The organism is Mycobacterium sp. AT1 (assembly GCF_002043095.1).
GTDB lineage: Bacteria > Actinomycetota > Actinomycetes > Mycobacteriales > Mycobacteriaceae > Mycobacterium.
The window spans coordinates 56,634-113,731 of sequence record NZ_MVOC01000022.1; the positions used below are offsets into that span (position 1 = coordinate 56,634).

At 66.8% G+C, this 57,098-nt stretch carries 52 protein-coding genes and 2 tRNA genes (2 of these 54 cut by a window edge); 27 read left to right on the forward strand and 27 right to left on the reverse strand.

All coding sequences use genetic code 11. The features are described 5' to 3' along the window. A protein-coding gene (locus tag B1790_RS11055) for a low temperature requirement protein A (protein ID WP_079923257.1) crosses the window boundary here: on the forward strand, positions 1-725 show its 3' portion. It extends 478 nt beyond the left edge of the window; the window shows 725 of its 1,203 coding nt (coding positions 479-1,203); its start codon lies beyond the left edge, outside the window; its stop codon occupies positions 723-725. An 8-nt stretch (positions 726-733) separates the two neighbouring features. On the opposite strand, the gene B1790_RS11060 is transcribed toward B1790_RS11055, so the two are convergent. Continuing rightward, complete coding sequence (locus tag B1790_RS11060; protein ID WP_079923258.1) at positions 734-2,005, reverse strand: nitrate/nitrite transporter; 1,272 nt, start codon at positions 2,003-2,005, stop codon at positions 734-736. Positions 2,006-2,170: 165 nt separating this feature from the next. Between B1790_RS11060 and B1790_RS11065 the strand changes: the two genes are divergently transcribed. Further along, the gene (locus B1790_RS11065) at positions 2,171-2,848 is read left to right on the forward strand and encodes a MerR family transcriptional regulator (RefSeq protein WP_079923324.1); all 678 of its coding nucleotides are present in this window, start codon (positions 2,171-2,173) and stop codon (positions 2,846-2,848) included. A gap of 6 nt (positions 2,849-2,854) precedes the next feature. Here B1790_RS11065 and B1790_RS11070 read toward each other — a convergent pair whose 3' ends face one another. From B1790_RS11070 to B1790_RS11085, 4 genes are all read right to left on the reverse strand, one after another. Next, positions 2,855-3,655 carry an ABC transporter permease gene (locus tag B1790_RS11070; protein WP_079923259.1) on the reverse strand — a complete coding sequence of 267 codons (801 nt, stop codon included), beginning with the start codon at positions 3,653-3,655 and terminating at the stop codon, positions 2,855-2,857. Further along, positions 3,655-4,434, reverse strand: coding sequence for an ABC transporter permease (locus tag B1790_RS11075; RefSeq protein WP_079923325.1), 780 nt, complete (start codon positions 4,432-4,434; stop codon positions 3,655-3,657). The genes B1790_RS11070 and B1790_RS11075 overlap by 1 nt, the downstream gene beginning before the upstream one ends. A gap of 83 nt (positions 4,435-4,517) precedes the next feature. Next, on the reverse strand, positions 4,518-5,711 hold the full coding sequence (locus B1790_RS11080; RefSeq protein ID WP_079923260.1) for an ABC transporter substrate-binding protein: 1,194 nt from the start codon (positions 5,709-5,711) through the stop codon (positions 4,518-4,520). Positions 5,712-5,741: 30 nt separating this feature from the next. After that, positions 5,742-6,794: an ABC transporter ATP-binding protein gene (locus B1790_RS11085; RefSeq protein ID WP_079923261.1), complete on the reverse strand. Its 1,053-nt coding sequence runs from the start codon at positions 6,792-6,794 to the stop codon at positions 5,742-5,744. A gap of 44 nt (positions 6,795-6,838) precedes the next feature. On the opposite strand from B1790_RS11085, the gene B1790_RS11090 reads away from it, so the two are divergent. From B1790_RS11090 to B1790_RS11105, 4 genes are all read left to right on the forward strand, one after another. Then, positions 6,839-7,423, forward strand: coding sequence for a glycoside hydrolase domain-containing protein (locus B1790_RS11090; RefSeq protein WP_255407267.1), 585 nt, complete (start codon positions 6,839-6,841; stop codon positions 7,421-7,423). 517 nt (positions 7,424-7,940) lie between these two features. After that, complete coding sequence (locus B1790_RS11095) at positions 7,941-17,180, forward strand: type I polyketide synthase (protein ID WP_079923262.1); 9,240 nt, start codon at positions 7,941-7,943, stop codon at positions 17,178-17,180. Positions 17,181-17,223: 43 nt separating this feature from the next. Next, positions 17,224-17,616 carry a holo-ACP synthase gene (locus B1790_RS11100; protein ID WP_079923263.1) on the forward strand — a complete coding sequence of 131 codons (393 nt, stop codon included), beginning with the start codon at positions 17,224-17,226 and terminating at the stop codon, positions 17,614-17,616. A gap of 98 nt (positions 17,617-17,714) precedes the next feature. After that, complete coding sequence (locus B1790_RS11105; RefSeq protein ID WP_079923264.1) at positions 17,715-19,052, forward strand: dipeptidase; 1,338 nt, start codon at positions 17,715-17,717, stop codon at positions 19,050-19,052. Here B1790_RS11105 and bcp read toward each other — a convergent pair. Continuing rightward, entirely contained in the window at positions 19,049-19,522 is a 474-nt protein-coding gene (gene bcp, locus B1790_RS11110) for a thioredoxin-dependent thiol peroxidase (protein WP_079923265.1), read from the reverse strand. The genes B1790_RS11105 and bcp overlap by 4 nt on opposite strands. Before the next feature lie 94 nt (positions 19,523-19,616). Here bcp and B1790_RS11115 point away from each other — a divergent pair, with 94 nt between their 5' ends. Next, the gene (locus tag B1790_RS11115; RefSeq protein WP_079923266.1) at positions 19,617-19,844 is read left to right on the forward strand and encodes a DUF3618 domain-containing protein; all 228 of its coding nucleotides are present in this window, start codon (positions 19,617-19,619) and stop codon (positions 19,842-19,844) included. A gap of 6 nt (positions 19,845-19,850) precedes the next feature. On the opposite strand, the gene B1790_RS34985 is transcribed toward B1790_RS11115, so the two are convergent. Both B1790_RS34985 and B1790_RS11120 read right to left on the reverse strand, forming a co-directional pair. After that, the gene (locus B1790_RS34985; protein ID WP_198951978.1) at positions 19,851-20,021 is read right to left on the reverse strand and encodes a hypothetical protein; all 171 of its coding nucleotides are present in this window, start codon (positions 20,019-20,021) and stop codon (positions 19,851-19,853) included. Positions 20,022-20,591: 570 nt separating this feature from the next. Beyond that, positions 20,592-20,667, reverse strand: a tRNA-Lys gene (locus B1790_RS11120). A gap of 158 nt (positions 20,668-20,825) precedes the next feature. On the opposite strand from B1790_RS11120, the gene B1790_RS11125 reads away from it, so the two are divergent. From B1790_RS11125 to B1790_RS11135, 3 genes are all read left to right on the forward strand, one after another. Then, complete coding sequence (locus tag B1790_RS11125) at positions 20,826-22,049, forward strand: Ig-like domain-containing protein (RefSeq protein ID WP_079923326.1); 1,224 nt, start codon at positions 20,826-20,828, stop codon at positions 22,047-22,049. Between the two features lie 306 nt (positions 22,050-22,355). After that, positions 22,356-23,156 carry a Fic family protein gene (locus B1790_RS11130; protein ID WP_233165057.1) on the forward strand — a complete coding sequence of 267 codons (801 nt, stop codon included), beginning with the start codon at positions 22,356-22,358 and terminating at the stop codon, positions 23,154-23,156. 17 nt (positions 23,157-23,173) lie between these two features. Then, the gene (locus B1790_RS11135; protein WP_079923267.1) at positions 23,174-23,539 is read left to right on the forward strand and encodes a hypothetical protein; all 366 of its coding nucleotides are present in this window, start codon (positions 23,174-23,176) and stop codon (positions 23,537-23,539) included. Here B1790_RS11135 and B1790_RS11140 read toward each other — a convergent pair whose 3' ends face one another. Both B1790_RS11140 and B1790_RS35845 read right to left on the reverse strand, forming a co-directional pair. Beyond that, the gene (locus B1790_RS11140) at positions 23,540-24,061 is read right to left on the reverse strand and encodes a class I SAM-dependent methyltransferase (protein WP_233165058.1); all 522 of its coding nucleotides are present in this window, start codon (positions 24,059-24,061) and stop codon (positions 23,540-23,542) included. Positions 24,062-24,117: 56 nt separating this feature from the next. Continuing rightward, positions 24,118-24,537, reverse strand: coding sequence for a DUF2510 domain-containing protein (locus B1790_RS35845; protein ID WP_369832333.1), 420 nt, complete (start codon positions 24,535-24,537; stop codon positions 24,118-24,120). 50 nt (positions 24,538-24,587) lie between these two features. On the opposite strand from B1790_RS35845, the gene B1790_RS11150 reads away from it, so the two are divergent. Continuing rightward, positions 24,588-25,046, forward strand: a complete 459-nt coding sequence (locus B1790_RS11150; protein WP_079923268.1) for a cupin domain-containing protein — start codon at positions 24,588-24,590, stop codon at positions 25,044-25,046. A gap of 61 nt (positions 25,047-25,107) precedes the next feature. Here B1790_RS11150 and B1790_RS11155 read toward each other — a convergent pair. Together B1790_RS11155 and orn are read right to left on the reverse strand one after the other, a co-directional pair. Continuing rightward, a tRNA-His gene (locus B1790_RS11155) sits at positions 25,108-25,180 on the reverse strand. Between the two features lie 40 nt (positions 25,181-25,220). Next, positions 25,221-25,868 (reverse strand): oligoribonuclease, encoded by a 648-nt coding sequence (gene orn, locus B1790_RS11160; RefSeq protein WP_079923269.1) that lies wholly within the window; start codon positions 25,866-25,868, stop codon positions 25,221-25,223. A 91-nt stretch (positions 25,869-25,959) separates the two neighbouring features. Between orn and B1790_RS11165 the strand changes: the two genes are divergently transcribed. Further along, complete coding sequence (locus tag B1790_RS11165; protein ID WP_079923270.1) at positions 25,960-27,552, forward strand: helicase HerA-like domain-containing protein; 1,593 nt, start codon at positions 25,960-25,962, stop codon at positions 27,550-27,552. Between the two features lie 5 nt (positions 27,553-27,557). Here the strand turns inward: B1790_RS11165 and cmrA are convergent, their stop codons facing one another. Next, positions 27,558-28,364 (reverse strand): mycolate reductase, encoded by an 807-nt coding sequence (gene cmrA / locus B1790_RS11170; protein ID WP_079923271.1) that lies wholly within the window; start codon positions 28,362-28,364, stop codon positions 27,558-27,560. Positions 28,365-28,397: 33 nt separating this feature from the next. On the opposite strand from cmrA, the gene B1790_RS11175 reads away from it, so the two are divergent. After that, positions 28,398-29,711: an MFS transporter gene (locus B1790_RS11175; protein WP_079923272.1), complete on the forward strand. Its 1,314-nt coding sequence runs from the start codon at positions 28,398-28,400 to the stop codon at positions 29,709-29,711. 10 nt (positions 29,712-29,721) lie between these two features. Here B1790_RS11175 and B1790_RS11180 read toward each other — a convergent pair whose 3' ends face one another. Beyond that, the gene (locus B1790_RS11180; protein WP_079923329.1) at positions 29,722-30,486 is read right to left on the reverse strand and encodes an MmpS family transport accessory protein; all 765 of its coding nucleotides are present in this window, start codon (positions 30,484-30,486) and stop codon (positions 29,722-29,724) included. A 121-nt stretch (positions 30,487-30,607) separates the two neighbouring features. On the opposite strand from B1790_RS11180, the gene B1790_RS11185 reads away from it, so the two are divergent. Next, positions 30,608-30,835, forward strand: a complete 228-nt coding sequence (locus B1790_RS11185) for a hypothetical protein (protein WP_198951979.1) — start codon at positions 30,608-30,610, stop codon at positions 30,833-30,835. A 23-nt stretch (positions 30,836-30,858) separates the two neighbouring features. After that, a complete protein-coding gene (locus tag B1790_RS34990) occupies positions 30,859-31,014 on the forward strand; it encodes a DUF6131 family protein (protein WP_185934602.1) in 156 nt (51 codons plus the stop codon). Here the strand turns inward: B1790_RS34990 and B1790_RS11190 are convergent. Continuing rightward, a complete protein-coding gene (locus B1790_RS11190) occupies positions 31,011-31,610 on the reverse strand; it encodes a TetR/AcrR family transcriptional regulator (protein ID WP_079923273.1) in 600 nt (199 codons plus the stop codon). The genes B1790_RS34990 and B1790_RS11190 overlap by 4 nt on opposite strands. Before the next feature lie 88 nt (positions 31,611-31,698). Here B1790_RS11190 and B1790_RS11195 point away from each other — a divergent pair, with 88 nt between their 5' ends. Genes B1790_RS11195 through B1790_RS11215 form a run of 5 tightly spaced genes read left to right on the forward strand, consistent with a single transcriptional unit; the run spans position 31,699 to position 37,711 of the window. Next, positions 31,699-33,249: a carboxyl transferase domain-containing protein gene (locus tag B1790_RS11195; protein ID WP_079923274.1), complete on the forward strand. Its 1,551-nt coding sequence runs from the start codon at positions 31,699-31,701 to the stop codon at positions 33,247-33,249. 4 nt (positions 33,250-33,253) lie between these two features. Next, complete coding sequence (locus tag B1790_RS11200) at positions 33,254-35,245, forward strand: biotin carboxylase N-terminal domain-containing protein (protein WP_079923275.1); 1,992 nt, start codon at positions 33,254-33,256, stop codon at positions 35,243-35,245. Continuing rightward, on the forward strand, positions 35,242-36,402 hold the full coding sequence (locus tag B1790_RS11205; protein ID WP_079923276.1) for an acyl-CoA dehydrogenase family protein: 1,161 nt from the start codon (positions 35,242-35,244) through the stop codon (positions 36,400-36,402). The genes B1790_RS11200 and B1790_RS11205 overlap by 4 nt, the downstream gene beginning before the upstream one ends. Beyond that, positions 36,399-36,899 carry a MaoC family dehydratase gene (locus B1790_RS11210; RefSeq protein ID WP_079923277.1) on the forward strand — a complete coding sequence of 167 codons (501 nt, stop codon included), beginning with the start codon at positions 36,399-36,401 and terminating at the stop codon, positions 36,897-36,899. The genes B1790_RS11205 and B1790_RS11210 overlap by 4 nt, the downstream gene beginning before the upstream one ends. Continuing rightward, a complete protein-coding gene (locus B1790_RS11215) occupies positions 36,899-37,711 on the forward strand; it encodes a CoA ester lyase (protein WP_079923278.1) in 813 nt (270 codons plus the stop codon). Before B1790_RS11210 ends, B1790_RS11215 begins: the two co-directional genes overlap by 1 nt. A 5-nt stretch (positions 37,712-37,716) precedes the next feature. Here B1790_RS11215 and B1790_RS11220 read toward each other — a convergent pair whose 3' ends face one another. Continuing rightward, positions 37,717-38,469: an enoyl-CoA hydratase gene (locus B1790_RS11220; protein ID WP_079923279.1), complete on the reverse strand. Its 753-nt coding sequence runs from the start codon at positions 38,467-38,469 to the stop codon at positions 37,717-37,719. Between the two features lie 96 nt (positions 38,470-38,565). On the opposite strand from B1790_RS11220, the gene B1790_RS11225 reads away from it, so the two are divergent. The 6 genes from B1790_RS11225 to B1790_RS11250 all read left to right on the forward strand — a co-directional run bounded on the left by B1790_RS11225 (position 38,566) and on the right by B1790_RS11250 (position 44,898). After that, a complete protein-coding gene (locus B1790_RS11225) occupies positions 38,566-39,087 on the forward strand; it encodes a DUF5994 family protein (RefSeq protein WP_198951981.1) in 522 nt (173 codons plus the stop codon). Between the two features lie 260 nt (positions 39,088-39,347). Then, entirely contained in the window at positions 39,348-40,670 is a 1,323-nt protein-coding gene (locus tag B1790_RS11230) for a cytochrome P450 (RefSeq protein ID WP_079923280.1), read from the forward strand. Next, a complete protein-coding gene (locus B1790_RS11235) occupies positions 40,667-41,890 on the forward strand; it encodes an NAD(P)/FAD-dependent oxidoreductase (RefSeq protein ID WP_142271247.1) in 1,224 nt (407 codons plus the stop codon). Before B1790_RS11230 ends, B1790_RS11235 begins: the two co-directional genes overlap by 4 nt. 18 nt (positions 41,891-41,908) lie before the next feature. After that, entirely contained in the window at positions 41,909-42,226 is a 318-nt protein-coding gene (locus B1790_RS11240; protein WP_079923281.1) for a 2Fe-2S iron-sulfur cluster-binding protein, read from the forward strand. A gap of 70 nt (positions 42,227-42,296) precedes the next feature. Continuing rightward, positions 42,297-43,400 (forward strand): NAD(P)-dependent alcohol dehydrogenase, encoded by a 1,104-nt coding sequence (locus B1790_RS11245; RefSeq protein ID WP_079923282.1) that lies wholly within the window; start codon positions 42,297-42,299, stop codon positions 43,398-43,400. Between the two features lie 52 nt (positions 43,401-43,452). Beyond that, complete coding sequence (locus B1790_RS11250; RefSeq protein WP_079923283.1) at positions 43,453-44,898, forward strand: aldehyde dehydrogenase; 1,446 nt, start codon at positions 43,453-43,455, stop codon at positions 44,896-44,898. Positions 44,899-44,914: 16 nt separating this feature from the next. On the opposite strand, the gene B1790_RS11255 is transcribed toward B1790_RS11250, so the two are convergent. The 11 genes from B1790_RS11255 to B1790_RS11300 all read right to left on the reverse strand — a co-directional run bounded on the left by B1790_RS11255 (position 44,915) and on the right by B1790_RS11300 (position 55,513). After that, positions 44,915-46,078: a LuxR C-terminal-related transcriptional regulator gene (locus B1790_RS11255; RefSeq protein WP_079923284.1), complete on the reverse strand. Its 1,164-nt coding sequence runs from the start codon at positions 46,076-46,078 to the stop codon at positions 44,915-44,917. 135 nt (positions 46,079-46,213) lie between these two features. Next, entirely contained in the window at positions 46,214-47,188 is a 975-nt protein-coding gene (dmpG, locus tag B1790_RS11260) for a 4-hydroxy-2-oxovalerate aldolase (RefSeq protein WP_079923330.1), read from the reverse strand. A gap of 38 nt (positions 47,189-47,226) precedes the next feature. Continuing rightward, positions 47,227-48,180, reverse strand: a complete 954-nt coding sequence (locus tag B1790_RS11265; protein ID WP_079923285.1) for an acetaldehyde dehydrogenase (acetylating) — start codon at positions 48,178-48,180, stop codon at positions 47,227-47,229. Next, entirely contained in the window at positions 48,177-49,010 is an 834-nt protein-coding gene (locus B1790_RS11270) for a 2-keto-4-pentenoate hydratase (protein WP_079923286.1), read from the reverse strand. The genes B1790_RS11265 and B1790_RS11270 overlap by 4 nt, the downstream gene beginning before the upstream one ends. A 44-nt stretch (positions 49,011-49,054) precedes the next feature. After that, positions 49,055-49,831 (reverse strand): SDR family NAD(P)-dependent oxidoreductase, encoded by a 777-nt coding sequence (locus B1790_RS11275; protein ID WP_079923287.1) that lies wholly within the window; start codon positions 49,829-49,831, stop codon positions 49,055-49,057. Next, positions 49,828-50,346 (reverse strand): aromatic-ring-hydroxylating dioxygenase subunit beta, encoded by a 519-nt coding sequence (locus B1790_RS11280; protein WP_233165059.1) that lies wholly within the window; start codon positions 50,344-50,346, stop codon positions 49,828-49,830. The genes B1790_RS11275 and B1790_RS11280 overlap by 4 nt, the downstream gene beginning before the upstream one ends. Continuing rightward, positions 50,343-51,632 carry an aromatic ring-hydroxylating dioxygenase subunit alpha gene (locus B1790_RS11285; protein ID WP_079923288.1) on the reverse strand — a complete coding sequence of 430 codons (1,290 nt, stop codon included), beginning with the start codon at positions 51,630-51,632 and terminating at the stop codon, positions 50,343-50,345. The genes B1790_RS11280 and B1790_RS11285 overlap by 4 nt, the downstream gene beginning before the upstream one ends. Next, the gene (locus B1790_RS11290) at positions 51,629-52,456 is read right to left on the reverse strand and encodes an alpha/beta fold hydrolase (RefSeq protein WP_233165060.1); all 828 of its coding nucleotides are present in this window, start codon (positions 52,454-52,456) and stop codon (positions 51,629-51,631) included. The genes B1790_RS11285 and B1790_RS11290 overlap by 4 nt, the downstream gene beginning before the upstream one ends. Then, entirely contained in the window at positions 52,453-53,529 is a 1,077-nt protein-coding gene (locus B1790_RS34265) for an extradiol ring-cleavage dioxygenase (RefSeq protein ID WP_142271250.1), read from the reverse strand. Before B1790_RS34265 ends, B1790_RS11290 begins: the two co-directional genes overlap by 4 nt. A gap of 21 nt (positions 53,530-53,550) precedes the next feature. Continuing rightward, positions 53,551-54,582: an amidohydrolase family protein gene (locus B1790_RS11295; RefSeq protein ID WP_233165061.1), complete on the reverse strand. Its 1,032-nt coding sequence runs from the start codon at positions 54,580-54,582 to the stop codon at positions 53,551-53,553. 199 nt (positions 54,583-54,781) lie between these two features. After that, positions 54,782-55,513 carry a FadR/GntR family transcriptional regulator gene (locus B1790_RS11300; RefSeq protein WP_079923333.1) on the reverse strand — a complete coding sequence of 244 codons (732 nt, stop codon included), beginning with the start codon at positions 55,511-55,513 and terminating at the stop codon, positions 54,782-54,784. A 189-nt stretch (positions 55,514-55,702) separates the two neighbouring features. Between B1790_RS11300 and B1790_RS11305 the strand changes: the two genes are divergently transcribed. After that, a protein-coding gene (locus B1790_RS11305; RefSeq protein WP_079923290.1) for an AMP-binding protein crosses the window boundary here: on the forward strand, positions 55,703-57,098 show its 5' portion. 275 nt of this gene lie beyond the right edge of the window; the window shows 1,396 of its 1,671 coding nt (coding positions 1-1,396); it begins with the start codon at positions 55,703-55,705; the stop codon falls past the right edge of the window.

Genomic DNA, 57,098 nt, shown 5'->3' on the forward strand with positions numbered 1-57,098 from the left:
CCTCGATCTTCCTGCCGCTGTCGGTGACGTTCGGGCTAGTCGTGTTCGCGCTCTTGGCATTTGCGGAGATGATCGGCCCGTGGCTTGCTGAGTCGCGCCGCGGCGGGACGCCGTGGCATGCCCACCACATCGCGGAACGGTACGGACTGCTGGCCATCATCGCCCTCGGTGAGGGCGTGGTCGGCACCGTCGCGTCGCTGACGGCGGTCGTCGGCGAACACGGGTGGACGCCGGACGCCGCCATCCTCGCCATCGCGGGCACCGGGCTGACGTTCGGGATGTGGTGGATCTACTTCTCGGTGCCCACCGCCGACCTGCTGCACCGTCACCGCGAACGGTCCTTCTGGTTCGGCTACCTCCACATCGCGGTGTTCGGGGCGATCGTGGCCACCGGCGCCGGCCTGCACACCGCCGCCTACTACGTGGAGGAGCAGTCCACCCTCGGGTCGACGGGCACGGTGCTGTCGGTCGCCGTTCCCGTCGGCGTCTACGTCGGGCTGGTCTACCTGCTCTACCTACGCATGGTCCGGACGTGGGACGTACTGCACGTCGTGCTGCTGGTGCTGACCATCGGCGCGCTCGTGGCCGCGGTGGTGGCGGCGTCGGCCGGCGTTCCGATGACGTCATGCCTCCTGATCGTCACGCTCGCACCGGTGGTCAGCGTCGTCGGGTTCGAAATCATCGGGCACCGGCACATGTCGGCTGCGCTGGACAGGGACGCGTAGGCAGGGCGCTACCGCTCGGTGGCGTCCACCTCGAACGACTCGAGCAGCGAGCGTTCCTGATCGGCCGCCAGCAGTCGTCGGGTCTTCCGCCTGGTGATCAGGATGCCGACCACGGCGAGCAGCCACACCGCGTACTGCACGGTCCACGCCTGGCGGAACGAGTCGAACGAGTAGCCGCCCGCCGCCCCGAGCAAAATTCCCATCGCCTGCATCACCAACAGGGAGGCGATGAAGCCGCCCATGTTCACCATGCCTTGCGCGGTGCCGAGGGTGGCACTGGGATTGAACGTTCTTGCGAAGTCGAACCCGACCATCGAGCCGGGGCCGCCCGCCGAGATCACGACGACGAGGACGACCAGCAGCCACAGGGGAGCTTGGCCGGGGAGCGCCAGGACGACCGTCCACACCAGTGCGTTGCTGCCGATGATCGCCAGCACGATCCACGACCGCCGGTGCGGATACCGGCCGGTGAGGATGCCGATGAGAATGCCGGCACAGATGGCGGCGAGGACGGAGATCGTCAACAGCGCCCCGGCCATGTGCGCGGACTGCCCCTGGGCGACCGTCAGGTACGGGACGCCCCACATCAGGCAGAACACCGTCACGGAGAACTGAGTGCCCATGTGCGTGAAGAACCCGAGCCGGGTGCCGGGGCGTAGCCAGACGGTCTTCACGCTCGACAGCACGGCGCCCACCGAGAGATTCTCGGCGGCCACGACGCGCCCGTGCGGCGTGTCCTTCACCAGGGCCAGCGCCAGCACCATTGCGAGCACTCCGAACGCCGCCACCGAGACATACGCGGTCGCCCACGTGGTCCCGGTGAGCAGGGCCAGGAAGGGCAGTGCCGAGAGCACCTGGCCCAACTGGCCGCAGATACCAGTGAGTTGGGTCAGCAACGGCACGCGTCGGGGCTCGAACCAGCGCGGCACCAGACGCAACACGGAAATGAAGGTCAAGGCGTCGCCGAGTCCGACGACGGCCCTGGCGCTGATGGCCAGTGGCAGTGACTCGGTGAGCGCCAGCAGCAGCTGGCCGCTTGCCATGAGCGCCGCCCCCGCAACGATCAGCGCCCGCGAGCCGTAGCGGTCGAGCAGGATCCCGGCAGGCACCTGGGCGCCGGCATAGACGACGACCTGGAGGACGACGAACGTCGAGAGGAGGCTGGGGCTGGCGTCGAACCGATCAGCCGCGGCCAGGCCGGAAACCCCTAGCGTCGTGCGGTCGAGTACGGCGACGACGTAGGCCAGCAGGCCGGTCGCCCACACCATCCATGCACGCACTCGGCCAATCGTTGCGCACTGACGCACCCGGTGGCCAATCGAAATCAAAATATGACATCGGCGTGCAATTCTCGCAAACTTCTGAGAGGGTCTACAGTAGTGCCATGTTCCGTCGTGTGCACGTGGTGATCATGGCTTTGACCGGCAGCTTGGGGGATGTTCCGCGTGGTTGAGTATCGGCTCGGCGAGCTGTCCGAACTCTCGGGAGTCAGCGTCCGCAACATTCGGGCCTATCGCGAGCGAGGTCTGCTCGACCCGCCTCGTCGGGAGGGCCGCTCGGCGTACTACGACGACCGTCATCTGACTCAGCTGGGGACCATCAACGAGCTGTTGCGCAAGGGGTACACCTCGGCGCACATCGCGGAGTTCCTCTCCAGCATGCGGCAGGGGCACGATCTGGCGGACATCCTCGGGTTGCAGCAGGCGGTCTTCGGTCCGTCCGGTCCGACGCCGACGGCCGCCGTCGACATCGACGTCGACGGGGACGAGGCGCAGCGGCTGGTGTACTACGGGCTGGCCGAGGTCGTGGACGGGCGGCTGACGTTGGTCGACCCGAGCATCGCCAAGGTCGTCGTGGGCGCCGAGGAGCAGCTGCGGTACGTGCAGGCCATTCTGCGGGTGGCCGACGGTGTCTCCGATCAGCTCGACCAGCTGGCGAAGTCGGTGGTGGAGTCGCTGGAACAGAGCCTGCTCGACGGCGACGCCGGCCGGGTGAGGCCGCGCGGCGGTGGCGACGAGCAGCGCCGCGTCGCCACCGACTACCAGACGTTGGGGCGACGGGTCGTCACCGACCGGCTCGAGAACGCCCTGCAGCGGTACCTGACGGGCGCCGAGACGAGCTGAACCCCGTCACACCCTGGTGGTGGCCGGGTCGCCGCCGAAACGCTGGGCCAGCCACACCGGGATGACGGCCAGCACGGTGAGGGCCGCCGCGACGACGTTGATCACCGGTGCCTGGTTGGGGCGGAACAGGTTCCCGAAGATCCAGATCGGAAGCGTCTGGACGGCGGGCCCTGCCGTGAAGGTGGTCACCACGATCTCGTCGAAACTGAGCGCGAAGGCCAGAATCGCGCCCGCGACGAGTGCCCCGCGCATCATCGGGAACGTCACGAAGCGGAACGTCTGCCACGACGACGCCCCGAGATCGGCCGAGGCGTCCTCGAGATCGGTTCCGAGCCGGCGCAATCGGGCCTGGGTGTTGTTGAACACGATGACGATGCAGAAGGTGGCGTGGCCGACGATGACCGTGGCCAGGCCCAGTGTCACCCCGAGCGCGGAGGTGAACGTGGCGTTGAGCGCAATGCCGGTGACGATGCCGGGCAACGTGATCGGAAGCACGACGAGGAAGCTGATCGTGTTGCGGCCGAAGAACTGATGCCGTTGAACGGCGAAGGCGATCATGGTGCCCAGCACCAGCGCGACCGCCGTGGCGCCGAGTCCGACGACGACGGAATTGGCCAGTGACGTCCACATGCCGTCGCTGTTCCAGGCGTCGGCCCACCAGCGCAGGGTGAAGCCGCTCGGCGGGAACGCGAAGGTGCGTGACGCGTTGAACGCGTTGACGACGACGAGAAGCAGTGGTGCGTAGAGGAATACCAACACCAGTACGGTCCACGTCCGGACCGCCGCGCGAGCCCCACCCGACAACATCAGACGTTCTCCAGGGCGCCGGTGCGTCGCATGGCGAGCAGATACAAAATCACCGCGGCGAGCGGGATGATCGACAGCGCCGCGGCCAACGGCTGGTTGTTGGCCGTGACGAGCTGCCCGTAGATGATGTTGCCGAGCATCTGCGTCTTTCCGCCGACGATGGTGACGGCGATGTAGTCGCCGAGGGACAGCGAGAACGTGAAGATCGATCCGGCGGCGATGCCGGGGAAGACCAACGGCGCGACGACCATTCGGAGGGTCGAGAGGTCCGAGGCGCCCAGATCCGAGCTCGCGTCGACGAGGTGGTTCGGGACGCGTTCGAACGCCGCGAACACCGGGATGATCATGTAGGGCAACCAGAGATAGGTCAGCGTGATGACGGTGGCGACGAGACCGTAACCGGGGGTGTAGCCGGTGGCCCATGACATCGGACCGTCGGGGGACAGCATCACGCGCCAGGCGTACGCCTTGACGAGGTAGCTGGCCCACAGCGGCGTCGTCACCGCCACCACCAACGCGAGTCTCGTTCGCGGCGAGGCGATCTTGGCCATGTACAGACCCAGTGGCACCGCGAGTACCGCGCAGAGCACGGTCACCAGCAGCGCCACCCCGACGGTGCGGACGGTCACGGTGCGGAAGACCTCGTCGGTCACCGCGCGGATGACGTTGTCACCCGTGACGGTGTGCACCACAGCGCCGGTGAACGAGTTGGTGGTCCAGAAGGCCGAAACCAGGAGCACCGCAAGCGAACCGAGGTACGCCACCACCAGCCACGCCATGGGCGGCACCAGCAGGAAGGCCAAACTCAACCTACTGTGCCGGAGCTGCCCCCGAGGTGCCGGGGTTTCGGTTGCCGCAGCCGTCACCCCTTGATCTGCTGCCACTTGCTGACCCACTCGTCGTAGGCCGTGCAGTTGTCGCCGCTACCGTCGACGCACTGCTTCTGCGGCGTCGTCCAGTAGTGCAGTTGGGACGCGTAGGCCTCGTCGGTGGCGTGGTAGATGTCGCAGAAGTCCTTCTCCGAGGTGAACTCGCACGCCTTGGTCTGCGCAGGCGCCTCACCGAAGTACTCGGCTACCTGGGCGTTCACCTTGGGTGAGGTGATCCAGTCCATCCACTTGTACATGCAGTTGGGGTGCGCGGCCTTCGAGGCGACCATCCAGGTGTCCGACCAGCCGGTGGCGCCCTCCTTGGGCAGCACGGTGTTCACCTGCACCTTGTTCTCGGCCCCGATGGTGTTGGCGATGACCTGCCACGTGGTGCCGATCACCGACGTGCCCGACTCGAAGGCCTGCACTTCCTTGGTGTAGTCCGACCAGTATTCGCTGACGTTCTCGCGCTGTTTGGTCAGCAGGTCGACCGCGGCGTCGAGCTGTTCGGTGGTCAGCGAGTAGGGATCCTTGATGCCGAGTTCCGGCTTGGTCTTCATCAGGTACAGCGCCGCGTCGGCGATGTAGATCGGCGAGTCGTAGGCGGTCACCTTGCCCTTGTACTTGTCCGAGTCGGTGAACACCGCCCCCCACGAGTCGGGGGCATCGGTGACGACACCGACGTTGTACATCAACAGGTTTGCGCCCCAGCCGTGCGGAATGCCGTACATCTGACCGTCGACCGAGTTCCACGGCTTGTCCTTGAGGAAGGCCGAGATGGTCGAGTAGTTCGGCACCAGCGCGGTGTTCACGGGTGCGACGTCACCGGCGTAGATCAGGCGCAGCGTGGCGTCACCCGAGGCGGACACGCCGTCGTACTGACCGGTCCGCATCAGCTGCACCATCTCGTCCGAGGTGTTGCCGACCTTGACGTTGACCTTGCAACCGGACTCCTGCTCGAACGGGGTCACCCAGTCGACCGTCTTGTCGTTGGAACCGTTCTCGGCGTAGCCGGCCCAGGCGATCAGGTTGAGCTGGCCCTCGCCGTTGCCAAGGGAGCCAGGTGCTTCCATCTTGGGCGGTGCGGTCCCGGCGTCTCCACCACCGGACGGCGAGCTCGAGCAGCCGGCGACGAGGGTGGCGCATGCGGCAAGGGTGAAGCCGATCCGCAACGCGGTGAGTTTCATGTGTCTCCTCGAGTTTTCCGTTGGTGTGCTTCAGGTGGAGAGATCGTGGACGGCGCCGTCGGCCCAGGCGAGGGTGATCTGGGTGCCGTGGCCGAGGTCCTCGGGCAGTGAGGCTGCGGCGTTGAGGACGGTCGCGGTGAGTGTGACGCCGGGCTGGCCGCCGACCTGGGCCACGGCCGCCACCCGGGTCGTTGGTCCGGCGTAGATGACCTCGGCGACGGTGGCGTCGACGGTGCGGCTGCCGGGCGTCGGAGGTGCTCCCGTCGGCAGGACCGCGATGCGCTCGGGTCGGACGGCGAACAGGCCGCGCCTGCCGACGAGCGCCTCCGCGGCGTCGCCGTCGAGCACGTTGGAGGTGCCCACGAAGTCGGCGACGAACCGGTTGACCGGGTTTTCGTAGACGTCGCGTGCCTTGCCGATCTGCTCGATGCGTCCGTCGTTGAACACCGCGAGTCGGTCGCACAGTGTCAGAGCCTCGTCTTGGTCGTGCGTCACGATGACGAAGGTGATGCCGACCTCGCGTTGAATTGCCTTGAGCTCCACCTGCATCTGCTCACGGAGCTTGAGGTCCAGGGCGCCGAGCGGCTCGTCGAGGAGCAGCACCTTCGGGCGCCCGACCAGCGCGCGGGCCAATGCGACGCGTTGGCGTTGGCCGCCGGAGAGCTGCGCGGGCTTGCGCGGTCCGTAGTCGGCGAGCCGCACCATCTCGAGCGCGTCGGCCGCCCTGGAGCGTCGCTCGCCCTTGGGCACGCCGCGGACCCGCATCCCGTACTCGACGTTCTGTGCCACGCTCATGTGGGGAAAGAGGGCGTACTCCTGGAAGACGGTGTTGACGTCGCGCCGCCGGGCGGGCAAGGCCGTCACGTCGACGCCGCCGAGCTTGATGGTGCCTGCCGTGGGCTGTTCGAAGCCGGCGATCATCCGGAGCACCGTGGTCTTGCCCGAGCCGGACGGGCCGAGGATGGCGAACAGTTCGCCGTCGTCGACGGTCAGGTCGGCGCCTGCGACGGCCACGATCGAGTCGCCGAACACCTTGCGAACGCCGGTGAGTTCGATCTGAGGTTCGCCGGGGCCAGATGGCATGGGCTGAATCGTATGGATTGGTCTCTTCGGCCGCAGCGCAACGTATGGACTTCGTGGAAGACGGCCGTCTGGCCGACGCATTTCGTCGCCACAGCCGATCGTTTCAGCGATGGCGTCGTCCCGGTGGGGCGTGGATGCTTGGCAAGCCCATCCAGCTACCCGAGGCCAGGGACTTATACCAGGGCGGCCTGAAAAGCCTCTCCTGCCATCGGTTCGACAAGGCGGACACCGCCGACTGGCTGGGCGGGCAGGCCTCGGGGGTCCAGCACGCCAAGCGGGGCTGGCAACTACAGGTCGCGGCGGGCGGGTTCCACGCGGCCCTGATCCATGCCTCGATCGACGACGACCCCACCCCTGAGCAGTACAAACAGCTGGTGGCCCCTATCTGCGCGGGTGGGAGGCGGTGCTGGGCCACCAACGCGTGGGGTCTACGCCAACTCCAAGACCGTCGACTGGGCCTTGCAGGACGGTCTGGGTGCCTACTTCTGGCAACACCACCGGGGTTCGCCGAAGGGTTCACCCACCCCGCAGCGCACTTGCATCGGGTGGAGATCGACGCGCGAAGCGTGGGTGGCGTCGGCGTGGATCTCAACCACGTGCTGAAGCCACGCTTCGGACAGTGGGACTAACGTTACCCATCGGTAAGTTTTTCCAGCTAACTCTTTCGGAGATCGATCGTTCGCCGGTGGACAACGAGGGTGTCGGTGTCGACTTTGCCGGCGATGTCGTCGGCAGCGCATGCGCGCCGAATTTCGACATAACGATTCGGTAACAATACTGCTTTGATCTGCACTGTTGTAGCTACTGGACCGTAACCACCTGCATGCAGGACGTTTGTCCCGTGAGCGGCTTGGGCGCGTGCAGCCCCGTGATATCCAACTCGTGGTTACCCGTGCGTAGAACTCGCCAGTAACCATTTAGGGGCCGAAAATGGGCCTAGCTCTTATGACACTCTTAGTACGGCTGGCCTGTGCGCCACGGCCGCCCAGAAGTGACTTGAGCCCGCCCGGATCGATCCCCGGGCACAGGACCGCGGAACCCGCCGGGCGCGGGGCCTCACCGCCGAGGACGCAGTAGACGCACACCGTAGACGTGCAGACGTAAAGAAGCGATACGCGCGAAAGCGCACCGAGGAGATGGCAAGACGTGACGATCAACGAACACGACAGGGTTACCACCGGACGCACGGGTGGTTCGGCCACGACGTCCTCCGGCGCGCACGCGCTCGTCGACCTCCTCAACGCGGGTGAACCGTACGCCGTCGCCTTCGGTGGACAGGGTGGCAACTGGCTCGAGAACCTCGAGGAACTGATCAGCTCCGCCGGCATCGAGTCCGAGCTGAGCGAGGTCATCGGAGAGGCCGCGCTGCTGCTGCAGCCCGTCGCCCGTGAACTCGTCGTCGTCCGTCCGATCGGCTTCGAGCCGATGCAGTGGGTACGCGCGTTGGCCGCCGACGAGCCGCTGCCGACGGCCAAGCAGCTGACCACCGCCGCGATCTCCGGTCCCGGCATCCTGCTGACCCAGCTGGCCGCCATCCGCGCCTCGATGCGCCAGGGCCTCGACCTGTACGGCACGCCGCCCGTGGCGACGGCCGGACACAGTCAGGGCATCGTCGCGTGCGAGGCGCTCAAGGCCAAGGGCACCCGCGACGCCGAACTGCTCGCCATGCTCCAGCTGATCGGTGCGGCCGGCTCCCTGGTCTCACGCCGGCGCGGCATGGTCGGCCGTGGCGACAAGTCGCCGATGGTGTCGGTCACCAACGTCGACCCCGCCCGCATCGCCGAGCTCCTCGAGGAGTTCTCCACCGACGTTCGCACCGTGCTGCCGCCCGTGCTGTCCATCCGCAACGGCAGGCGCTCGGTCGTCATCACCGGCACCCCCGAACAGCTGTCCCGCTTCGAGCTGTACTGCAGCAAGATCACCGAGAAGGAAGAGGCGGAGCGCAAGAACAAGCTCCGCGGCGGCGCGGTCTTCAGCCCCGTCTTCCACGGCATCCAGGTCGAGGTCGGCTTCCACACCCCGCGGCTGGCCGACGCAATCGACGTCGTCGACGGCTGGGGCGAGAAGCTCGCCATCGACTCCGAACTGCTGCACCACTTCGCCAAGGCGATCTTCACCGACCCGTTCGACTGGGTCGACGAGGTCGAGCGCCTGCACGACTCCGGCGCCCGCTGGATCGTCGACCTCGGTCCCAGCGACACCATCACCCGCGTCACCGCGCCGGTCATCCGCGGCCTCGGCGTCGGCATCGTGCCCGCGGCCACCAGGGCCGGCCAGCGCAACCTGTTCACCGTCGGGGCCGCCCCCGAAGTCGTCCCGGCGTGGTCGAGCTATGCGCCGTCGGTCATCTCGCTGCCGGACGGCTCGGTCAAGCTCTCCACCAAGTTCACCAGGCTCACGGGTCGCTCGCCGATGCTCCTTGCCGGCATGACACCGACCACGGTCGACGCCAAGATCGTCGCCGCGGCGGCCAACGCCGGTCACTGGGCGGAGCTGGCCGGTGGCGGCCAGGTCACCGAACCCATCTTCGACAGGCGGGTCGCCGAGCTCACCGAGCTCCTCGAGCCGGGTCGCGCCGTCCAGTTCAACACCTTGTTCCTCGACCCGTACCTGTGGAAGCTGCAGGTGGGCGGCAAGCGCCTGGTGCAGAAGGCCCGTCAGTCCGGCGCCCCCTTCGACGGCGTGGTCGTCAGTGCAGGCATCCCCGAACTCGACGAGGCCGTCGCCATCATCGAGGAGCTCAACGAGGTCGGCCTCGCCTACGTGTGCTTCAAGCCGGGCACCGTCGAGCAGATCAAGTCGGTCATCAAGATTGCCGCCGAGGTCCCCGACCGTGAGGTCATCGTCCACGTCGAGGGCGGCCGCGCGGGTGGTCACCACTCGTGGGAGGACCTCGACGACCTGCTGATCTCCACTTACGGAGACCTCCGCAAGCTGTCCAACATCACGCTGTGCGTCGGTGGCGGCATCGGCACGCCCGAGCGGGCCGCGCAGTACCTGTCCGGTGAGTGGTCGGCGGCCTACGGCTTCCCGATCATGCCGGTCGACGGCATCCTCGTCGGCACCGCCACGATGGCCACGCTGGAGGCCACCACCTCGCCTGCGGTCAAGCAGCTGCTGGTCGACACCACCGGAACCGAGCAGTGGGTCGGCGCCGGAAAGGCGCAGGGCGGCATGGCATCCGGGCGCAGCCAGCTCGGTGCCGACATCCACGAGATCGACAACGCGGCGTCGCGCTGCGGTCGTCTGCTCGACGACGTCGCCGGTGACGTAGACGCCGTCGACGAGCGCCGCGACGAGATCATCGCCGCGATGGCGCTGACCGCCAAGCCGTACTTCGGTGACGTGGCGGACATGACCTACCTGCAGTGGCTGCGACGTTACGTCGAGCTCGCCATCGGCGACGGTGACAGCACCGCGGACACCAAGCGCCCGGATTCGCCGTGGCTCGACGGCAGCTGGCGCGACCGGTTCGAAGAGATGCTCAAGCGCGCCGAGGCGCGACTGCACCCGCTGGACTCCGGTCCGATCGAGACCCTCTTCACTGCCGACGCGGAAGGTGAGGCGCTGCTTGAGGATCCGGAGCGCGCCCTGACCTCGCTGCTGGCGCGGTACCCCGACGCCGAAGACGTCAAGCTGCATCCCGCCGACGTGCCTTTCTTCATCACCCTCTGCAAGACGCTTGGCAAGCCCGTCAACTTCGTGCCGGTCATCGACAAGGACGTCCGGCGCTGGTGGCGCAGCGACTCGCTGTGGCAGGCGCACGACGCGCGGTACTCCGCCGACCAGGTGTGCGTCATCCCCGGCACCGAAGCCGTCTTGGGCATCACCCGCGTCGACGAGCCCGTCGGCGACTTGCTCGACCGGTTCGAGAAGGCCTCGGTCGACGAGGTGCTCGCCTCCGGTGCGGAGCCGACGTCCGTCGTGTCCCGCCGTCAGGCTCGCGCCGACGTGACCGGTCCGCTCGCCGTGGTCCTCGACTCGCCCGACGTCCTGTGGGCAGGTCGCGCCGCGATCAACCCGGTGCACCGCATCGGTGCGCCAAATGAGTGGCAGGTCAACGAGAATCGGGCCGCGACGCACGCGTCGACCGGCTCGCGCCTCGAGCTCAGCGGTGAGCACGTCGTGTTGAGCGTGCCGCTGTCCGACATCTGGATCACCATCCGCTTCACCCTGCCGACCACCACGGTCGACGGTGGCATGCCCGTCGTCACGACCGACGACGCCTCGGCCGCCATGCGCGCCGTGCTGGCGATCGCCGCCGGCGTCGACGGCGTCGACACCCTGCCGGTCGTCGTCGACGACAGCACCACGGTCACCGTCTCCTGGGATCCCGAGGAGGTCGCCGACCACACCGGTGTGACCGCCACGTTCGGCGCCCCGCTGGCGCCCGGCCTGACGTTGGTGCCCGACGCGCTCGTCGGCCGCTGCTGGCCTGCCGTGTTCTCCGTCATCGGCGCTGCGGTCACCGAGACCGGTTTCCCGGTCGTCGAGGGTCTGCTCAGCCTGGTGCACCTCGACCACGCGGCGCACCTGCTGGCGCCCATGCCGACGTCGAAGAGCGAATTGACCGTCACCGCAACGGCTTCCGCTGCGGTGGACACCGAGGTCGGTCGCGTCGTCCCGGTGTCGGTGACGATTCGCGACGCAGAGGGAACCGAACTCGCCACGCTCGAAGAGCGTTTCGCGATCCGCGGCCGCACCGGTGCCGTTGCGCTGACCGATCCGGCCCAGGCCGGTGGTGCCATCACCGACAACGCGACCGACACCCCGCGTCGCCGCCGTCGTGACGTGACCGTCACCGCGCCGACGGACATGAGTGCGTTCGCCGTGGTCTCCGGAGACCACAACCCGATTCACACCGACCGCGCCGCCGCGCTGCTCGCCGGGCTGAAATCACCCATCGTGCACGGAATGTGGCTCTCGGCCGCCGCGCAGCACGTCGTCACCGCCACCGACGGCCGGGCGACCCCGCCCGCCCGTCTGGTCGGCTGGACCTCGCGCTTCCTCGGCATGGTCATGCCCGGCGACGAGATCGACTTCCGGGTCGACCGGGTCGGCATCGACCGCGGCGCCGAGATCATCGAGGTCACCGCGAAGGTCGGCACCGACCTGGTGATGTCGGCGACGGCCCAGTTGGCCGCGCCGAAGACGGTCTACGCCTTCCCCGGCCAGGGCATCCAGTCCAAGGGCATGGGCATGGAGGTCAGGGCCCGGTCCAAGGCCGCCCGCAAGGTGTGGGACATCGCCGACAAGTTCACCCGCGAGACGCTGGGCTTCTCGGTGCTGCACGTGGTGCGGGACAACCCGACCAGCCTGATCGCCAGCGGTGTGCACTACCACCACCCCGAGGGCGTGCTCTACCTGACGCAGTTCACCCAGGTGGCCATGGCCACCGTCGCCGCGGCGCAGGTTGCGGAGATGCGTGAGCAGGGTGCGTTCGTCGAGGGTGCCATCGCGTGCGGTCACTCCGTCGGTGAGTACACCGCGCTGGCCTGCGTGTCCGGCGTGTACCCGCTCGAGGCGCTGCTCGAGGTGGTCTTCCACCGCGGCAGCAAGATGCACGACATCGTGCCGCGCGACGAGAACGGTCGGTCGAACTACCGGCTGGCCGCGATCCGCCCGAGCCAGATCGACCTCGACGACGACGACGTCACCGACTGGGTCGCCGAGATCGCCGAGCGCACAGGCGAATTCCTGCAGATCGTGAACTTCAACCTGCGCGGTTCGCAGTACGCGATCGCCGGCACCGTCCGTGGTCTCGAAGTCCTCGAGGAAGAGGTCGACAAGCGCCGCGAGATCTCCGGCGGCAAGCGCTCGTTCATCCTGGTACCCGGCATCGACGTGCCGTTCCACTCCGAGGTGTTGCGCGTCGGCGTCGCCGACTTCCGTCGCTCGCTGGAGCGGGTCATGCCGCGCGACGCGGACCCCGCGCTGCTCGTCGGCAAGTACATCCCGAACCTGGTGCCGCGACCCTTCACCATGGACCGCGACTTCATCCAGGAGATCCGCGACCTGGTGCCCGCCGAGCCGCTCGACGAGATCCTCGCCGACTACGACACCTGGGTCACCGAGCGGCCGCGCGAGCTGTGCCGCAAGGTCGTCATCGAGCTGCTCGCATGGCAATTCGCCAGCCCGGTGCGCTGGATCGAGACCCAGGACCTCCTGTTCATCGAGGAGGCCGCGGGCGGTCTCGGCATCGAGCGCTTCGTCGAGATCGGCGTGAAGTCGGCCCCGACGGTTGCCGGCCTGGCCACCAACACGCTGAAGCTGCCGGAGTACTCGCACAACACGACCGAGGTGCTCAACACCGAGCGCGACGCCGCGGTCCTGTTCGCGACCGACACCGACCCGGAGCCGGATCTGGAGGAGGACACCGCGCCTGCCGCTCCCGCCGCCGACTCGGCGCCTGCCGCAGCCGCTCCCGCCGCACCCGCGGCGGCGCCCTCGGCTCCGTCCGGTGGTCCGCGACCCGACGACATCGCGTTCGGTGCCGACGACGCGACCCTGTCGCTGATCGCGCTGTCGGCCAAGATGCACGTCGACCAGATCGAACCGCTCGACTCCATCGAGTCGATCACCGACGGTGCGTCCTCACGACGCAACCAGCTGCTCGTCGACCTCGGCTCCGAGCTCAACCTCGGCGCCATCGACGGGGCGGCCGAAGCCGACCTCGCCGGTCTCAAGGCTCAGGTCACCAAGCTGGCCCGTACCTACAAGCCCTTTGGCCCAGTGCTTTCCGATGCGGTCAACGATCAGCTGCGCACGGTGCTCGGGCCCTCGGGCAAGCGCCCCGCCGCGATCGCCGAACGCGTCAAGAAGGATTGGGAGCTCGGGGACGGCTGGGTCAAGCACGTCACCATGGAACTGGTCCTCGGCACCCGTGAGGGCACCAGCGTCCGCGGCGGCAACCTCGGCCACCTGCACGACGGCGCACTGCCCGACGCGGCCACCGTGGACCGGGTCGTCGACGCGGCCGTCGCGGCCGTCGCCGCGCGTCGCGGCATCGCGGTGTCACTGCCCTCGGCAGGAGGCGCCGGGGGAGGCGTCGTGGACTCCGCGGCTCTGACCGAGTTCGCCGAGAAGGTCACCGGCCGGGACGGCGTGCTCGCCTCGGCGGCCAGGCTGATCCTCGGTCAGCTGGGCGTCGACGCGCCGGTGAACGCCGACGAGACGGTCAGCGACGCAGAGCTCGTCGACCTGGTCACCGCCGAACTCGGTTCGGACTGGCCACGTTTGGTCGCACCGACGTTCGACGGCCGCAAGGCGGTGCTGTTCGACGATCGCTGGGCGAGTGCCCGCGAGGATCTGGCCCGACTCTGGCTCAAGGGCGAGGACGAGATCGACGCGGACTGGTCGCGGCTCTCCGAGCGCTTCGAGGCCGCTGGTCACGTCGTTGCCAGCCAGGCGAATTGGTGGCAGGGCAAGGCGCTGGCCGCGGGCCGCAACGTGCACGCGTCGCTCTACGGGCGCGCAGCCGCGGGTGCGGAAAACCCGGGAACCGGTCGCTACAGCGACGACATCGCCGTCGTCACCGGTGCCTCGAAGGGCTCCATCGCGGCGTCGATCGTGGCGCAGCTGCTCGACGGCGGCGCCTCGGTGATCGCGACCACCTCGAAGCTGGACGACGATCGGCTGTCCTTCTACAAGGAGCTCTACCGCGACAACGCCCGCTTCGGCGCGACGCTGTGGGTGATTCCGGCGAACATGGCCTCCTACACCGACATCGACGCGCTCGTCAGCTGGATTGGCAGCGAGCAGTCGGAGAACATGGGGCCGAAGTCGGTCCACCTCAAGGACGCCCTGACCCCGACGCTGCTGTTCCCGTTCGCGGCGCCACGGGTCGCCGGTGACCTCTCCGACGCGGGTTCGCGTTCGGAGATGGAGATGAAGGTTCTGCTGTGGGCCGTACAGCGGCTCATCGGTGGGCTCTCGCACATCGGGTCCGAGCGCGACATCGCGTCGCGGTTGCACGTGGTGCTGCCCGGTTCGCCGAACCGCGGCATGTTCGGTGGCGACGGTGCCTACGGCGAAGCCAAGTCCGCATTGGACGCACTGGTGACGCGCTGGAAGGCCGAGACCTCCTGGTCGCAGCGAGTGTCGTTGGCACACGCCCTGATTGGGTGGACCAAGGGCACCGGGCTGATGGGTCACAACGACGCCATCGTCGGCGCGGTCGAAGAGGCAGGCGTCACGACGTACACGACCGAGCAGATGGCCGCCATGCTGCTCGACCTGTGCGACGTCGAGTCGAAGGTGGCCGCGGCCCGCGAGCCGATCCTCAAGGATCTGACCGGTGGGCTCGGCGAAATCGACATCGACATGGGCGAACTGGCCGCCAAGGCCCGTGAGGACATGGCCGCCGAGAGCAGCGCGAGCCGCTCCGACGAGGACGACGAGTCGAGCACCATCAAGGCTCTTCCGTCGCCCCCGCGCGGTTACGCGTCAGCGCCGCCGCCGGAGTGGGCCGACCTCGACGTCGACCCCGCCGACATGGTCGTCATCGTGGGTGGCGCCGAACTCGGACCGTACGGTTCGTCGCGCACCCGCTTCGAGGCCGAGGTGTCCGGAGAGCTCTCCGCCGCAGGCGTTCTCGAGCTCGCCTGGACCACCGGTCTGGTCAAGTGGGAAGACGATCCGAAGCCGGGCTGGTACGACACGGCCTCGGGCGACCTGATCGACGAGGGCGAGTTGGTGGAGCGCTACCACGACGCCGTCATCGAGCGGGTGGGCATCCGCGAGTTCGTGCCGGACGGTGTCATCGACGCGGATCTGTCTGCGCCGCTGCTGGTTTCGGTCTTCCTCGACAAGGACTTCACCTTCGCGGTGTCGTCCGAGGCCGATGCCCGCGCGTTCGTCGGGTTCGACCCGGAGCACACCGTCATCTCACCGGTCCCCGGCAGCGGTGACTGGCAGGTGACCCGCAAGGCGGGCACCGAGATTCGGGTGCCCCGCAAGGTCAAGCTGTCGCGGACCGTTGGCGCTCAGATCCCGACCGGGTTCGATCCCACGGTCTACGGCGTCAGCCAGGACATGGTGAACTCGATCGACCGGCTGGCGCTGTGGAACCTCGTCACGACCGTCGACGCGTTCCTGTCGTCCGGCTTCACCCCGACCGAGTTGATGCGGTGGGTGCACCCGAGCCTGGTGGCCAGCACGCAGGGCACCGGCATGGGCGGCATGACGTCGATGCAGACGATGTACCACGGCAACTTGCTCGGCAAGAACAAGCCGAACGACATCCTGCAGGAGGTCCTGCCGAACGTCATGGCAGGCCACGTGGTGCAGTCCTACATCGGCAGCTACGGCGCGATGATCCACCCCGTCGGCGCGTGCGCCACCACGGCGGTCTCCGTCGAGGAGGGCGTGGACAAGATCCGGCTCGGCAAGGCGGAGTTCGTGGTCGCGGGTGGCTACGACGACCTGACGCTGGAGGCCATCATCGGCTTCGGCGACATGTCCGCGACCGCGGACACCGAGGCGATGCGTGCCAAGGGCATCAGCGACTCGAAGTTCTCGCGCGGCAACGACCGTCGTCGCCTCGGCTTCGTCGAGGGCCAGGGTGGCGGAACGATCCTGCTGGCCCGCGGCGATCTCGCCCTGGAGATGGGGCTGCCCGTGCTGTCGGTCGTCGGCTACGTGTCGTCGTTCGGCGACGGCGTCCACACGTCGATCCCGGCACCGGGACTTGGCGCTCTCGGCGCAGGCCGCGGCGGCAAGAAGTCGGAGCTGGTCAAGTCGCTGGCGAAGCTCGGGGTCAGTGCCGACGACGTCGCGGTGATCTCCAAGCACGACACGTCCACTCTGGCAAACGATCCCAACGAGACCGAGTTGCACGAACGGCTCGCAGGGGCGATGGGTCGCTCACCGGGCAACCCGCTGTTCATCGTCAGCCAGAAGAGCCTCACGGGTCACTCGAAGGGCGGCGCGGCGGCGTTCCAGATCATGGGCATGTGCCAGATGCTGCGCGACGGCGTCATCCCGCCGAACCGCAGCCTGGATTGCGTCGACGAGGAAATGGCGCACGCCTCGCACTTCGTGTGGGTGCGCGAAACCTTGGAGATGCGAGACGAATTCCCGATGAAGGCGGGTTTGATCACCAGCCTGGGCTTCGGTCACGTGTCGGGTCTGGTGGCACTGGTTCACCCGCAGGCCTTCCTGGCTGCGCTGAGCCCCGAGCAGCGTGAGGACTACAAGGCGCGCGCCAACAACCGGGTTCTCGAGGGTCAGCGGCGGCTGGCGTCGGCGATCGCCGGCGGACCGGCCATGTACGAGAAGCCGGCCGACCGCCGCTTCAACCACGACTCGCCGGAGAAGCGTCAGGAAGCGAACATGTTGCTCGATCCCGCGTCGCGTCTCGGCAAGGATGGTTGGTATGGCGAGTGAGGCCCTGCAAGAAGCTCCGGCGGGCTCAGCTAGCGTTCCTGGCATGAGCATCGTCGGGGTCGGCATCGACCTGGTCTCCATATCGGAATTCGCCGAGCAGGTCGACCAACCGGGCACCGTGTTCGCCGAGACGTTCACCCCCGGTGAGAGGCGAGACGCCGCCGACAAGAGTTCGTCGGCGGCGCGGCACCTGGCGGCCCGGTGGGCGGCCAAGGAGGCCGTGATCAAGGCGTGGTCGGGGTCGCGGTTCTCCAAGCGACCCGTGCTGCCCGAGGACATCCACCGCGACATCGAGGTGGTCACCGACATGTGGGGTCGGCCGAAGGTGCGGTTGTCCGGCGACATCGCCGAGCACCTGAAGGACATCACCATTCACGTGTCGCTGACCCACGACGGCGACACCGCCGCTGCGGTGGCCATCCTGGAGTCCGCTTAACCCTCTCCCGCGAGCAGACGCAAAAGGCCCTCATTCCCAGCGAATGAGGGCCATTTGCGTCTGCTCGCGGAGAGGGGCGGGGCACTACGCTCGACCTCATGAGCGATATCGTCTCCCGCGTCCAGTCGGTGCTGCCCTCGGTGCGCGCCGACCTCGAAGCCCTCGTCCGCATCGAGTCGGTCTGGGCCGACCACGGCCGGCGCGACGAGGTGCACCGCACGGCCGAGATGGTGTCGAAGTTGTTGTCGGAGGCCGGTTTCGACGACGTCCGCACCGTCAGCGAGGGCGGTGCTCCTGCGGTCATCGCGCGCCGGCCGGCACCCGAGGGAGCGCCGACGGTTCTGCTGTACGCCCACCACGACGTGCAACCCGAGGGCGACGTGTCCAAGTGGGCCTCGGCGCCGTTCGAACCCACCGAGCGCGACGGCCGGCTCTACGGTCGCGGCACCGCCGACGACAAGGCGGGCATCGCCACGCACCTCGCCGCGATCCGCGCCTTCGGCGGCGACCTGCCGGTGGGCGTCACGGTGTTCGTGGAGGGGGAGGAGGAGTCGGGATCGCCGTCCCTGGGTGCCTTGCTCGCCGCTCACCGCGATCTGCTGGCCGCCGACGTCATCGTCATTGCCGACTCGATGAACTGGACGACCGAGATCCCGTCGCTCACGGTGTCACTGCGCGGGCTTGCCGACTGCATCGTCGAGGTCGCCACGCTCGACCATGGTCTGCACTCGGGGATGTGGGGCGGCGTCGTCCCCGACGCGTTGAGCGTTCTGGTGCGCCTGCTGGCCAGCCTGCACGACGACGACGGCAACGTCGCGGTCGAGGGCTTGCACGCGGGTTCGGCCGCCGACGTGGAGTATTCGGACGAGCAGGTGCGCGAGGAGACCGGCATGCTCGACGGTGTCACCCAGATTGGGACGGGTTCGGTCGCCGACCGGTTGTGGGCCAAGCCGGCGATCACGGTCATCGGCCTCGACACGACGTCCATCGAGAAGTCGTCGAACACCTTGATCCCGAGCGCCCGCGCCAAGGTCAGCATGCGCGTCGCACCCGGCGGTGACGCCCGGCGCCATCTCGAGGCGCTGACCCGCCACCTCGAGCAGAAGGCGCCGTGGGGCGCCAAGGTCACCGTCACCCCTGGCGATCTGGGGCAGCCGTACGCCATCGACGCGGCGGGCCCGGTCTACGACGCGGCCCGCGCGGCGTTCCGGCAGGCCTGGGGCACCGATCCAGTCGACATGGGCGTCGGCGGGTCGATTCCCTTCATCGCCGAGTTCGCGGCCGCCTTCCCCGAGGCCAAGATCCTCGTCACCGGCGTCGAGGACCCGGCGACGCAGGCCCACAGCATCGACGAGAGCCTTGATCTCGGGGTGCTGGAGCGGGCGGCGACGTCGGAGGCGCTGCTGCTGGAGGCGCTCGGGTCGGCCGACCGCTAGACCGCTATGTCGCGGCGCAGCTTCGCGACGTGACCGGTGGCCTTCACGTTGTACTGGGCCACCTCGATCTTGCCCTTCTCGTCGACGACGAACGTCGACCGGATGACGCCCTGAACCGTCTTGCCGTACATGGACTTCTCGCCGAAGGCGCCCCACGCGGTGAGCACCGTGCGGTCGGGATCGGACAGCAGCGGGAACGTCAACCCCTCGGCGTCGCGGAACTTGGCGAGCTTTTCGGGCTTGTCGGGGGAGATGCCGACGACGTCGAGTCCTGCCTCGTTCAATTCGGCAAGGCTGTCGCGGAAGTCGCAGGCCTGCTTTGTGCAGCCGGGCGTGGACGCGGCGGGGTAGAAGTACACGACGAGCTTGCGTCCGGCGAAGTCACCGAGCGAGACGGTGTTGCCGTCGGCGTCGGGCAGGCTGAAGGCGGGGGCCTCGTCGCCCACCGCGAGGCGTGGGGTGGGTGGCATGTGTCATGTCCCTTCGGTCGGCCGGTGCACGATGTGGTCGCGTGGCTGCTCTAGGGTAATTCCCCAAGACCGCAACGCGATTGAAGGGGCTGACGTGGCCGACCGGGATCCCGACAAGATCAAGCAGGACATCGACGTGGCACGCGAACAACTCGCCCACACCGTGGATGCCCTTGCCGAGCGGGCGAACCCGGCTCGGATCGCCGACGACGTCAAGACGGGTGTGGTGCAGTTCGCGAAGAAGCCCGCGGTCGCGATGACGCTGGCGGCATTGGGCACCATCTTCGTGGTGCTGACGATCCGGCGGATCACCAACCGCTGAGGGGCGTCAGCGACGGCGGAAGCGGCCGATCCGGAAGAGGTCAAGGAACGAAAATCCTGGCGGATTGGCGGTAAGACCCAGTCGGCTGCAGGTGTAGACCGCGACGACCCGCTCGTCGCCGTCGTCCACCTGGACGGTTGACGAGGCGATCGGTGGGGCCGCACCTGCGGTCGACATCAGCTAAGACCTCGTAACTTTCTCGGAAATCGGGGCGATCGCACGCCCATCCGGATGCAGCTAACAGGATCGTAGCAGGTCTGCCCAGCGAGGCACAGGTCGTATCCGATCTGTTTGTGCAGGTTGGGGCGGTCGGGGCGATGAGTTTCGATTCAATCGTGTCCCGAAATTTGATCATGACCGGTGAATTCAGCACACGTCAGATGCTTGTTCGAGGTAGCTCCTAGTTAATTCGATATGGCGTTCCTCGCTATCGGGGCTCGAGGAATGCGTGCAACCAACGATTCCCCTGCGCCCCGGCCCGTCCGCTGACCTGCTGTTCAGTGACGGCCGGCCACTCGCGTGACCGCATCCGCATTCCTCGAGTGGCGACGAAACTGCGTCACGGCCGACGCGGGCGCCATTTGTCCGGCGGTCGACGGTGAGTGCTGAAATTGCGTGCACGGGATTCCCATTGTTGGGAATTGTGATCGGCGGACGACGGCCGTGCGGGGCCCGTCGGCATGCAGGGCGGCACCGGCGACATGCCCTTAAAACCAAGGAATCGGGCCGTTGCCGACCCGATTCGTGTGGTGCGCCGTCAGGGTTTCGAACCCCGGACCCGCTGATTAAGAGTCAGCTGCTCTACCAACTGAGCTAACGGCGCGCGTGGAAGACGATAACAGTCCCGGGGCGCAGGATGAAATCGGAATGGCCGACGAGCGTCGACCCGTTGCGACGATCACCCCCGTGTCGCCCGCCTCCCCTAGACTGCTGGCAGATCGGTGGGAATACCTCGTGAATCGTGTTGGAAGGTGTATGAGCATGTCGCAGGCCAAATTGGCGACTCGCCCGCGTCGGATGAGCAGCTGGCTGGTGGCCATGGTGATGGTTCCCGCGGTCGTATTCGGCGTCAGCGCCTGCAACGGCACGCCCGCGCCACCTCCGCAGCCCCAGGCGATCGACGACAAGGGAACGCCGTTTGGTGATCTCCTGGTGCCCAAGCTCACCGCCTCGGTGAAGGACGGCGCGGTTGGTGTGACGGTCGACTCGCCCGTGACGGTCAGCGCGGAGGACGGTGTCCTCGGCTCGGTCACGATGACCAACGACGCCGGCGCCACCGTCTCGGGCCGACTGAGCCCAGACGGCCTGCGGTGGATCACCACCGAGCCGCTCGGCTACAACAAGAAGTACACGTTGAGCGCGCAGTCGCTGGGGCTCGGCGGTGTGACGAGCCGGTCGATGACGTTCCAGACGCACTCGCCCGAAAACCTGACGCGGCCATACTTGTTGCCCAATGACGGCGACGTCGTCGGCGTCGGTCAACCCATCGCCATCCGGTTCGACGAGAACGTGCCGAACCGTCTCGCCGCGGAGAAGGCCATCACGATCACGACCAATCCTCCGGTGGAGGGTGCGTTCTACTGGCTGAGCAACCGCGAGGTGCGGTGGCGTCCAGAGGCGTATTGGAAGCCGGGTACGGCAGTCGACGTTGCGGTGAACACCTACGGCGTGAATCTCGGTGACGGCCTGTTCGGTCAGGAGAACGTCGCGTCCCGTTTCACGATCGGCGACGAGGTGATCGCGACCGCGGACGACAACACCAAGACGCTGACGGTTCGCCGCAACGGCGAGGTCGTCAAGACCATGCCCATCTCGATGGGCAAGAGCAGCACCCCGACCGACAACGGGACGTACATCATCGGAGACCGGCTTTCGCACATGGTGATGGATTCCTCGACCTATGGCGTGCCGTCGAACTCCCCGAACGGCTACCGCACGGAGGTCGACTACGCCACGCAGATGTCCTACAGCGGGATCTACGTGCACGCCGCGCCGTGGTCGGTCGGCAGCCAGGGCTACAGCAACGTCAGCCACGGCTGTCTCAACGTCAGTACCAGCAACGCGAAGTGGTTCTACGAGAACACCAAGCGGGGTGATTTGGTCCTGGTCTCCAACACCGTCGGGAGCACGCTTCCTGGCACCGACGGCCTCGGCGACTGGAACGTGCCGTGGGAGCAGTGGAAGGCCGGCAACGCCAACGTTTAAGCCGGGGCTCGGGTGGTCGGTCGGCCGCTAAGTGAAGTCAGTCTGGAGCTGTGACTTCACTTGTCGCAGGCGAAGTGCTGCCCAGGTACGGCACCTGTCACCCGGCTGTGCCGGCAAGCATCGCCGACCTGGTACGGACTTGCCGTCGCCGGTGGCTGCACACGCCGAGTCCGCCAGTCGCGAGATTGCCCGATTCGACTCCGAACTGGGCGGTGAGATCGCTCCGTTCGGCGCCGTGCTGCTGCGGTCGGAGTCAGCCGCGAGCTCCCAAATCGAGAACCTGACCGCGTCGCCAACACCGCTGCGATGCAGGCTGCCCTTGCCCTGTCCGATCGCGTGGACGCCGACGCCATCTTGGCGATGCACCGTGCGTTGATGGTCAACGAGCCGCGGCACACACCGGGTGAGTTTCGCACCGAGCCGGTGTGGATCGGCGGTGGTTCCACTCCCATCGGTGCGACGTTCGTCGGCCCCCGCCACGACCTGATTCCCGGTGCGATCAGTGACCTCGTCGCTTTCTCGCAGCGCACCGACGTTCCCGCGCTGGCGCAGATCGCGGTGGGCCATGCGCAGTTCGAGACCATTCATCCGTTCACCGACGGGAACGGCCGCACGGGCCGTGCCTTGGTGCAAGCCCTACTTCGGAACAAGGGCTTGACGCGCCAGGTGACGGTGCCGGTCTCGGCGGGGCTGCTGGCCGACACCAGTGCCTACTTCGCCGCGTTGACCAGCTATCGCGACGGAGGCGCCGCTCCGATCGTGGAGAGCCTCACGCAGGCCACATTCGATGCCATCGCCAACGGGCGGCGGTTGATCGCCGACCTTCGAGAGATCCGCAACTCCTGGAACGGCGCGATCACGGCACGTTCGGATTCGGCGATGTGGAAGGTCGCCGACTTGTTGACCCGCCGTCCGGTCGTCAACGCGGCGCTGCTGGCTCGGGAGTTGGGCATCGAGTCCACCAACGCTCACCGCTACCTCAACCCGCTCACCGAGGCGGGAATCCTCGTCGCGAGCACCAGCGGGCCACGTAACCGGATGTGGCGGTCGCCCGAGGTGCTCGCCGCGCTCGACGCCTTTGCCGAACGCGCCGGGCGCAGGAGCTGATCACTAGAGTCGGTGCAATGGCGCAGCAGGGTAAACCAGGCTTCTCGGACAACGCGTTCGTCCGCACCGTCAACAAGGTGGCGGTGGCGACGATGAAGCTGCCCATCCTGGGCGGTCTGGTACGTCGCGGACTCGTCGAGATCCGCTACGTCGGGCGCAAGTCCGGCAAGACGTTCGAGATCCCGGTCAACTACCGCCGCTCCGGCGATTCGATCACCATCTGGGTCGGGATGCCCGACAAGAAGAGTTGGTGGCGCAACTTCCTCGGCGAGGGCGGCGCGGTTACCCTCGTCGGGCTCGACGGGCGCGATCGCACCGGCCACGCGGTGGCCACCCGAAGCGACCGCGGTGCGGTGTCGGTGCGGGTCCAGTTGGACGGGTGATCAGCGCGGCTTCACCCACCGCCACTGCCGGGTAGAGCACTCCTGGGCGTCGGGCAGCCGATCTCCTACCGCCGCAACCACTCCCGGCCACCATTGCTCGTCGTAGTCGTCCCCGGACAACCAGCCTCCCGGCGCCACCTTCGGCAGCCAACCGTCTATGTCGGCGAGCACGCTGTCGTATTCGTGGCGGGCGTCGAGGTGCACCCAGGCCAACGAGCCGTCGGCGAAGAGCGCGGCAGCCGCTGGCGACGGGCTGACCAAGAGGTGCACCCGGTCGGCGAAACCACACGCGATGACGTTGCGGTGCAACTGCCCGGCGAGGGTGCCGCCACCGTCGGCGACGGCGGCGGCATGGGAGTCCTTGTCCGCGGTGCCTTCACGCCCACTGCCTTGGCAATAGTCGACGCCGACCACGGTGAAGTCGCGTGTCGACTCACCGACCACCTCGGCGAGCGAACACAAGCTGCGGCCGAGGTAGGACCCCACCTCGACGAACGTGCTGCCGTCTGCGAAGGTCGCCACGGCCTCCTCCTGCAGGTCACGCCAGCCAAACCAGCCATGGATCTGCGACCAATGCATCACTGCACGTCCGCGCTGATCTGACCGCGGTCGCTGACCGCGTCGGTCCAGCGGATGCCGTCCCACCACCGCAGTTCGTGCCGCCCCGACGGGTCGGGATGCCAGGCTCCGGCGGGCGGTCGGGCGATGACGCCGAACAGCGTTTCGATGTTCTGGCGGTTCTTGCCCCAGTCGACGAGGCCGAACTTCAGGGCCGACGACAGGGTGACCTCCACTCCCGTGGGCAGGGGTCGCAGGTGCGCGGCGAGGTTTTCGCCCCACGTCGCCAAGCCCATGCTCGTGGACATCTGGATCACCCCGGCAGCGGGGTCGGCGAGTGTCACGGTCATTCCGCTGGACGTGGCGGCATGGCAGATGGCGTGGAACACGCCGTCGTAGGCGCCGGGAACGAGCCGGGTTTCGGAGGTGGAGGCGGGCACCGAAGCATTATCGCGTTGGCCGGCGTTCGACGAGGGCTACGGTCGAGTGCATGGCCGAGCCCGACGGTTTTCATCCCGACTTCCCGGACGACGCCGCGCAGCGCCCGCCGCGAAACCGGGTGCGCCACATCAAGTCAACCGAACTCGACGCGACCACGACACAGACAGACGGCATGCAGCGCTTCGCGGCGCTCAGCGCGTCCACCGTCGGCAGCGAGAAGCTGTGGATGGGGGAGACGCTGGCGATGCCGGGCACGGTCTCGGCCAACCACCATCACGGCGACTCCGAGACCATGATCTTCATCCGCAGCGGACATCCCGAATTCGTGTTTCTGGACGGGGAACGCGAGGTTCGGGTGCGCACCAATCCCGGCGACTACGTCTTCGTCCCGCCGCATCTGCCGCACCGCGAGGAGAATCCCGACCCGACCACGCCGGCGGAACTGGTGATTGCGCGTAGCAGCCAGGAGGCGATCGTCGTGAACCTGCCGGCGTTGTACGCGCTCTAAGTCGGACCACACACCCCGAAACCAAAGAGGTGGGAGGGCGTAAACGCCCTCCCACCTGCTGGGTGACTGACGGGACTCGAACCCGCGACAGCCAGGATCACAACCTGGTGCTCTACCAACTGAACTACAGCCACCATGTCCGCCTTGCCCGAAGGCTCCGCGGTGTTGTCGATCTTAGCCGGTCGGGGTGGCTGTGTCCGAATCGGTTGTCCGCGCGTCGTCGGTGGGGGGTCCGAGTTCGGCGGCAACGGCGGCAATGTCGCTGGTCGACGGCCCGGGGGCGGGGACGAAGGCGGTGCTGCGGTAGTACTTCAACTCGCGAATCGACTCGTGGATGTCGGCGAGCGCGCGGTGTGCGAGGCCCTTTTCCGGCTGTCCGAAGTAGATGCGCGGGTACCAGCGTCGGCACAGTTCCTTGATCGAGCTGACGTCGATCATGCGGTAGTGCAGGAAGTCGTCGAGTGCGGGCATGTCCCTGGCGATGAAGCCGCGGTCGGTCCCGATCGAATTACCCGCCAGCGGCGCGGTGTTGGGCTGCTTGACGTGCCCTCGGATGTAGTCCAAGACCATCTTCTCGGCTTCTGCCACGTCGATCGTGGACGCGCGCACCTCCTCGGTGAGGCCCGACTTGCGGTGCATCGTCGCGACCACCTCGACCATGCCGTCCAGCGCCTCGTCCTCGGCGTGGATGACCACGTCGAGGCCGTCGCCGAGGAGGTTGAGCTCGCCGTCTGTCACCAACACAGCGATTTCGATGAGACGGTCGGCCTTGAGGTCGAGCCCCGTCATCTCACAGTCAATCCACACCAGTTCGTCACGCACAGCGGTCAACAGTATTCGCACAGGCCGACGGCGGCTGCCCAGGCCCGTTTAGAGCCCTCCCGATCGCTCCGCGGCCAGTAGTGTCGCCGGCATGAGCGACGACGCGACCTCCACCCCCGCACAGCGCATCGCCGCTGGTTATGCCGTCGACGGGCCGGCTCTGGAGCTCGGCTCCGTGGTGGTCGACGGCGTCGCCGACCCGGCCGCGCGGGTGCGGATCCCGCTGTCGACCGTCAACCGGCACGGTCTGGTCGCGGGGGCGACGGGCACCGGCAAGACGAAGTCGCTGCAGCTCATGGCCGAACAGCTCTCGGCGGCCGGGGTGCCGGTGGTGATGGCCGACGTCAAGGGAGACCTCTCGGGGTTGTCCCGTCCCGGTACGCCGGGGGACAAGGTCACCCAGCGTGGTGCCGACACCGGCGACAGCTGGACGCCGACCGCGTTTCCTGTCGAGTTCCTGTCGTTGGGATCCTCGGGGGTCGGGGTTCCGGTGCGAGCCACCATCACCAGCTTCGGTCCGATTCTGCTGTCGAAGGTGTTGGGGCTCAACACAACTCAAGAGTCGACGCTCGGCCTGATCTTCCACTGGGCCGACCAGAAGGGCTTGTCGCTGCTCGACGTCAAGGACCTGCGTTCGGTGATCCAGTTCCTCACCAGCGACGAGGGCAAGCCCGAACTGAAGGCGCTCGGCGCGGTGTCGACGACCACCGCCGGGGTCATCCTGCGCGCCCTGGTCAACCTCGAGGCCGAGGGTGCCGACACCTTCTTCGGCGAGCCAGAACTGGAGCCCGACGACCTGATGCGCGTCGACGACCAAGGGCGCGGCGTCATCACCCTGCTCGAGCTGGGCGCGCAGGCGGCCAGGCCGGTGATGTTCTCCACGTTCCTGATGTGGGTGCTCGCCGATCTGTTCACCTCGTTGCCGGAGGTCGGTGACGTCGAGAAGCCGAAGCTGGTGTTCTTCTTCGACGAGGCGCACCTGTTGTTCGACGACGCGTCGAAGGCGTTCCTCGCCCAAGTCGAGCAGACCGTGAAGCTCATCCGTTCCAAGGGCGTCGGGGTGTTCTTCTGCACCCAGTTGCCGACCGACGTGCCCAACGACGTGTTGTCTCAGCTCGGCGCCCGCGTTCAGCACGCGCTGCGCGCGTTCACCCCCGACGATCAGAAGGCGCTGTCGAAGACGGTGCGCACCTACCCGAAGACGGACGTCTACGACCTCGAGGAGGCGTTGACGTCGCTGGGAACGGGGGAGGCGATCGTGACCGTGCTGTCCGAGAATGGTGCGCCGACCCCGGTGGCGTGGACCAGGATGCGGGCGCCGCGCTCGTTGATGGACACCATCGGTCCCGACGCCATCAGTGCCGCGGCCAAGGCGTCGCCGCTGCAGGTCGAATACGGGCAGACCGTCGACCGCGAGTCTGCCTACGAGCGGCTCAACAACAAGCTGGCCCCACCCGAAAAGCCTCAGCCGCTACCGCCACCGCTTCCACCGCCCCTCGACGGTGGACTGGGGTGGGACCCGGGCCCGGTCGGCTCACCCCCGCCGGAGGGCCCGAGCTTCGTCGACGAAGTGATCCACAGCTCCGCGTTCAAGAGCTTCATCCGGTCCGCGGCCACGGTCGCCGGGCGGGAGATCACCCGCAGCATGTTCGGTACCGGCACCCGCAGGCGCCGGCGACGCTGAGCGAGTTACTCGCCGCCGAGCTTCTTGTAGACCGCGCCGACGATCGGCGTGACGATGGATCGCGGGGCGTAGCCGCTGGCCACCGACATCGCCTTGGACGTCACCCCGGGGACGACGCGCATCTTGTTGTGTTCCAGCCCGTCGAGCGACAGCTTCGCGGTGTGCTCGGTGGAGATCCACAGGAAGTCGGGGATCAACTTCTCGACGAGGGACTGCTCGTCGGGATTCGGCAGTTCGGTGCGCACCGGTCCCGGTGCCAGCACGGTGACGTGAATGCCGAGGGACTTCACCTCGCCGCGCAGCGATTCGCTGAACGTGTTGACGAACGCCTTGGACGCTGCGTAGGTCGCGTTGTTCGGGATCGGTGAGTTGCCCGCCGCCGAACCGGAGATGAGGATGCCGCCTGCGCGGCGCTCGACCATGCCGGGCAGGACGGCGAGCACCAGATCGTGGACGCCGAGGACGTTGAGTTGGACCTGGGCCTGCTCGCCGTCGACGTCGAGCTTCGCGACGGGGCCGAAGGTCGCCGTGCCGGCGTTCGCGCACAGGATGGAGATGTTGCGCTGCGCGAGTTCGGCGCAGAATTCGGCCCGCGCCGCGGGGTCGACCAGGTCGACGGGCCGGACCTCGACGGTGACGCCGTAGCGCTCGGTCAAGGTGGTCGCGAGCGCGGTGAGCACGTCGCCGCGGCGGGCGGTGATGATCAGGTGGTGTCCTCGGGCGGCGAGCTCGGTGGCCAGAGCCTCACCGATGTTCTGCGAGGCGCCGGTGACGACGGCGCGCGCGTCGGGACTGGGAGCAGGTACGGACATGGGCCCAATCGTAGGTACCAATAGAGTGCGTTCATGACCAACCCCGCGGGTACTCGGACCGCGGGGCGGTTCCCCGTCGTCGCGTGGGCGTTGTGGGACTGCGGCGCAACCGGAGTCAACGCGATCGTCATCACGTTCGTCTTCTCGGTGTACCTGACCGGTGAGGTCGGAGCAGGCCTGCCGGGCAGCACGACGCCGACGGCGTGGCTCGGGTGGGCGTTGTTCGCCGCCGGGCTGGCGGTCGCCACGCTCGCCCCGGTCACGGGGATCTGGGTCGACGCCGCGCATCGCAGGCGGACCGTGCTGGCGGTTCTTACCGGCGTCGTCATCGTGCTGACGGCGTCGATGAGTCAGATTCGTCCCGACTACCACTACCTCTGGCTGGGCCTGGTGCTGCTGGCGCTGACGGCGGCGTGCAGTGATCTGGCGACGGTGCCCTACAACGCCATGCTGCGGGAGCTGTCGACGCCGGACACGTCGGGCCGGGTGTCCGGATTTGGCGCGGCGTCAGGGTATTTCGGGAGCGTCCTGCTGTTGCTGGTGGCGTACTTCGGTTTCATGGGCGGCGGTGACGGCGACACCCGCGGACTGTTCGGGGTGTCGACGCACGAGGGATGGCCTGCGCGGTTGGTGGTGCTGGTCGCGGCGGGCTGGTTCGCCCTGTTCGCGCTGCCGTTGTTGGTCGGCACCCGCACCAGGATGCCGGTGCTCGAAGCCCCGACCTCCTCGCCGGGGTTGCTCTGGGCCTACCGGAAGCTGTGGGCCGACCTAAGGGACCAGTGGGACAGGGACCGCAACGTCGTGTACTACCTCGCGGCGAGCGCGGTCTTCCGCGACGGTTTGACCGGCATCTTCACCTTTGGTGCAGTGCTGGGTGTCTCGGCGTACGGGGTCTCGGGCGCCGACGTGGTGCTCTTCGGCATGTGCGCGCTGGTCGTCGCGGCGACGGGAGCGGTGTTGGGCGGTCTGCTCGACGACCGCATCGGGTCCAAGCCGATCATCGTCGGGTCGCTCGTCGCGATGATCGTCGTCGCCCTGGTGATGATGACGCTGCACGGGCCTTCGGCGTTCTGGGTGTGCGGGCTGCTGCTGTGCCTCTTCATCGGGCCCGTCCAGTCGTCGGCGCGGACGACGATGCTGCGAATGTCGGTCGAGGGCAAGGAAGGTGCGGCGTTCGGGCTGTACACCACGACGGGGCGGGCGGCGACGTTCCTGGCCCCGATCCTCTTCACCACGTTCATCACGGTGTTCGGCACCGACCGCGCCGGGATGGGCGGGCTGGTCACCGTCTTGGCGATGGGGCTGGTGGCGATTCTCTTCGTCCGCGTGCCGCGGGTCTCCGCCTAACGAGAGCGGCCTAACGGGAGCCCAGCGCCGTACACAACGTCAGGCCGGTCCCGGTGTTCTGCTGGGTCTCGGTGCCGTCGATGGTGATGGAGCAGGTGAGTTTCCGGCCGACGTTGACGATGCTGACGCTGGCGGAACTGTTGGCCGCTCCGGCCAGCTGAACTTCCTTCTGCCACGGCAGCATGACGTTGAACTCGGTCTGCAGTACTCCGCCGCTGTCGAGGTACAGGATGCTGATGGCCCGGCCCTGGCCTGCGACCGAGTAGACGACGGTGTGGGTGTCGTTCGAGTTGTTCGGCGTGGTCGGCGGGACGACGCTTGGCGTCGTCGGCGTGGTGGTCGGGGTTTGGGTGGTGGCGGGCGTCGGCGTGGTCGTCGACGGTCTGGTCGCGGTCGGTTGGATGGGTGTCTGGGGCGGCGCGACGAGGGTGTCCTGGTGCGAGCTGTCGACGATGACGAGGCCGATCACCATTCCGAGTACGACGAACAGCACGATTCCCGCCAGGGCCCACAACCATCGCCGAGGGTTGGGTCCGTCCGGCTTGGGTGGCTCGGGTGGCACTCCGCCGGGGGGCCCGTATTGCCCGGTCGCGTAGGCGTCGTACCCGTACGGCGAGTACGCGGGCAGCTGCTCGGTGGGCCGGTGCTTGTCGTAAGCCGTCCCACCGGAAGTTTGGTACGGCTGCTGGCCGTACGTCGAGCCGGGAATGGCGGGGTAGTTGTAGGTGCCGGGATGTTCCTGGTCCCGCCCGTCGCGGCGCGATGGATCCGTCATCTCCACCTCATGTCTGCAGGGTACCTGCGCTGGCGGCGGGGCCTCGCTGGCCAAGGCGCGGGGTTTACCGCAATTGTCGGACGGGTAAACCGGTCGCGACGCCGCACGGGCGGTCAGCGACATGGAGGTTCACATGCGAGGCAGCGGAATCATCGGCACGATCCTTCTCGTGTGGCTGCTGATCGGCGTGTTCGCCGCCTATCAGCGCGACTACTTCAAGGCTTCTGAAACCAGTTGTGCCACAGCAGGAACGATTGCCTTGACGGTGGTCGCGGGGCCGCTGAACTACGCGGGCGCCAACCCGAAGGTGGCCGATTGCAACATCAACGTCCCGCAGCCCAGCCAGTAGGGCTCAGCCACCAAGGAGTAGCCATGATCGCTATTGGTGTCATTCTCGTGGTCCTCGGCCTGTTCTTCGGCATGCCGGTGTTGACCTATGTCGGCGTCGTCGCCCTGGTCATCGGCGCAGTGTTCTGGCTGCTCGGCGCGCTGGGCCATGCGGTCGGCGGCAGGCGCGTCTGGTACTAGCGACGACGGGTGAGCGCTGCCAGGGTCATGGCCCGCAGGATCGCCCGTGACGAGTCGCGGACCGTGCCCGGCCGGACGCTGTGTGGGGTCGAGTTGAGTAGCCCGAATGCGGCGTGCGCCATCAGCCGCGCGTCGTCTTCGTCCAGGTCGTCGTCGAGTGCGCGGAGAACGTCGACCCATATTTCGACGTACTGCCGCTGTGCGCGGCGCACCTGGCGCATGGCCGCGGCAGGAAGCTGCGCCAAGTCGCGATCCTGAATCCGGATCAGATCGGGCTCGGTGAACACGAAGTCGAGGTGGAAGTCGACCAATCCGTCGAGCGCGTCGGTGTGTTCGGCATCGGCCACGACCTCGGTGGCGCCGGCGAGCAGCCGGGTGCTGATGCCGACGAGGAGTTCGACGAGTAGCGCTTCCTTGTTGGGGAAGTGCCGGTAGATCGCGGGTCCCGACACTCCGGCCGCGGCGCCGATGTCCTCGAGGCGGACGCCGAGGAAGCCGTGCTCGGCGATGAGCCGCTCGGCGGCGGCGATCAGTTGAGATCGGCGGTCGGATTTCGCCTGACTGCGCTGCGTCGTCGACGTCTTCGCCGTAGCCACCGTTCCTCCCTTGCCGGTTGCACTTCTCAGTTAATGATCACTAACGTAGCATCAGTTAGTGACGGTTAACCAACGGACGGATCGGCCATTGCCCACGCAGACGACCCATCGTGACCAGCATCTGACGTTGGTGGCGGAACTGCGCGAGAAGCTCGCGACCGCCGCACTCGGCGGTTCGGAACGCTCCCGGGAACGCCACGTGAGCAGGGGCAAGCTGTTGCCGCGCGACCGGGTGTTCTCCTTGCTCGACCCCGGAAGCCCGTTCCTGGAGCTGGCGCCGCTGGCGGCCGACGGGATGTACGACGACGAATGTCCCGGGGCGGGGATGATCGCGGGTATCGGCCGAGTGTCGGGCCGGGAATGCATGATCGTAGCCAACGACGCGACGGTCAAGGGCGGCACCTACTACCCGATCACCGTCAAGAAACACCTTCGTGCACAAGAGATTGCGGCGCAGAACCGGTTGCCATGCCTCTATCTCGTCGACTCCGGTGGCGCCTTCCTTCCGCGCCAGGACGAGGTGTTCCCAGACCGCGAGCACTTCGGCCGAATCTTCTTCAACCAGGCCAATATGAGCGCCAAGGGCATCCCGCAGATCGCGGCGGTGCTCGGCTCGTGCACGGCGGGTGGCGCCTACGTCCCCGCCATGAGCGACGAGGCCGTCATCGTCCGCAACCAGGGCACGATCTTCCTCGGTGGTCCACCGTTGGTGAAGGCCGCCACCGGCGAGGTGGTCACCGCCGAGGAGCTCGGGGGAGGAGACCTTCACTCCAAGGTTTCCGGTGTGACCGACCATTTGGCGAACGACGATCGCGACGCGCTGCGGATCGTGCGCCGCATCGTGGACACGTTGGGTCCGCGCACGCCGACGCCGTGGGAGGTCACCCCGACCGTCGAAGCCGTCGCCGACCAGACCGAGCTGTACGACGTGGTGCCCACCGACCCCCGCACGCCCTACGACGTCCACGAGGTGGTCACCCGCCTCGTCGACGGTGGCGACTTCGCCGAGTTCAAGGCCGAATACGGCACGACGCTGGTCACCGGCTTCGCCCGCATCCACGGCCACCCCGTCGGCATCGTCGCCAACAACGGCGTGCTGTTCGGCGAATCCGCGGTCAAGGGAGCACATTTCATCGAGCTGTGCGACAAGCGGTCCGTACCGCTGCTGTTCCTGCAGAACATCGCCGGCTTCATGGTGGGCCGCGACTACGAGGCGGGCGGCATCGCCAAGCACGGCGCCAAGATGGTGACGGCCGTCGCCTGCGCGCGGGTGCCCAAGCTCACCGTCGTGATCGGCGGTTCCTACGGCGCAGGGAACTACTCGATGTGTGGGCGGGCGTATTCGCCGCGCTTCCTGTGGATGTGGCCGAACGCGCGGATCTCGGTGATGGGCGGTGAACAGGCCGCGTCGGTACTGGCGACCGTGCGTGGTGACATGACGCCCGACGAGGAGGAGGCCTTCAAGGCGCCGATCCGCGAGCAGTACGAGCATCAGGGCAACCCCTACTACTCCACCGCGCGGCTGTGGGACGACGGCGTGATTGATCCCGCGGACACCAGAACCGTTGTCGGGCTGGCGCTCTCGGTGGTCGCTCAGGCGCCGCTGGAACCGGTCTCCTACGGCGTATTCAGGATGTGACGGAATGACCCTCGAGAGTTTTACGACCGTCCTGGTCGCCAATCGCGGCGAGATCGCCGTGCGCGTCATTCGCACCCTGCGGGCCATGGGAATTCGCTCCGTGGCCGTCTACAGCGACGCCGACGCCGCGGCGCGCCACGTCGCCGAGGCCGACGTCGCGGTTCGGCTCGGCCCGGCACCCGCCCGGCAGAGCTATCTCGACATCGCGGCGGTGGTGCGGGCCGCTCAGCGCACCGGCGCCCAAGCCGTCCACCCCGGATACGGATTCCTCTCGGAGAACGCCGAATTCGCCGCCGCACTCGGGGCGGCGGGCATCGCGTTCATCGGGCCGCCGGTCGGCGCGATCCAGACCATGGGCGACAAGATCGCCGCCAAGGCTGCGGTCTCGAAGTTTGGCGTGCCCGTCGTCCCCGGCATCTCGCGACCCGGGCTGACCGACGAGGATCTGATCGCCGGTGCCGGTGACGTCGGATTCCCGGTCTTGGTCAAGCCGTCCGCGGGCGGTGGCGGCAAGGGCATGCGGGTGGTGCACGACGCGTCCGAATTGCCTGCCGCGCTGGTGTCCGCGCGGCGTGAGGCGGCGTCGGCGTTCGGTGACGACACCCTGTTCCTCGAGCGATTCGTGTTGAATCCCAGGCATATCGAGGTGCAGATAGTCGCCGACGGTGACGGCAACGTCGTCCACTTCGGGGAGCGCGAGTGCAGCCTGCAACGGCGCCACCAGAAGGTGATCGAGGAGGCGCCGTCACCGCTGTTGGACGCGGCGACCAGGGCGCGCATCGGTGCGGCGGCGTGCGACACCGCCCGTAGCGTCGACTATTCGGGTGCAGGCACCGTCGAGTTCATCGTCTCCGCCGACCGGCCCGACGAGTTCTTCTTCATGGAGATGAACACCCGGCTGCAGGTCGAGCACCCCGTCACCGAACTCGTCACGGGTGTCGACCTCGTCGAGCTGCAGGTGTGCATCGCCGCGGGCGGCACGCTGCCGCTCGGTCAGGACGACGTGGTCATGACGGGGCATGCCGTCGAGGCCCGCGTGTACGCCGAGGACCCAGCCCGCGACTTCCTGCCGACCGGGGGAACGGTGCTCGACGTTCTCGAATCATCCTCCGCGCGGATCGATTCGGGCATCCGGGCCGGCACTGTCGTCGGCAGCGACTACGACCCGATGCTCGCGAAGGTCATCACCTACGCCGAGGACCGTCCCGCCGCACTCGCCGCGTTGGACAAGGCGCTGGCCGAAACGGCGGTGCTCGGTGTGACCACGAACGTGGACTTCCTGCGCTTCCTGCTCGCGGATCCGGACGTGGCGGCCGGCCGGCTCGACACCGGTCTGCTCGACCGGCGGACACCCGACTACGTCGGCGTCGGGGCCACCGACGACGAGTTCGTCGCCGCCGCGGCGTACCGCTGGCTGTCCCGCTGGCCGGCCGCACCGGGCGACCTGTGGGCGGTCCCGTCGGGTTGGCGCACCGGTGTCCGTGCGCCGACGACGATCCGGCTGCGGGCGGGCGGGCGTACCGAGCACGTGCACGTTTGCGGCACTCTGCAGCGGGCGACGGCCCGGATCGAGGAGGGCGAAACCCGTTCGATGGCAGCAAGTCTCGACGGTCGCGTGCTCACCGTCACCCTGGACGGGTTGCGCTCGCAGTACGTGGTCGCGGCCTCGGACGGCGTGATCTGGCTGGCCGGCGGCGGGCGCACGGTTGCGGTCGAGGAGGTGCGCGAGGCGCCGGTGCGGGCCGACGCCGCACACGCGGGCGACGCCGAACTCGTCAGTCCCATGCCGGGATCGGTTGTCGCGGTGGGAGTCGAGGACGGGGCGGCGGTCGCCGCGGGCGACGTCGTCGTCACCGTCGAGGCCATGAAGATGGAACATGCGCTGTCGGCACCAGTCGACGGCGTGGTCGAACTACTCGTCGCCGTCGGCGACCAAGTCAAGGTGGGCCAACCGATGGCCCGAATCACCGCAACCGTCGAAAGGCCCCAGACATGAGCGAATTCTTGTCCACCGGAACACTTCCGGATCACTACGAGCAGCTGGCCAAGACGGTCCGCGACTTCGCGCGCACCGTCGTCGCCCCCGTGTCGGCAAAGCACGACAAGGAGCACTCGTTCCCCTACGAGGTCGTCGCGGGCATGGCCGACATGGGCCTGTTCGGGCTGCCGTTCCCCGAGGAATACGGCGGCATGGGCGGCGACTACTTCGCCCTGTGTCTGGCACTGGAGGAACTCGGAAAGGTCGACCAGAGCGTCGCGATCACGCTCGAGGCCGGGGTGTCGCTCGGCGCGATGCCGGTGTACCGCTTCGGAAACGACGCACAAAGGCAGGAATGGCTGCCGCTGTTGGCATCCGGCAAGGCGCTCGGCGCGTTCGGCCTGACTGAGGCGGGCGGTGGCACCGATGCGGGGGCCACCAAGACCACCGCGAAGCTGGACGACGGTCACTGGGTGATCAACGGCTCCAAGCAGTTCATCACCAATTCCGGAACCGACATCACCAAGCTGGTGACGGTCACCGCGGTCACCGGCGACGTCGACGGTCGCAAGCAGATCTCGTCGATCCTGGTACCGGTGCCCACCGAGGGTTTCACCGCCGAGCCCGCCTACGACAAGGTGGGCTGGAACGCCTCCGACACGCACCCGCTGAGCTTCGACGCCGTCCGCGTTCCGCAGGAGAACCTGCTGGGGGAGCAGGGCCGCGGGTACGCGAACTTCCTGCGCATCCTCGACGAGGGCCGCATCGCGATCGCCGCGCTGTCGGTGGGTGTCGCCCAAGGCTGCGTCGACGAATGCGTCAAGTACGCCAAGGAGCGGCAGGCGTTCGGCGCCGCGATCGGGACCTACCAGGCCATCGGGTTCAAGATCGCGCGCATGGAGGTGCGCGCCCACGTTGCCCGCACCGCCTACTACGACGCGGCCGCACTCATGTTGTCCGGCAAGCCCTTCAAGAAGGCCGCCGCGGTGGCCAAGCTCGTCGCCAGCGAGGCCGCGATGGACAACGCCCGCGACGCCACCCAGGTGTTCGGCGGCTACGGTTTCATGAACGAGTACCCCGTCGCGCGGCACTACCGGGACAGCAAGATCCTCGAGATCGGCGAGGGCACGACGGAGGTGCAGCTGATGCTGATCGCCCGCGAGGCGGGCCTGTGAGCGACAAGCGCGTCGTCGTCCAGCGCGGGCTGTGGTTCGAAGAGTTCGAGACCGGCGTGTTGTATCAGCACCGGCCCGGGCGCACCATCACCGAGGCGGACAACGTCCTCTTCACCACGCTGACCATGAACACCCAGGCGCTGCACCTCGACGCCGCGTTCGCCGACGCACAGCCGCCGTTCCACCAGCGGTTGGTCAACTCGATGTTCACGCTCTCCACCCTGGTGGGTCTGTCGGTCGCCCAGCTGACGCAGGGCACGATCGTCGGCAATCTCGGGTTCGGCGACGTGGCGTTCCCCAAGCCGCTGTTCCACGGCGACACCCTCTACGCGGAGAGCGAGGTCGTCGACAAGCGGGAGTCGAAGAGCCGCCCGGGGGAGGGCATCGTCACCTTCGCGCACACCGGACGCAACCAGCACGGTGACGTAGTCGCCACGGCGTCGCGAAAGACCATGGTGCGCAAGCGTCCTGCCGACGAGAACGTGGAGGAGTCCTGATGCGCCTCGGTGACAACGGGCCCGGGTGGCTGTTCTGCCCGGCCGATCGGCCAGAACGCTTCGCCAAGGCCGCCGCGGCCGCCGACGTCGTGATTCTCGATCTGGAGGACGGCGTCGCCGCACACGACCGTGAGGCTGCCCGGGCGGCGCTGCTGGCGACCCGCCTCGATCCCGCCCGCACCGTCGTGCGGGTCAACCCCGTCGGGACCCCCGACCACCAGCGCGACCTCGACGCGCTGCTGTCGACCGAGTACACCACGGTGATGCTCGCCAAGACCGAGACCGCCGATCAGGTGCGGTCGCTGGCGCCGCTGGACGTCGTCGTGCTCGTGGAGACTCCGCTGGGGGCGCTCGCGGTATCCGAGACGGCGCGGGTCGACAACACCGTCGCCGTGATGTGGGGCGCCGAGGACCTCTTCGCCGTACTTGGTGGCACGTCGAACCGCCACGCCGACGGGAGCTACCGCGACGTCGCCACCCACGTTCGCTCCCAATGCCTTCTGGCCGCCAAGGCGTACGGCAAGATGGCGCTGGATTCGGTCTACCTCGACATCGGTGACCTCGACGGGTTGCGTGCCGAGACCGAAGACGCCGTCGCCGTCGGGTTCGACGCAAAGGTGGCGATCCACCCGACGCAGGTCGCGGTGATCAGAGCCGGTTACACGCCGACCGACGACCAGGTGCGCTGGGCGCGAACAGTTTTGGACGTCTCCCGTTCGGAGCGCGGCGTCTTCCAGTTCGACGGTCAGATGGTGGACATGCCGGTGCTGCGGCGCGCACGGCGCATCGTGGCGCTCGCGCCGAGAGACTGAGCGCGCTACTTGCGCTTCGCGGCGGCCAATCTCGCTGCGAACTCCGGTGATTCGATCGACGTCGCCTGCGGACCGATCTCGACGTCGACCGCGACGCGGTGCTGCTCGGAGTCGAGGAACCCCGGGTTCGCCGTCGCGCGCATCGACGCCTTGGTGGCGATGACGACGTCGCGAGGGGCGGCCGCGGGCCCCGCCGCCAGTTCACGCGCCGCGGCGACTGGGTCGTCGGCGACCCGCAGGGCGAGCCCGTACTGCACCGACGCCTCCGCGTCGAACCGCATGCCGAACAGCAGGGACGCCCGCGCCACCTGCGGCCCGACGGCGCGTTGAAGCATCCACGTCGCGCCACCACCCGGATGGATGCCGAGTTTCTGGAAACGTGGGTCGTACATGGCGGCTGGGCCGGAAATCCGGACGTCGGCGGCCAGCGCCAAGTTCAGGCCGGCACCCACAGCGGCGCCGTTGACCGCGGCGATGGTCGGCAACGAGCAATTCGCCACGGCGAGGAAACCGTCGTAGATCACCCGAAGGCCGTCCTCGGCGGCGGCGCCCAGCGCCGTCAGGTTCGCTCCCGCGCAGAACGCCTTGCCGGCGCCAGTCACGATCACCGCGTGAACGCCAGGGTCGGCCTCGGCGGCGTCGACCGCCGCCCGCAGCGCCGCGGAGATCTCGGCGGTGACCGCGTTGCGGCGGTCGGGATCGTTGACGGTGATGAGCGCAACGCGGTCCTCGACCTGCGTCAGTACGAGATCGGACACGGGTCGACAGTAGTGGATCGGCGGTACGCCTGGTGGCATGCGTACGCTCGAGGTGAGCCGTCTCGCGCCGCCCGACGGTCCTTCTTCAATCGAAGGATGGCACTCGATGGCCCGAACCACTCGCACGTCGACGGCCGTGGCGTGACCACGGCTCGTCGCACCGCGAGTCCCGTGCGCCTGATGCTGCGCGAGCAACTCGGGCAGCGGGTCGACGGCGCGTGGTGGCCACACACCAATCGGTTGGCCACCGAGTTGCCCGAGTTGGTCGGCGTCCTCAGTGGGCGTCTCGGTGAGGTGGTCGACATCTCGGTCAACTGGTCGCTGTCGGAGAACCTGCCCGACCTGAATTCACGGCACTGGCAGAACAAGCATCAGCACCTGATGGCCATCACCGGTCGCGACGCCAGCGCCAACCTCCTGGTCATCCCCAGCCTGACTCCGGGCAGCTTGGCCGGACTGCTGCTGCGAATCGCGGCGGGGTTGCCCCTGACCGAAGCGCATCGGGACACCCCGCTGTTTCGCACCGCGACCGAGATCGTCGACGCGGCACGGGGTGACGGTGGTCTGCTTCCTCCGCAGGCTCCCGTTGCGAAAGCGCGCGGAAGACGCGCGACGTAAGAGCGCGTAACCGCACCTTTAAACGACCTCCGGGCACGACGGGCGGTGTCCAGAGCCGGACAGCCCCTACGGCGATCGCCGGTCGCATCGCGACCTGCGCCGCTCCGGCCTGACTCTCCCCACTGTCCATCTTGGGAGGGAGAAATCTCCCGTTGAGGTGACGCGCATGGCAACGGCAGTGCCGAGACTTGGATCACAGCTACAGGCTGCTGCCGGGTGTCATCACAGTCCGGCGCAGATCGTCACGAAACAGGAGTGCCATGACCACCACCGAGGCCATCGGGATCAAGCCCATACCCGACGAGGTTGCTCGCCAGATCGTCCTGCCGGAAGGCCACGGCGATGACGATGCGCTCTTCGAGGCCTACCGCTGGCTGCGTGAGAACAATCCACTCGGCAAGGCCCATGTCGAGGGCTACGACCCGCTGTGGCTGGTCAGCAAGCATGCCGACATCATGGAGATCGAGCGCCAACCGCAGATCTTCTCAAACGGCGGGGGCGAGGCCGTCGGGACGCACAACCCGATCCTCACCAACCAGGCAGGCGACGAGTTCACCAAGACCCTGACCGGCGGCAGCCTGCGCGTCATGGAAGCGATGCCATACCTGGATCCGCCCGAGCACACGACCGTGAAAGACATTGCGGTGGATTGGTTCCGCCCGAGCAACCTCAAGAAATGGGAAGACCGGATCCGGGTGCTCGCCCGGGAATCCGTCGAGCGGCTGACCCAGACCGATGGCAGGTTGGACTTCGTCAAGGACTTCGCGGTCTACTACCCGCTGCACGTGATCATGAGCCTCTTCGGCGTACCGGCCGAGGACGAGCCGCGGATGATGAAGCTGACGCAGGACCTCTTCGGTGCACCGGATCCCGACCTGGCGCGTGAAGACGTCGAGCCGCTGTCGCCGGAAGCCGCCGCGCAGCAGTGGGCAGCGGCAGTGCAGGACTTCTACGCCTACTTCGACACTCTCGTCGAGGACTGCCGGGCGAACCCGCGCGACGACCTCGCCTCCCTCATCGCCAATGCGCGCCAGGAAGACGGTGAGTTCTTCCCCAAGATCACCGCCTACGGCTACTTCATCACCATCGCCACCGCCGGCCACGACACCACGTCGAGCTCGATCTCCGGCGGCTTCCTGGAGCTGGCTCGCAATCCCGAGGCCTTGGCACGGGTACAGGCTGAGCCCGAACTGATTTCGGGTCTGGTGAGCGAGGCACTGCGGTGGGCATCTCCGGTCAAGCACTTCATGCGCCAGGCGATGACCGACTACACGCTGAACGGCCGCGAGATCAAGGCCGGCGACCGCCTCATGCTGCTCTACCAATCGGGCAACCGGGACGCCGACGTCTTCGATGACCCCGACACCTTCGACATCGGGCGCAAGCCCAACAAGCAGATCGCGTTCGGCTACGGGCCGCACATGTGCCTCGGCCAGCACCTCGCCAAGTTGGAGATGAAGATCCTCTACGAAGAGCTGCTGCCACACGTCAAGTCGGTGGAGCTGGCCGGTGATGTCAAGGTGATCCAGACCAATTTCGTTGGCGGACTGAAGAATCTGCCGGTCAAGCTGGAGTTTGCGTGACACACGCGACGGTCATCGTCGGTGCCGGGCATGCAGGCGCCAACCTGGTGGGGTTGCTCCGGCAGGAGCGCTACGACGGCGACATCGTCATGCTCGGTGCCGAACCGCATCTGCCGTATCACCGTCCGCCACTGTCGAAGAAGTTCTTCTCCGACGAGTGCCGACAGCCGCTGCGCCCATTGGAGTTCTACGCCGAGCAGTCGGTCGAAATGCGACTGTCCACCGAGGTCTCGTTCATCGACAGGGCGGCACGGAAACTGCTGACCATCGGTGGTGAGGCCGTCGAGTACGAGACGTTGGTGTTGGCCACTGGTGCCGCACCCCGGCGACTAGTGGTCGAAGGATCAGGGCTGGAAGGCATATTGGCCCTGCGAACCTTGGACGATGCCGCGCACCTGCGAGCCAGCTTGGCAGCAACCAAACGGCTGGCCATCGTCGGCGGCGGCTACATCGGGCTGGAAGTCGCCGCCGAGGCTCGGCGCCACGGTGTGGCGGTCACCGTGATCGAGCGGGAAGACCGTGTTCTGGCCAGAGTCGCGAGCCCGGAGTTCTCCGCAGCGTTGGCGGCACAGCATGCCGCACTCGGGACCGAGATCGTCACCTCTGCTGACGTGGCTGCATTCGCCGAGGGCGCCCCGGGTCGCGTGGGTGCCGTCGTGCTGGCCAACGGCGACGCGATCACCTGTGACGCCGTGCTGGTCGGGGTCGGCGCCGTGCCCCGTGACGAGCTGGCGCAGGCGGCCGGGATCGATTGTGAGGGAGGCATTCTGGTCGACGAGACCGCGCGAACCAGTGATCCGCACGTCTTCGCAATCGGTGACGTCACCCGTCGCCCATTGACCGGCCAATCAGGCCGGATTCGCTTGGAAAGCATCCCGAGCGCAATCGAACAAGCCAGACAGGTGGCCGCCGCGATCACCGGTACGGCTGCGCCGACACCCGAGGTGCCGTGGTTCTGGTCAGATCAGTTCGACCTGAAACTGAAGATCGCCGGCCTGGTGCAACCATGCCGGGAGGCGATTCTGCGCGGCGATCCAACCACGGGAAAGTTCGCGTTCTTCCATCTCAGCTCGGACAACGTGGTCGAAGCGGTCGAAACATCAAATGCTCCTGCCCTTTTCATGGCGGGGAAGAAGATGATTGGTCAACGTGCCCGCGTCGACCCGGCACTGCTCGTCGACGACGCGGTCGACCTTCGTACGTGCGTGACAGCTCACTGACAGCAAGGAGATACATCCGTGCCCAGCATTACCTATGTCCTGCCAGATGGCACCGAGTCCACGGTGGAGGTGCCGATCGGCCAGACCGTGATGGACGGCTCCGTGCGTAACAACCTGCCCGGCATCGTCGCCGAGTGCGGCGGTGGATGTTCATGCGCCACTTGCCATGTTCATCTCGACGAGAAATGGTCGGGTCTGTTCGACGCTCCGTCCGATGAGGAAGCCGAACTGCTCGAATGTACCGACGATTACTGCTCGCAGTCGCGGCTGTCGTGCCAGCTGGTCGTGACGGCCGGCTGCGACGGAATGCGCTTGAGCGTTCCCGAGGGCAACTGACAACCGCAGCTGCGCAACGTCATTCCCCTTTCCCATCCAGATCACGAAACCCTGCTCGGAGGAGTCAGTCATGTTGGTCCAGTCAGCCGTCGTCGACGAGGTCGGCGGCCCGTTCACCATCCGGACGGTCGACCTCGCCGAGCCTGGCCCGGGCGAGGTCCTGGTTCAGATCGCCGGTGTCGGCATCTGTCACACCGACATCGCCGTCAAGGAGGGGCACCTGCCCTTCCCCCTACCGGGTGTCCTAGGGCACGAAGGCAGCGGATCGGTGATCGCCGTGGGCGCCGGTGTCGAGAGGGTGGTGGTTGGCGACAAGGTGGCGCTGAGTTTCAACAGCTGTGGGAGTTGCCCACAGTGCGCGAAGGATGCTCCCGCCTATTGCCACGACTTCATGGCCTACAACTTCGGCGGCTCTCGTCCCGACGGCACAACGGGTGTCAGTGAATCCGGCCGGCAGGTCGGCGCCAACTTCTTCGGACAGTCCTCGCTGGCCACCCATGCCCTGGCCAATGAGCGCAACGTGGTCAAACTTCCCGACGACGCGCCGCTGAGCCTGGCCGGCCCGTTGGGCTGCGGTATCCAAACCGGTGCCGGTGCGGTGATGAACTCCCTGGACGTCCCCGCGGGGGCATCACTGTTGATCGCGGGCGCCGGTCCGGTCGGCCTCGCAGCGGTGATGGCTGCCGCCGTACGCGATGCCGATCCGATCATCGTGATCGAGCCACATGAAGGTCGCCGCGACGTCGCGTTGAGTCTTGGCGCCACGCACGTGATCGACCCCGCCGTCGCGCCGGTCGCCGACCAGGTGCGCGCGATCCTCGCCGGTGGTGTGGACTATGCGATCGACACCACCGCCGCCGTCCCGGTTCTCGAACAGCTGCTGCGCAGCCTCGGGGTCCGCGGATCGCTCGGACTGGTTGGGGTGCCCGCAAATCCGGAGGCCGCGTTGTCGATTGGCCTGATCCAGGCGCAGGTCGCGGGATTGACGGTTCGCGGAATCGTCGAAGGGGACGCAGATCCGCAGACGTTCATTCCCTACCTGCTCGACCTGCACCGCCAAGGCAGATTCCCGTTCGACAAGCTCGTCTCGACGATGCCGTTCGCCCAGATCAACGAGGCACTCGAGGCATTACATCGCGGCGAGGCCATCAAGGTCGTCCTCGTCAACGACTGATCGACAACGACGCCATCTGAGACGACATCTGAGACGACAGGGGACTCCCAACATGAGCATTCAGCACGAGACGCTCTTCATCGACGGCCGGTGGCACACACCCGGTTCGGACGCCGTCATCGAGGTCATCTCGCCCAACGACGGGCAGTCGCTGGGCCGGGTGCCCGACGGTGCACGGTCCGACGTCGACGTCGCCGTCGCCGCGGCCCGGGCTGCGTTCGACCATCCCGCTGGCTGGCGGTCCTGGTCGGGCGCGCAGCGGGCGGATGCGATGGAGAGGCTGGCCGACGAACTCGACCGACGGGCTCCCCAGATGGTGCAGGCCGTCAGCTCGCAGAACGGCATGCCGGTGGCAGTGGCCGAGCAGCTCGAAGCGGTCTTTCCCCAGCTGCTGCTGCGGTACTACGCCGGTCTTGCGCGCAGCGAGTCCTTCGAGTCGCGGCGACCTGGACTGCTGGGTGGTTCGACCCTGGTGACTCGCACACCCATCGGTGTGGTCGGGGCGATCGTGCCGTGGAACTTCCCGCAGGCGCTTGCCGCATTCAAGTACGCGCCGGGGCTCGCGGCGGGGTGCACCTTCGTCATGAAGCCTTCGCCGGAAACGGTTTTCGACAGTTTCGTGTTCGCCGAGGCGGTCGCAGCGGCGGGACTGCCGGACGGGGTTGTCAACATCGTGCCTGGCGGTCGCGAACTGGGCGCATATCTGGTGTCGCATCCCGATGTCGACAAGATCGCCTTCACCGGCTCGACGGCGGCGGGACGCGCCATCGGCGAGACCTGCGGACGATTGCTGCGTCCGGTGACATTGGAGCTGGGCGGGAAGTCCGCCGCCGTCATTCTCGACGACGCCGATCTCGATCTGGCCACCGTCGGCCAGCAGTTGTTCGGGGCGACCCTGCTCAACAACGGGCAGGCCTGCTACCTCAGTACCCGGATCCTGGCGCCGCGGTCGCGCTACGACGAGGTCGTCGACACCTTCACCGGATTGGCTGCGTCGCTGACCGTCGGCAGCTCACTTGACCCGGCCACTCAAATCGGCCCGATGGCCAGTGCCAGGCAACGTGACAGGGTCGAGTCCTACATCGCCAAGGGCATCGGCGACGGTGCCCGGGTGACCACCGGCGGCGGACGCCCTGCTGGACTCGATGACGGATTCTTCGTGGAACCAACGGTTTTCGCCGATGTGGACAACAACTTCGCCATCGCCCAGGAGGAGATATTCGGACCGGTACTGTGTGTCATCCCCTATGACGGCGATGACGAGGCGGTCAGTATCGCCAACGCGAGCGATTTCGGTCTCGGCGGCACGGTGTGGACGTCCGACCATGACCGCGGTGTGCGGGTAGCGCGTGGTGTCCAGTCGGGAAGCTTCGGCATCAATCACTACCTGCCGGATCCGACGGCGCCGTTCGGCGGGGTGAAGTCCAGTGGAATCGGTCGGGAGCTCGGCCCGGAAGGCATGTCGGCGTACCTGGTCGAGAAGTCGATCTACCTCTGACGGACCGCTAAGGACGTCACGCGCGCAGTCGGTGATACTTCGCGACGGCGTCGGTACGGTTCGCCGCGCCAAGCTTGCGCAGTATGTGTTTGACGTGCGACTTGACGGTGCCTTCGCCGACGAACAGGCTGACCGCGATCTGGGCGTTGGTCTTGCCCGCCGCCAAGCCGCGCATCACCTCTGCTTCGCGCGCCGTCAGATCGCCCAGCGGTCCGAGCTCTTCGGTTCCCGAGGTGGCTCGCGTTCGCGACTGTTCCTCGGGCCCATTGAAAGCCGAATTATCCTGCTCTCCAGCCAGTTCCATGACCTCGAGGGTGAAGTCATCGGCCAGGGAAATTGCTGCGCGTAGGTGTGTGTCGGCGGCCTTGCGCATGGCGTGCAGGCGCTCGATCAGAAGGTTGCGCTCGAATGCGATGCCCAGCCCTTGCGCGAACATACCGAGGACGGCACGGTCGAATTCGTGCACACCGGGCTCTTCGGTGTGCCGATCGGCATGCAGAAGTCCAACCGTCTTGCCCCAAGCGGCAACTGGAGACGCGACGTACGTCTTGGTTCCCGTCATGGCGATCAGCTCGGGGTGGACCCGCGGATTGGATTGGGCGTCGTGCACGAGGATTGGAACACCGCGCCGCACCATGTCGCCTTCGAGTAGTCGGCGGTCGAGGCGGTGCGGGTTGGCAAGTCCGACCTCGACCATCGTCTTCGCGAATTCTTCATCCGCCCCGGCGAACCCGGAGAACGCCACCCAGGTGCCCTGGTGGATCCGGGAGAACAGGATGCGGCTGAACCCCATGCGATACGCCTCGATGGGGGCCCGTTCGGCCAATGCTGCAGCCGAGGCGATCCCGCGGAGTCGACCGACGGCCTCCTGCGCACCGGACACCCTGTCATCGTGCTGCGCCAGAATTGCGTCCTTGACTGCCACCTGAGCGTGCTCGGACCGCAGTAGCAGCGCTTCGGCCTCTGGCCGGCGCTGCGGCACTGACAATCCTTGTTCGAGGTGTTCGGTCAGGTCGCGGCGGACCGCGGACAGCGCGGCATCGGCGCCGAGAAGGTCGGCGTCCGCGAAGTCCGGACACAGGTCGCACCCGCCGAGCACCTCTTGCGCACGGCTGACGATTTCGCGGGCGCGGTCGACGTCCTGCGCGGCCGCAGGAGATCGGTGAAGTTGTGCGGTCATGTCCGCCTCCTCGCATCTGTCTGTGCGGTCAGGGCCTCCGCTACCGCTGGTTCGAGTACGTCCGTGAGTCACACGACCTTCACATTCCTCCGCTGGCGTGATACGCGTCACAGCATAGGGCACGTGTGGCCCGTGTTAGCCGGCGCCGGATCTCGTCAACAGATCCATTGCAATGTCGGCGATCATGTCTTCTTGTCCGCCCACCAACTTGCGGTTGCCCACTTCCAACAGGATGTCGCGGGTGTCGAGCTCGAACTCGCCGGCAGCGCGCTCGGCATGGCGTAAGAAGCTGGAGTACACCCCGGCATACCCGAGGGTGAGGGTTTCGCGGTCCACCCGGACCGGCCGGTCTTGTAGCGGACGCACCAGATCGTCGGCAGCATCCTGCAACGCGAACAGATTGCACCGGTGCTGCCAGCCATAGATGTCGGCGACGGCGATGAAGGCCTCGATCGGGCAGTTGCCTGCGCCTGCGCCGTGACCGGCCAGGGACGCGTCGACGCGGTACACGCCCTCCTCGACTGCGGTCACGGAATTGGCCACCGACAGGGACAGGTTCTCGTGGGCGTGGATGCCGATCTGGGTCTCCGGGTGCAAGACATCGCGGTAGGCGCGCACCCGGTCACGTACGTCGCGCATTGTCAGTCGACCGCCGGAGTCGGTGACGTACACGCAGTGGGCACCTGCCGACTCCATCAGTTTGGCCTGCCGAGCCAGCTCCACGGGTGCGGCCATATGCGACATCATCAGGAAGCCGGACACGTCCATACCGAGGTCACGAGCCTTGGCGATGTGTTGCGCAGCGATATCGGCCTCGGTGGCGTGGGTGGCGATCCGCACCGAACGCACCCCGAGGTCGTGGGCGTGAACCAGCTCCTCGACGGTCCCGATCCCCGGTAGCAGCAGTGTCGTGAGCTTGGCCGTGCGTACCACCTCGGCGGCCGCGGCGATCCATTCCCAGTCGGTGCAACTGCCCGGTCCGTAGGTGAGGCTCGAACCTGCCAACCCGTCGCCATGGGACACCTCGATGGCATCGACCCCCGCCGCGTCCAGCGCAGCGGCGATGCGGCGCAGGTCATCGACACCGAGGCGATGCCGGACGGCGTGCATACCGTCGCGCAACGTGACGTCTTGGATGTAAAGCGTGTTCACAGCACCGCCTTCGAGGCCGTCGTGGTCGCGGATGCGGCCAGCCGTTCACCAACCCGCAGTGCTGCGGAGGTCATGATGTCGAGATTTCCGGCGTAGGCCGGCAGATAGTGGGCTGCGCCTTCGACTTCGAGGTAGACCGACACCTGCCAGGCGGCGCACTGCTGCTGGCTGCCGACCAGATCCTGCGCGGAATCATCAGTTGTCAATCGGGTGAAGCGGACTTGCTGTTTGAGGCGATAGCCGGGTACATAAGCCGACACGGCATCGACCATCCGGTGAATGGAGTCGCGGACTGCATCGAGGTCGGTATCGCCGATCAGGCACAGCACGGTGTCGCGCATGATCAACGGCGGCTCTGCCGGGTTGAGCACGATGATGGCCTTCCCTCGTCGGGCGCCACCGACGACCTCGATGGCCTTCGAGGTCGTCTCGGTGAACTCATCGATATTGGCGCGGGTGCCTGGCCCGGCCGACCGGGAGGCGATCGACGCGACGATCTCGGCGTAAAGCACCGGTGTGCACTCGGATATGGCCGCCACGATCGGGATGGTGGCCTGCCCGCCGCAGGTCACCATGTTCACGTTCGACGCGTCGAGATGCTCGTCCAGATTGACCGCGGGTACGACGAAGGGACCGATAGCTGCCGGGGTCAGGTCGACCACCCGCTTACCGTGCGCCGCCAGGACGGCGGCGTTGGTGACGTGTGCGCCGGCGGAGGTCGCGTCGAACACCACTTGGATATCGGCGAACTCGGGCATGGCGACCAGCCCGTCGACTCCGTCTGCGGTGGTGGCGACCCCGAGACGTTCGGCCCGCCGCAGGCCGTCGGAGTCCGGATCGATTCCGACCATCACCGCCATCTCCAGCTGGTTGGAGAGCCGCAAGACCTTGATCATGAGATCGGTGCCGATGTTGCCGGAACCGATGACCGCGACTTTCGTGGTGGTCACAGCCGACCTCCTTCGGAATCGTGGGATGTGCGATGAGTGAAAGATGCTGTTGCCGTGCCAAGTTCGTCGATGACGGCAACATAGGTGCGACCGGGGACAACGGGAACCATTGGACCCAAAGCGCCGGAGAGGACGATGTGGCCTGCCAGCAGTGGGGTGCCGTTCGCCCGCGCGGTGCGGGCAAGCCAGGCCAGCGCCGTCAACGGGTCGCCCAAGCAGGCCGCACCGTCACCCTCCGACACCTTCTGGCCGTCCTCGGTCAGTGTCATCCGCAGCGATGCGAAGTCCAATTCCCCGACGGGCACCGGATTCTCGCCAAGGACGAACAGCGCCGAAGATCCGTTGTCCGCGACGGTGTCGACGATGCTGATCGACCAATCCTTGATCCGGGAATCCACGATCTCCAGTGCCGCGACAGCCTGGCCGGCTGCCGCGCGGACCCGGTCGGCGGTCAGCTCACCGTCGAGATCCTCGGCCAGGATGAAGCCGACTTCGGCCTCGATCTTCGGCTGCAACAGTTTCGCCGTCGGGATGCTAGGGAAGCCGGAAACGTCCATATCCGCGTAGAGGACACCAGAGTCGGGTTGGTCGACGCCGAGCTGGCGTTGCACCGCGGGTGAGGTCAGACCGATCTTGTGCCCGACGACTCGGCGACCCTGTGCGAGAGAGGTTTCGGTGAGCAGGCGCTGGATTGCGTAGCCGGTCGCGATGTCAGTGCCGCCGACGAGGTCCCGGATCGGGTCACACTGGATCCCTGAGGCTGCTGCGCCGATCAGCCGGTCGGCCGCATCGCGTAGCAGCGTTCCCGGCAGCGTCGATTCTTTGTTCACGGTATTGCCGTTCTTCGGTGGGTTTGGTGGTCAGGGTGGGCTGCTCAGCCCATGCTGCTGCCACCGTTGACGTAGAGCGTCTGTCCGGTAGTGAAGCCGGTGTGCGCACCGGCCAGATAGGCAACCGCTTCGGCGACATCGGCGGGGGAGCCCGGTCGTCCGAGGGGGATGAGGTCGACGGCCTGATCGACCACACCGATCAACTGTTCTGATGCGGAGCCGGATTCGAATTTGGCGGCAAGCTCGGGGGTCAGGACGTAGGAGGGTGCAACGGTATTCGCGGTGATGCCCAATCCGGCGAACTCCCGGGCCAGTCCGGTGACCATTGCGTGCACGCCACCCTTTGCGGCGTTGTACATGGCGTGGTCGGCCAGACCGTTGCGCACTGACTCCGCGCCGATGTTGACCAACCGACCGTGGTTGCGCGAAATCATGTGGGGCAGGACCGCCCGGATGCAACGAATGGTCGTCCACAGGTTGTTGTCGATGGTGGCCCGCAGCGTTTCCTCGGTGTGTTCCAGGGTGGGAAGGATGACCCCACCCCCGGCATTGTTGACCAGGACGTCGACGTGTCCGAGCGCTGCGACTGCCGCGGTGATCATCTCCTCGGCAACACCGGACTCGTCGAGGCCACCGCAGAAGCCACCGACGATTGCGCCGGACGGATCAGCAGAACCGCCGGTGAGACTGGCGAGGTCCTCCTCGTACTGGGTGGCTACGAAGACCTTGGCACCGTCGGCGGCCAGCCGCTCGACGATCCCGCGGCCAATTCCGGATGCGGCCCCGGTGACGACGGCGGTGCGGCCGCGCAGCCGGCTCATAGGATGATCGCCACATCACCGTTGGCGTACAGGTCGGTCATATCCAGCTCGATTCGCTTGTGCTGGATGCGGAATTCGTCACCGACCGGCCGCAGGCGGTAGCGGTACTTCCCGACGTAGTAGCCCTCGCGCCCGTGCCGGAATCGCCACACCGTGAACAAGGCGTCGACGGTGACGATGTCGTCTTCGACCCGGAAGCGCACATTGGCAACCTGATGGTTGGTCCGTGAGTGCGGGAACTCCCGATGCGCGCGACGGCTGTTCAGGCGTTCGACCCGTGCGCGCATCCGCTGGTAGTTGTCGTCGATGAGCATCAGGTCGGTGGCCGGGTCACCATCGAGTGCGGTGTTGGAGGGCACTTCGTACTTGGCGTCGGCGTCGAAGAGTTCGAGCCATTCATCGAGGCGCCAGGAATCCAGCAGATCCGCTTCGTGGTAGAGGAATTCCTCGACCCGGGCCCGGGTCATCGAGCCGAGTGTCGTGGCCGGAACTGCGGCCGCCGTCGGGGCGCTCACTTCTCGATCCTCATTGCCGCACTGCCCATCTGCTCTTGCCAGCGACGCCAGAACTCGCGCATCTGTTCCTCATCGTTCGCCAGTGGACCGCGGGCCATGCCGCGGGAGATGTCATTCCATTCGATTCCGCCGCTGACGTAGCCCTGCTGGCAGGACTCCAGCGCTTCGAAGTCATCGGGGGTGGCGAAGCCGCCCGGTCCCAGGAAGGTCAGGAAGCTGTCCAGACGCCGTTGCCGCAGCTGCTTGAGCTCGTCGCGCGGTGCCAGTTCCCACGCCGTGACGTCGACCCGGTCGGGCGCACTCGGATAGAAGGTCCGCACGGTGACGGCCATGATGTCGTTGATGATCAGGTTCGGGTAGATCAGCAGGTTGCGGTTCACGTCAGCCATGACGTGGGCCTTCTCCTCGCCGTGACGGGCGACCAGATCGGCGCGCTGGCGCTCGATGTCGGCCTTTGCCTCCTCGCCGAACAACGGCTCCCATTTGGCGACCGGGCGCCCCCATGGTGCGGAGTACTGGATGACGGCGTGTCCGTTACCCAACGCGGTGGCATGCCCGTCGACGCCGCCGGCGAGGTCGGTGCCCATCGCGGATAGGTATTGGAAGTAGGTGATGTGGGTGGATTGGGCATGGTATCCGTCAACGCTGTTCTCTACCAGCAATTTCCAGTTGGCGTTGATGCGATAGTCATTGGTGCCCTTGATGACGGTGAAGGGGCTCTCGCTGCTGTCCACGACGAGGTCGATGTAGTCCTTCGCACCGGCGAGGTAGGTCTCCAGATCGACGATGTCCGGGTCGTAACTGGCGAAGACGAAGCCGCGGTACGACTGCGAACGGGCCACCCGTTGCAGTCCGAACTGGGAGAAGTCCAGGTTCGAGCCGTATGCCTCCCTGTCGGGAATGCCCTTCAGCGCACCCTCGGAGTCGAAACTCCATGCGTGATAGAAGCATTGAAACAACTTCGACGTACCGGAGTCCTGCCGGCACACCACCGCACCCCGATGCGGGCAGGTGTTGTGAAAGACGTTGACATTGCCTGACTTCGCACCGCGGACCATGAAGACCGGCCGACCCGCCACCGGCCTGCGCACGAAGTCGCCGGGGTTCGGTATCTCCGACTCGTGGCCGACATAGAGCCAGGAGTGGCCGAAGATTCGCTCCAGTTCTTCCCGGTGGACGTCGGCTGAGGTCATTGCCGACCGGTGGACCCGAAACTGGTTGTTCGCCGGATCGTCGACGACGAGAGGCGTTGTGGCAAGCGAAACATCGCCGAGTTGGGCGGTCATGCCGGCTCCTTCGTTCTGGCAGGGTAGGACAGGTAGTCGCCGACGAGCTCGCAGAACTCTTCGGCCCGCTCGATCTGGGTCCAGTGACCGCAAGCGGCGAAGACGTGTAGGTCGGCGTTGGGTAGCAACTCGAGCATGGTGGTGGCCACCTTGAGCGGGACCACGCTGTCCTCCCGTCCGTGCACGAGCAGCGACGGCGTGGTGACCGATCGCGCCTCGTCCTCGGTGATGCCGAGCTCGGATCCGGCGTGGCGGGGGTCGAAGAACATCGAGCGGTACGCCTCGTACGCGCCGTCAGCGATGCTGGCCTCATAGCGGATACGCACCAGCTCGTCGGTGATGATGGTCTTGTCGATCGCGAAGTAGTTCAGCAGCAGGTCGCGCATCGCGTCATAGGACGGCGAGTAGGCGCGCAGCGCCGCCAAACCGTCGGTCATCGTCATGCCCACGCCGGGTGAGCCCATCAGCACCATCTTGGTGATGCGTTCGGGACGCTCCGCGGCCATCGCCAGGGCGATCCGCCCGCCGAGGGAGTTGCCGACAATGGCGGTGGTGTCGACGTTCACCGCGTCCAGGAAGGCCCAGATGTGGTCGACCCACGTGCGCAACGAGTACACGATGTCCGCTGGGCGCTCGGTGGCACCGAACCCGACGATATCGGGGGCGAACACGTGGAATCGGGTGGCCAGGTGGTCGATGTTCTTCTGCCAGTTGGCCTGTGCCGACACTCCTGGGCCGGAGCCGTGCAACAGTACGACGGGCGGACCGCTGCCGGCCTCGAGATAGCTGGTGGTGACGCCACCGGCGTCGATCGTCTTTGTCACGCTGACTGCCTTTCGTCGAAGATCGCAAAGCACTTGTTGGAGTTGAAGACATCGGTGGTGACCAGTTCCGACCACCGCAACGGCATGCCGAGTTCCTTCATCGCGCCCGTCAGGCAGAACCAGTTGAGCATCTCGTGCTGGCCGGATTCGACGATGCTGCGGCTGGTGGTGGTCTGCCAGGTCTCGTAGTCGCCTGCGGTGAAGAGCTCGTAGAGCTTGCGGTCGGCTCCGGTGTCGGGGGTGATGTGCCAGGTCTTGTCCGTGAGGAAGGCATGGGACCAGCTCGACGAGGCCACCAGCGCGACCCGCAGATCGGTATCGGCCAGTGAGCGAGCCACCGCGGCGCCGAGCGCGAAACATCTTGTCGGAGAGGGTCCGACGGGATCGAGCTGTTCGGTGGCGATGTCGGCGAATCGTGCGAGTCCACCCTGACGGGCAATGGCGTGCTGGCCGTAGCAGTTCACGGTGATGGGGATCAGCGGGTAGGGGAACTGGGCCCCGGCATGCTCGTAGTCCAGGAACAGTTGGGTGTTGACCACGGCGTGTGGGAAGGCGGCGTTCGCCCGCTTCCGGTATGAGTAGGCAACGTCGAATCCGGAGCTGAGAAGATCGTCGGCGAGTCTTCGTGCGTTGTCGGCGGAACCACGCAGGGTGATTGTCGACTCGTTCGGTAGTCCCCAGGCGTTCGGGCTACCGCGTCCGGCCATCAACTCGAACGGATGGACTTCCACATCGCCGTAGGCGAGTACGCAGAACGGTGGTATCACCTCTTCGCGAAAGTTCTCGTATTGATCGTCGCCCCAGACCAATACGACATCGGGTGCGAACTCGTCCAGTGCTTCGCGGCACCGGGTGAGGTTCTCGACCAGCGCCTTTCGATGATGCGCTGCGGCGGCTCCGCCACCGTCTTCGCCCCACTCGGCGCGCATCTGCGCCGGCCAGGTGGCCGGGTCTTTCGCCGAATCGGGAATGTCGGGGTCCTGCAGCGTCCAACGCAACAGGCCGGCCATGTGTTCGTCGGTGCCGGCCAGCATCGGATAGTGGGTGAGGCCGAGTCCAAGGAAGCTCGCCATGTGCTTCTCCTTCGGTTGGTGTCAGAGGACTGTTGCAGAGCGTGCGATGTCGACGAGGCGCCTGATGTTGTTGCCGGCGATGTCGTCTCGGAGCGGAAGGGGCAGCCCGCCGAGCGTCGACTCGGGGTGCCCCGGCATGGCCGGAAACGGGTAATCCGACCCGTAGAACACATGGGCATCGCCGAACGTATGCACCGCATGCAGGAGTGTGTCGTGATCGTATGCGATTGAATCGCAGCACATCTGGCGTGCGAGCTGACTCGGAAGATCGGGGGAGTCGATCGGCATTCCGCCGATGTGCGCGCCCTTGTCCACACGGCCGAGCACTGCTGGCAGCGCCCCGCCGCCGTGCGCCAGGCAGTACCGCACTCCTGGTCGTCGCCGCATGGTGTCGCCCGTCAACAGGGCGGCGGCGGCGATTGCGGTCTCGACGGGCATGCCCAACCCGAATCCCAGCCCCAGTCCGGTGATTCGCTGGTACAGGTCCTGATCGACCGGATGTACCAACACCAGGGCATTCAGTTCGGCTGCAACGCAGAAGAACTCGTCGAGCGATGGATCGGCCAGTTCGATTCCGGCTACCTGGGCGCCGATCTCTATCCCGAGGAAGCCGGGGTGCGACATGATTCTGCGCAGCTCGTGGGTCGCTACGTCGGGATCCTGCAGTGGCACCGTGCCGAGGGCCGCGAATCGATCGGGGTCATCGGTCACCAGACGCGCTGAGAACTCGTTCTGGGCACGTGCGAAATCTGCGGCGGCACCGACCGGAGTGTCGTAACAGAAGGTGACCGGGATCGGGGACAGCACGTGAACGGCGATGCCGTCACGATCCATGTCGGCGATCCGACGCTGTGGCGACCAACAGCGGTCGTCGATCGTGCGGTAGGGCTTCCCTCGGAGAGTGATCATCGCCGTCGTTTCGTCGATCCGTTCGACGGCGAGGTGGGGAGGCCCATCGGGGCCCGTGACCAGAGGTGCTAGGTCTGGGTCGATCAAATGGGTGTGCACGTCGACGATTCCGTGCTTCCAGTGGTGTCGTGAATGAGCGGCCATCCCGCCCTCCGTCCGGTCATCGGCATGTGATGACGAGCACGCTACATATTATGGCAGCATTATTCAATAATCTGCAGCCATAATTATCTGAGACACAGGGCGGGATGGAATGAGATGTAGGTCACCAGGGTGGAAGGCTGCGGCAGTGCTCGCGAGGATCGAAGATCGTCGCGAACTGGTAGTTCGGTGTTGGCGCCGCTCAGGGATGCTGAGGGGTGATCGGCGATCGCAAGGGGTCGCTCGGTCGTACCAGGTTGGCATCGTGCCGGTTGATCGCATCGACGAACGAAACGTGATCGTGGGTCGCGATCGCCGCGACGATGTCATCGTGCACGTCGATGCTGTCGGTGAGCGCGGCTTCGTGGTCGGGCGCGAAGACCGCACGACTGAGGATTGCCTTGATGCTCGTAATGAGCATCTGGTGCATTCCCTCCAGGACCGGGATGTGGGCCGCACCCGCGATCACCGAGTGAAAACTGAGGATGGCGTCGAAGAACTCACGGGCTTCCGAAGCGTTCCGCATCGTCATCATCGCGCTGCGCATGGCCGAGATGTCATTGCTGGTGGCGCGCTCGAATGCGGCTTTGGTCAGCCCGAATTCAAGGTAGAGGCGGGCCTCGAACAGGTCGAGCGGATGCGGATAGGAGGCCTGGAACCACAGGTCCAACGCACCGAGTCGAACCTGGGGCGGAGCCGAGGCCACGGTTATGCCACCGCCGGGACCCGGTTTGACCGCCACCAGATCGCGGTCTCGCAGGATCCGGAGTGTTTCATTCATGACCGTTGGGCTGATGCCGAAGCGATCCATGAGCTCCGAACGCCGGCCGATATGTGAACCGACAGGCAGGCCGGAGGTGAGTATCTCCTCCTCCAGATCGGCGGCGACGCGTTCGGCGCGAGAGGAGCGCAACGGAGTACTTCGCGGTTGCATCGCCACCCCTCTCGATCCTCGCTGCCCACCGGGTTCGCCCTGATAGTAGCCGCCCGGGTGGATGAACAGTCGTCCCCGGGAGAGCGCATCGGGCGATGTGGGGGTACCGGGTGATTCCCACAACCCGTTCTATTGTGTATGCATAATATGTTTGAATGAGCTGGATCACACACGATGAAGGAGCTATGGATGGATCAGTCGATCAGCACCCGCGCCTTCCGCGAAGCTCGGGACTGGCTACTCGCCCATGGCGGTGCCCACGAGCGCGCTGTCGCGGAGTTCACCTGGCCGAGTCTGGGCCCGACGTTCAACTGGGCGATCGACTGGTTCGACGCCATCGCCCGGGGGAACCAGCGCACCGCACTGCGGATCGTGGAGGAGGACGGCACGGACGCGGCGTTCACCTTCGAGGAGATGGCCCATCGCTCCGACCAGGTCGCCACCTGGCTCGAGACACAGGGGGTACGTCCGGGACATCGCGTGTTGATCATGCTGGGCAACCAGGTGGAGCTCTGGGAGTCGGTCCTGGCGGTGATGAAGCTCGGCGCCATCATCATGCCCACTACTTCGGCGCTCGGTCCAAAGGATCTGTTGGACAGGATTGTTCGCGGCGGTGCACAGCACGTCATCACCAACGCCGATCAGGCGGAGAAGTTCGACACCATCGACGGGGACTACGGCCGCTTCGGTGTCGGATCGGCGCCGCCGGGTTGGAAGGCCTACCGTGAGGCTTACCAGGCGCCGGCTACGACCTTCGAATCACGTACGGCGCCTGACGATCCGATGCTGCTCTACTTCACCTCCGGGACCACGAGTCGGCCGAAACTGGTGTTGCACACGCACCAGTCCTACCCCCTCGGGCATCTGTCCACGATGTACTTCCTCGGCGTCCAGCCCGGCGACGTACACCTCAACATCAGTTCCCCTGGTTGGGCCAAGCACGCCTGGAGTTCGTTCTTCGCGCCGTGGATCGCCGAGGCGACGATCTTCGTCTACAACTACGAGCGGTTCGACGCGGCAAAGCTTTTGGCGACCATCAGAACCGCGGGGGTCAACACCTTCTGCGCCCCGCCGACGGTGTGGCGGATGCTCATCCAGGCCAATCTCGGCGACAAGCCGACCGGTCTGCGTGAGGCCGTCGGTGCCGGTGAGCCCCTCAACCCCGAAGTCATCGCGCAGGTTCGGCAGAACTGGGGGCTGGAGATTCGGGATGGCTTCGGCCAGACCGAGACGACGGCGCTCATCGGGAACACTCCGGGTTCGGTCGTGAAGCCTGGCTCCATGGGGCGTCCGCTGCCGGGCGTCCCGGTGGAAATCGTGGATCCGTTGACCGGCCGCGTCAGTGACGAAGGTGAGATCTGTCTGCGGCTGGATCCCAGGCCGGTCAACCTGATGGTCGGATACGTCGAGGACGCGGCCCGCAACGACGAGGTGATGGCCGGTGGCTACTACCACACCGGTGACGTGGCCAGCCGCGATGACGAAGGGTTCATCACGTACGTGGGCCGGACCGACGACGTCTTCAAATCATCGGATTACAAGGTGTCACCGTTCGAGTTGGAGAGCGTTCTCATCGAGCACCCGG

What these genes read in the sequence shown, in the direction of transcription:
- B1790_RS11080 (WP_079923260.1), bottom strand. Translation starts at nt 5,711, where the DNA reads ATGAAACTCACCGCGTTGCGGATCGGCTTCACCCTTGCCGCATGCGCC.
- B1790_RS34265 (WP_142271250.1), bottom strand. Translation starts at nt 53,529, where the DNA reads ATGGCGAGCTTCCTTGGACTCGGCCTCACCCACTATCCGATGCTGGCC.
- B1790_RS11105 (WP_079923264.1), top strand. Translation starts at nt 17,715, where the DNA reads ATGAGCGATATCGTCTCCCGCGTCCAGTCGGTGCTGCCCTCGGTGCGC.
- B1790_RS11130 (WP_233165057.1), top strand. Translation starts at nt 22,356, where the DNA reads ATGCAGGCTGCCCTTGCCCTGTCCGATCGCGTGGACGCCGACGCCATC.
- dmpG (WP_079923330.1), bottom strand. Translation starts at nt 47,188, where the DNA reads ATGCACGCCGTCCGGCATCGCCTCGGTGTCGATGACCTGCGCCGCATC.
- B1790_RS11300 (WP_079923333.1), bottom strand. Translation starts at nt 55,513, where the DNA reads ATGCAACCGCGAAGTACTCCGTTGCGCTCCTCTCGCGCCGAACGCGTC.
- B1790_RS11075 (WP_079923325.1), bottom strand. Translation starts at nt 4,434, where the DNA reads ATGGCGTGGCTGGTGGTGGCGTACCTCGGTTCGCTTGCGGTGCTCCTG.
- B1790_RS11215 (WP_079923278.1), top strand. Translation starts at nt 36,899, where the DNA reads ATGCGCCTCGGTGACAACGGGCCCGGGTGGCTGTTCTGCCCGGCCGAT.
- B1790_RS11085 (WP_079923261.1), bottom strand. Translation starts at nt 6,794, where the DNA reads ATGCCATCTGGCCCCGGCGAACCTCAGATCGAACTCACCGGCGTTCGC.
- B1790_RS11165 (WP_079923270.1), top strand. Translation starts at nt 25,960, where the DNA reads ATGAGCGACGACGCGACCTCCACCCCCGCACAGCGCATCGCCGCTGGT.
- B1790_RS11200 (WP_079923275.1), top strand. Translation starts at nt 33,254, where the DNA reads ATGACCCTCGAGAGTTTTACGACCGTCCTGGTCGCCAATCGCGGCGAG.
- B1790_RS11180 (WP_079923329.1), bottom strand. Translation starts at nt 30,486, where the DNA reads ATGACGGATCCATCGCGCCGCGACGGGCGGGACCAGGAACATCCCGGC.
- B1790_RS34990 (WP_185934602.1), top strand. Translation starts at nt 30,859, where the DNA reads ATGATCGCTATTGGTGTCATTCTCGTGGTCCTCGGCCTGTTCTTCGGC.
- B1790_RS11255 (WP_079923284.1), bottom strand. Translation starts at nt 46,078, where the DNA reads ATGACCGCACAACTTCACCGATCTCCTGCGGCCGCGCAGGACGTCGAC.
- B1790_RS11070 (WP_079923259.1), bottom strand. Translation starts at nt 3,655, where the DNA reads ATGTTGTCGGGTGGGGCTCGCGCGGCGGTCCGGACGTGGACCGTACTG.
- B1790_RS34985 (WP_198951978.1), bottom strand. Translation starts at nt 20,021, where the DNA reads ATGTCGACCGCAGGTGCGGCCCCACCGATCGCCTCGTCAACCGTCCAG.
- B1790_RS11230 (WP_079923280.1), top strand. Translation starts at nt 39,348, where the DNA reads ATGACCACCACCGAGGCCATCGGGATCAAGCCCATACCCGACGAGGTT.
- bcp (WP_079923265.1), bottom strand. Translation starts at nt 19,522, where the DNA reads ATGCCACCCACCCCACGCCTCGCGGTGGGCGACGAGGCCCCCGCCTTC.
- B1790_RS11225 (WP_198951981.1), top strand. Translation starts at nt 38,566, where the DNA reads ATGGCACTCGATGGCCCGAACCACTCGCACGTCGACGGCCGTGGCGTG.
- B1790_RS11185 (WP_198951979.1), top strand. Translation starts at nt 30,608, where the DNA reads ATGGAGGTTCACATGCGAGGCAGCGGAATCATCGGCACGATCCTTCTC.
- B1790_RS11295 (WP_233165061.1), bottom strand. Translation starts at nt 54,582, where the DNA reads ATGGCCGCTCATTCACGACACCACTGGAAGCACGGAATCGTCGACGTG.
- B1790_RS11125 (WP_079923326.1), top strand. Translation starts at nt 20,826, where the DNA reads ATGTCGCAGGCCAAATTGGCGACTCGCCCGCGTCGGATGAGCAGCTGG.
- B1790_RS11150 (WP_079923268.1), top strand. Translation starts at nt 24,588, where the DNA reads ATGGCCGAGCCCGACGGTTTTCATCCCGACTTCCCGGACGACGCCGCG.
- B1790_RS11090 (WP_255407267.1), top strand. Translation starts at nt 6,839, where the DNA reads ATGGACTTCGTGGAAGACGGCCGTCTGGCCGACGCATTTCGTCGCCAC.
- cmrA (WP_079923271.1), bottom strand. Translation starts at nt 28,364, where the DNA reads ATGTCCGTACCTGCTCCCAGTCCCGACGCGCGCGCCGTCGTCACCGGC.
- B1790_RS11135 (WP_079923267.1), top strand. Translation starts at nt 23,174, where the DNA reads ATGGCGCAGCAGGGTAAACCAGGCTTCTCGGACAACGCGTTCGTCCGC.
- B1790_RS11285 (WP_079923288.1), bottom strand. Translation starts at nt 51,632, where the DNA reads ATGACCGCCCAACTCGGCGATGTTTCGCTTGCCACAACGCCTCTCGTC.
- B1790_RS11245 (WP_079923282.1), top strand. Translation starts at nt 42,297, where the DNA reads ATGTTGGTCCAGTCAGCCGTCGTCGACGAGGTCGGCGGCCCGTTCACC.
- B1790_RS11275 (WP_079923287.1), bottom strand. Translation starts at nt 49,831, where the DNA reads ATGAGCCGGCTGCGCGGCCGCACCGCCGTCGTCACCGGGGCCGCATCC.
- B1790_RS11205 (WP_079923276.1), top strand. Translation starts at nt 35,242, where the DNA reads ATGAGCGAATTCTTGTCCACCGGAACACTTCCGGATCACTACGAGCAG.
- B1790_RS11250 (WP_079923283.1), top strand. Translation starts at nt 43,453, where the DNA reads ATGAGCATTCAGCACGAGACGCTCTTCATCGACGGCCGGTGGCACACA.
- B1790_RS11175 (WP_079923272.1), top strand. Translation starts at nt 28,398, where the DNA reads ATGACCAACCCCGCGGGTACTCGGACCGCGGGGCGGTTCCCCGTCGTC.
- B1790_RS11100 (WP_079923263.1), top strand. Translation starts at nt 17,224, where the DNA reads ATGAGCATCGTCGGGGTCGGCATCGACCTGGTCTCCATATCGGAATTC.